Raw genomic sequence first — 56568 nt, forward strand, 5'->3', positions numbered from 1 at the left:
GCCCGCGGTCGGGGCGGCCGGCTGGTTCGCGCCCGGCTGCGGGGCCGAGTGCGGGGCCGATCCGCCCGCCATGCCCGGCAGCAGGGGCTCGCCGCCGTCGGAGGGCAGCACGATGCCTTCGCGCGCGGGCTCGCCCTGTCCACTCTGCGTCACCGGGACTCCTACGAATGGGGGACCTTCGGAATCGTCGGCTCACGCTACCGGGTCCCCCGAGCCGGGTGCCACGCAGCTCAGGGCATGACCTTCCCTCCTGTGACGCCTGTAACAAAACCACCCCGCGGCACGCTGTTCATGGGCACGGCCGCGCGTCAACACCTCGTTTCCCGCGTGTTCACGCGTCCATCGGGCCGTTGTTCACACCACTGTTCACGCCACGGCGGGTGACCGCCTCACGCGGCCTGCCGGAGGTCCAGCCGCGCCCCGAACTCCCGCACCACCGGCTCGTCCCGATACGGCTCCAGCCGCTGCCGGAAGTCGTCCAGGTACTCGGCGCCGCGGTTGGACCGGACCGTCTCCAGCAGTTCGACCGCCTTCAGACCGGTGTGGCAGGCCCGTTCGATCTCGCGCTGCTGCACCTGCGCCGTGGCGAGCAGCACATAGCCGATGGCCCGCCTGCGCGCCCGCCCCGCGGGGTGCCCGGCCAGCGACTGCTCCGCGTACCGCGCCGCCGCCTCGGCCTGCCCGAGATCACGGTGACAGTGCGCCAACTCGTCCGCCAGATATGCCTCGTCGTAGTGCGCGATCCACGCCGGGTCGTCCCCCGAGTCCGCGTCGGCCGACTCCATGGCCGTGATCGCCCGCCCGGACGCCGCCTGCGCCGCCCGTACGTCGCCCAGCAGCGCGTGCCCGCGCGCCTCGGCCGCATGGAACATCGCCTCCGCGCGTGGGGTGACGCGGCCCCGCGCCCCCTCCTGGGCCGCCCGCGCCAACTGCGCGATCTCGCGCGGGTTTCCGAGCTGCGCGGCCAGATGGCTCATGGACGCGGCGAGCACATAGCCGCCGTATCCCCGGTCGCCCGCCGCCTGCGCCAGCCGCAGCGACTGGATGTAGTACCGCTGGGCCAGCCCGGGTTGGCCGGTGTCGATGGCCATGTACCCGGCGAGTTCGGTCAGTCGGGCCACCGCGGCGAACAGATCGCGGCCGACCGCCTCCCGGTAGGAGCCGGCCAGCAGCCCGGAGACGACGCTGTTGAGGTAGTGCACGACCACCGGGCGCACATGCCCGCTGCCGTACTGGTGGTCGAGGTCCACGAGCGCCTGGGTCATCGCGCGCACGGCCGCCACGTCCGACTGCCCCACGCGCGGGCCCGCCTGACGCGCCACCTGCGCGTCCGGCGCCGAGATCAGCCAGTCACGGCTCGGCTCGACCAGCGCGGACGCCGCGACCGACGAGCCGGACAGGAAGTCCCTGCGGCCCACATCGCTGCGCCACAGCTCGCAGACCTGCTCGATCGCCCCCAGCACCGTCGGCGAGAACTGGAGACCGACGCCCGAGGCCAGGTTCTTGCCGTTGGCCATCCCGATCTCGTCGATGGTGACCGTACGGCCCAGCTTGCGACCGAGCGCCTCCGCGATGATCGCCGGCGCGCGTCCGCGCGGCTGCTGTCCGCGCAGCCAACGGGCCACGGACGTCTTGTCGTAGCGCAGGTCGACGCCGTGCTCGGCGCCGCACATGTTGACCCGGCGGGCGAGCCCGGCGTTCGAGCACCCCGCCTCCTGGATGAGCGCCTGCAGCCGTTCGTTCGGCTGCCGCGCGACGAGAGACCTTGCGGCCATGGCATACCCCCTGCGAACCCATGGAGAGAGAAGATCCGGCCGTGCAGATCAATGCCCCGCTTCATGACGAAAATGCGGGACATGAGTGGATTACCGAAGTAAAGGCTGGTGCCGCCCCCCACGGGTGGCTACCCCGGTCACGCCCCACTTCCTCCCACGCGCCCCCATAGATGCGCCCATGCGCCCCAGTCGAGGAATCGATGCTCCGCCCCCGCGCGCGGTCCCGTCATCGCACGGGCCGTAACCCGAGGTGAGCGCGGGAGTTGAGTGGGGCGTGGAAGAGACGATCGCCGACACCGAAGCCGCCCAGATTCCGAAGCAGCGCGGGGTATCGCTGCTGGAGACCGCCGTTCGCTACGCCGAGGAGCGTCACTGGGACGTGTTCCCCGGCACCTGGCTGGAAGCCGCCGACGGGGAGCAGCACTGCTCCTGCAGCGACGCCATGTGCGCCGCCCCCGGCGCACACCCGGGGCGCGCGGACTGGGCGGCCCAGGCGACCGGGAGTGCGACCGTCGTCCGCCGGATGTGGCACAACCGGCCGAAGGCTTCGATCCTGCTGCCGACGGGACGTACCTTCGACGCGCTGTCCGTGCCGGAGTCCGCCGGGTTCCTGGCGCTGGCCCGGATGGAGCGGATGGAGCTGACGCTCGGGCCGGTGACGCGCACCCCGCACCGGCGGATGAACTTCTTCGTCCTGCCCGGCGCGGCCCTGAAACTGCCGGAACTGGTCCGCAGGCTGGGCTGGTCGATGGCGTCCCTCGATCTCGTCGCGCTGGGCGAGGGGGCGTACGTGGCCGCGCCGCCCACGCGGTTCGGGTCGCAGGGGGCCGTGCAGTGGGCCTGCCGACCGACTGCCGCGAACCGGTGGTTGCCGGATGCGGAGGAGCTGATCTCGGCGTTGGCGTACGCGTGCGGGAGGGATCGATAGCCGGTCGCCCCCTCGCCGTGTCCGGTTGAGGTTCTGTGGCGGGTACGGCACGGATCGGTAGCCGGTCTCGCCCCCTCGTCGTGCCTGGTTGAGGTTCTGTGGCGGGTACGGGACGGTGGGGGCTTGTCGCGCCGTTCCCCGCGCCCCCTTCGGGGCGCTGCTCCACCATAGGGTTGGCGTATGACGGAGGGAGCAGTGGTGGGGTCAGCCGCCGTGTGTGTGCGAGGGCTCTGGAAGCGGTTCGGGCAGCAGGTCGCCGTCGCCGGGATCGATCTGGAGCTGCCCGCCGGGAAGTTCATCGGCCTGGTGGGACCCAACGGTGCCGGGAAGACCACCACCCTGTCGATGGTGACCGGACTGCTCCGGCCCGACCAGGGCAGCGTCGAGGTGGTCGGCCACGACGTATGGCGGGACCCGGTGGCCGTCAAGGCCCGGATCGGGGTGCTGCCGGAGGGACTGCGGCTGTTCGAGCGGCTGTCGGGACGGGAACTGCTCGGCTACTCCGGGCGGTTGCGGGGCCTGCCCGGGGCCGAGGTGGACAAGCGGGCCACCCAACTGCTGGACGTACTCGATCTCGCCGGGGCCCAGCACAAGCTCGTCGTCGACTACTCCACCGGCATGCGCAAGAAGATCGGGCTCGCCGCGGCCCTCCTCCACAACCCCGAAGTCCTCTTCCTGGACGAGCCGTTCGAGGGCGTCGACCCGGTGTCCGCGCAGACCATCCGGGGCGTCCTGGAGCGGTACACGGCCTCCGGCGCCACCGTCGTCTTCTCCTCCCATGTCATGGAGCTGGTCGAGTCGCTGTGCGACTGGGTGGCCGTGCTGGCGGCGGGCCGCATCCGCGCGACCGGCCCGCTGCCCGAGGTGCGCGGGGAGCACACCACCCTCCAGGGGGCGTTCCTGGAACTGGTCGGCGCGCAGGGCCGCGACGCCGGGTCCGACCTGGACTGGCTGGGCGGCGGGGCCGCCCGATGACCGAGGTCACCGCCACCGTCGTACGGCTGAAACTGTCCCTGCTGCGCAACGGGCTCAGGCAGTCCGGCGGCCGGCGGGCCGCGTTCATCGCCTCGGCCGTCATCGCGCTCCTGTTCGCCGCGCTGCAACTGCTCGGCCTGCTCGCGCTGCGCGGGCACGCCCACGCCGACGCCGTCGCCGTACTGGGGACGGCTGTGCTGGCGCTGGGCTGGGCCGTGATGCCGCTGTTCTTCCCCAGCGGGGACGAGACGCTGGACCCGACCCGGCTGGTGATGCTGCCGCTGCGCCCGCGCCCGCTGGTGCGGGCCCTGCTGGCGGCCTCGCTGGTCGGCATCGGCCCGCTGTTCACCCTGCTCCTGCTGGCCGGCTGCGCCCTGTCGGTCGCGCGGGGCGCGGCCGCCTACCTCACCACCGTCGTCGCGGTCGTCCTCGGACTGCTGGTGTGCGTGGCCCTCGCCCGGGCCGTGGCCGCCGCCAACGTACGGCTGCTGACCAGCCGGAAGGGCCGCGATCTGGCGGTGCTCAGCGGGCTGGTCGTCGCGGTCGGCGCGCAACTGGTCAACTTCGGCGCGCAGCGGCTGGGATCGGGCGGGCTCGGGCAGCTGTCCCCGGCCGCGGAGGTGCTGCGCTGGCTGCCGCCCGCCTCGGCGGTGGGCGCGGTGCACGCGGTGAGCGAGCGGTCCTACGGCACGGCCGCCGCCCAACTGCTGCTGACCGCGGCGGCGTTGGCGCTGCTGGTCGCCGTGTGGGCGCGCAGCCTGACCCGGCTGATGACCGCGCCCGACGGCTCCACCCTTCAGGCCGCCGACAGCGGCGCCCGCGAGCGCTCCTCGACCGGGCTCGGGCGGCTGCTGCCCGCGGGCCGCACCGGTACGGTCATGGAGCGCTCCCTGCGCTACATCTGGCGCGATCCCAAGACCAAGGCGGCGTGGGTGACCTCGCTGGCCATCGGTCTGATCGTGCCGGTGTTCAACGCGTTGCAGGGCACGGGGTCGATCTACTTCGCGTGCTTCGCCGCCGGGATGCTCGGCATCCAGATGTACAACCAGTTCGGGCAGGACACGTCCGCGTTCTGGATGGTGGCCATGACCATCTCGTCCGGCCGGGACGCGTATGTCGAGTTGCGCGGGCGGGCGCTGGCGCTGCTGGTGATCACCGTGCCGTACGCCACCCTGGTGACCGTGCTGACCACGGCGATGCTGGGCGACTGGCCCCGGCTGCCGGAGGCGCTCGGGCTGTCCTTCGCGCTGCTCGGGGCGATGCTGGCGACCGGCGCGTGGACCTCGGCCCGCTTCCCGTACTCCATCCCGCAGGAGGGCTACAAGAACGTGGCGCCCGGGCAGGCCGGCCTCGCCTGGATCGCGATCTTCGGCGGCATGGTCTCGGCGGCGCTACTGTGCGCGCCCGTCATCGCCCTCACCATCTGGCTGAACGTGAGCGCGGGCGGCGACGCCTTCACCTGGCTGCTGCTCCCGGTCGGCGTCGCGTACGGCGCCGCGATCACCCTGCTGGGCCTGCGCCTGGCGGCCCCGCGAACGGCGGCCGCCCTGCCGGAAATACTGGCAGCGGTAAGCAAGGGCTGACGGCCCCCGCGGAAACGGCCCACCGTCGGCATCGCCCCCTCCCGACAGCCCGCCCCGGCCGGGGACCACCCCAGCACCAGACCCACCCCAGCACCAGACCCACCCCACACCGCGCGGCAACCCGCCCCATCAGGCCATCCCCCCACCCCTCGGCGTACGGGTCGGCCGAAGACCTCCGGGGCCAACTCACCATACGACCGCACCGCGTGTGTGCGGGCCGACGTACGACGGCGCGCGGCGGTCGGTCGGTCGGTGGAGCCGGGCGGACGGGAAGGCGTCCGGCCCTCACCCCGTGCGGACCGCGTCCAGGAACGGTTCGATCGCGGTGCGCCAGGCATCCGGCTGGTCGTAGTGGACGAAATGGCCGGCGTCGGCAACCTCCGCGTACTGGCCGTGGGGCAGGACCCGGACCATCTCCTGGGCCTCGGCGCGGCCCAGCTCGCCGTCGAGGCCGCGGACGACCAGGGCGGGGCAGGAGACCTGGGCCAACTCCTCCCAGTGCGCGTCGTAGACCCAGGTCTCGCGGGACTTCAGCATCCGCTCGGGCTCGAAGACGGGCCGCCAGCCGTCGGCGGACTCGTGCATGACCTCGGCGAAGAACGCGCCGCGTGCCGGGTTCGGGCGGTCCACCCAGGGGTCGTCCTCGCCGAACCACTTGCGCACATCGGCGAGGGTGGCGAAGGGCACCGGCCAGGACTTGAACCAGTCGACCCACTCGCGCTGCGAGGCCCCGCCGAGCGCGGAGGCCCGCATATCGCAGATGATCAGGGCGCGCACCAGGTCGGGACGCTTGGCGGCCAACTGCCAGGCGGTGAGCGCGCCCATGGCGTGGCCGATAAGCACGGCCGGGCCGAGACCGAGCTGCTCGATCGCCGCCTCGGCGTCCTCGATGTATGCCTCGCGGGTGTGGCCGATCGGCGGGGGCTTCTCGCTCTGGCCGTGGCCGCGCTGGTCGAGCGCGACGGCCCGATGGCGCTCGGAGAGCCAGCGGGCGGTGGCCGCCCAGTGCGAGGCACGACCCATCAGGCCATGCAGTAACAGCACCCCGGGCTCGCACTCCGGGTCCGTCTTGGGAGGGTCGGCAAATTCCCAGGCGGCCAGGCCCACGCCGCCCGCTCCCCTCACGTCGATACGCCGTGCCATGCGCTGGCACCCCCCTAGCTCCGCTCGGACCGTACCGCTGTCCTGCCGTCGTACCGCTGCGTTACGTAGATGCTGCTGAAGACTGCCGATGACTGCCGATGACTGCTGAAGATTGCTGAGGACTGCCGTAGCTTGTCGAAGATTATCGAATGCCTATTCGAAACTGCTGCCTCTGCGGGCAACACCCCTCATTCGAGTGACCCTCGGCGAGGAATGATCGTCGTCACCGAGGGGAGTTCTTACGCGGGAGGCGGGCCGCTCGGGGAAAACGGTCCGCGGGGATGACCTTGAGAGCTCGGGGCTCCGGGTCAGCACAGGGGAGGACAGGCCCCGGCGCCGCACGGCGCCGGGGCCCTCCCGCTGTCTGCGGCACATTCTCCCCACCCCCCAGCGGTCATATGCCTCTCGCGACAGCCTCGCACGGGAAGTCTCCGAGCGCTGCCATTCGGCGCACCGAATCCTGGATTCGGCACCATGCGCCCCGGCGCCCAACCGGCGCGCCGGTCACGGGAATCGACGCCGGACCGGAAGCCGCCCGGACGCCGTGCGCTCACCGCTTGGCGACGAACACATGGGAGGCCACATCCGCCTCCAGCTCGGCCGCCTCGCCGCTGCTGCCCACGAGCACACCGCCCGCCGACCCGGTCACGCTCACCACCGAACCGGGCTGCACGCCCGCCCGGCGCAGCGTGTACATCAACTGCGCGTCGGTCTGGATCGGCTCGCCGATGCGGCGGACGACGACCGTCTTGCCGTCCGCACCCGGATCGAGGTCCGCCAGCGACACCATGCCCTCGTCCAGGAACGGGTCGGCCCCGTCCTTCTCGCCCAGTTCCTCCAGGCCCGGGATGGGGTTGCCGTACGGCGACTCGGTCGGGTGGCGCAGCAGCTCCAGGACGCGGCGCTCCACCGCCTCGCTCATCACGTGCTCCCAGCGGCACGCCTCGGCGTGCACCTGCTCCCACTCCAGGCCGATCACGTCGACGAGCAGGCACTCCGCGAGCCGGTGCTTGCGCATCACGCGTGTGGCCAGCCGACGGCCCTCGTCCGTCAGCTCCAGGTGCCGGTCGCTCGCCACCGAGACCAGGCCGTCGCGCTCCATCCGCGCCACCGTCTGGCTCACCGTGGGCCCGCTCTGGTCCAGCCGCTCGGCGATACGGGCGCGCATCGGGACCACGCCTTCTTCCTCCAGTTCGAGGATGGTGCGGAGATACATCTCCGTGGTGTCGATCAGTCCGGACATACGTGCCCCTCGATTACCTGTGCCGGAAGCTCACCGCTCATCGGCGTGCGCTGGCCCTGGCCTCAATTCTGACGCATACCACCGACAACCGTGCCGCGCCGCCGCAACCACGGGGTGACGAGTGCGTGCCCTGCGCGCCCCTGAGCCGCCCCGCCCGTATTGACAGCACACTGGTCCAGACCGCACGGTGATCCGCGACACAGACGCTGCGAAGGGGCCCGTATGAGCGACGGCACATCGGCCGACCAGTTCTTCGACGCCGCCATCGGCCTGCTGCAACGGGTCCGTGACGAGGAGTCCACCCCGATCGCCGCCGCCGGCACGCTGCTCGCCGACACCGTCGAGGCCGGCGGTCGGCTGTTCGCCTTCGGCGCCGGTCACTCCTCCCTCGCCGCCCAGGACATCGTGTATCGCGCCGGCGGTCTCGCCCTGATGAACCTGCTCGCCGTCCCCGGAGCCGTCGGCGTCGACGTCGTCCCCGCCACCCTCGGCTCCGCCCTCGAACGCGTCGACGGTCTGGCCACCGCCGTCCTGGACGCCTCGCCCCTCCGGGCCGGCGACGCCCTCGTGATCATCTCGCTCTCCGGCCGTAACGCCCTCCCCGTGGAGATGGCGATGCACGCCCGCGCCCTGGGCATCAGGGTCATCGGCGTGACCTCGGTGGCGTACGCCTCGCAGACCTCCCCCCGGCACGCTTCCGGCACCTATCTCAAGGACCACTGCGATATCGTCCTCGACTCGAAGATCGCGGTCGGTGACGCGGAACTCACCCTCGACACCATCCCGGCCCCCTTCGCCCCCGCCTCCACGGTCGTCACCACCGCGCTGCTCCAGGCGGTGATGGCCACCACGGCACAGACCCTCGCCGCCCGCGGCACCGAACCGCCGCTGCTGCGCTCCGGAAACGTCGACGGCGGCCACGACTGGAACAACCGGATCATGAACGAATACCGGGACCGGATCTTCTACCACCACTGATCAGCCGATCTGAGACCGCCTACGAGCAGCGCCCCCAAGGGGGCGCGGGGAACTGCGCGACCAACCACCACGACGCCGCAGACGAACAACGGACCATGCCAGCCGGATACACGGCGGCCGGGGTACAAGACACACGGGCGAGGCGCGATCTCCAACAACCCGCCGCCCTACGGCCGACGCGACCCGCCACCGATGCGAAGCACCCGTCCCGGCCGGACAGCGCCCCAAAGGGGCGCGGGGAACTGCGCGACCAACCACCACGACGCCGCAGACGAACAACGGACCACGCCGGCCTCCAGCCGAGCGCTCAGCGATCCGGTGTGGTCGACTCCGCCAGATCCAGGGCCGTCGCGATACGGGCCGCCACGTCCTCCGCGTAGGTCGCGTCGCCGCGTTCGAAGCGGGCGCGGGCGGCGCCGCGCAGGAACGTCACGACGCCCAGCGTGCGCCCCCGGCTGCGCAGCACCGCGCACAGCGCGTGCACACTGTCCCCGGGCCACTGCCGGGCCAGCGCCCACTCGCGGGCCCGGTCCGCGGACATGCCGCCCGCGTCGGCCCGCACCGTCCCGGCCCGCTCGACGCACTGCACCGCGGGGTGGCCGTCCTCGTAGCGCACCGGCAGCCCGGCCGCGCCGGTGAGCAGGCTGGGCCCCGGCGCACCGGAAGGGGTCGCGGCGATCCGCACCAACCGCACCGGTGCCCGACCGGCCTCGGCCGACGGCGGACCCGCCACCCGGTCGATCAGCGCATGGTCGGCGAAACCGGCGAGCGCGAAGTCGAGATGGACGGTGGCCGCCTCCGCCGGGTCCTCGCACTCGGCCGCCGCACGGGCCGCCCGGTGCAGCTGATTGGTGCGGAAACGCAGCAGCGACGCCTCCTGCTCGCCCTGTTTGGCCTCGGTCACGTCCTGGAACAGCCAGCCGACCCCGAGCGGCACCGGCTCCTCCGCGAGCGGGGAGGCGAGCCGGAGGAAGCCGCTGCGCCAGCACCGCCGCTCCTCGCCCTCCGCGGTCCGCACCGCCACCCACATCTCGGCCGGAGCGGGCGGCGCCCCCTCGGCCAGCACATGGGTGAGCGCGCCCTCCAACTCCTCGACACCCTGGACGAGCAGTTCGCCCAGGGGCCGTCCGAGCGCGGACGTACGCCCGATGCCGAGCGCCCGCGCCGCGTGCGCGTTCACGACCGCGGGCCGCAGATCGGCGTCGACGAGCACGACCCCCCACGCCGCGTCCTCGAACAGCGCCTCGCTCAGTGCGATCGACCGCTCCAGGTCGATCTGCGCGTGCACCTCGCTGAAGGCGCAGTACACGCCGGCCGGCTTGCCGTCCGGTCCGCGCACCGCCGCGGACTGCGTCCGCACCAGGACGCGTCCGCCGTCCTTGGTGACCAGCGCGAACTCATGCACCTGCCGCCCGGGCGCGTGCATCGCGGACAGCAGTCGGCCCGCGACCTCCTCGGCGTCGGCGCTGCGCACCGCCCAGCCCGCGAACCCGTGCCGCCCCACGGCCTCGGCGGCGGTCCAGCCGAGGATCCGCTCCGCCTCCCGGTTCCAGTGGGTGACCACGCCGTCCGCGTCGAAGGCGCACAGCGCCGCGTCCATCCCGTCCAGCAGCGCGGCGAGGAGATCGGAGCCGCCCGGGTCCTCGGGGCCGGACGCGCCCGCGCCACCGTCCCGCTCGGGCTCGTCCGGCCCCAGTTCGTCGGTGGTCCCACTACGCCGGGAAGCACTCACCTGGACCCCCTGCAGGCTGCGTCCGCACACACGGCGCGGGTTCGTTCTCTGCCTTCATTCAACTCGAACGTGACTCAACACACACCGGGTTCCCGCAATATTGAGGGAATCGTTGTAGCGCAGGTCACCCCAGGGGTCGCAGACCGCCCTCGCGGGCCGCGAGCCGCGCGGCAGACGCCGCCGAAAACCCCTTGAACGCCCGCCGCCTCGTTCTTAGTGTGGCTCTTACGTGAAAGGAGGTGATCGGGTACATGAGTGAAACCCGGACGCGCGAGGTGGCTGCGGGCTAGCGGCCTGCCACCACACCCTGTGCGGTGCCGGACCAGCGTGTGCAATCAGCACGCAGCCGGCCTAATCCAACGCAGTCACCCGACCCGCAGGCTCGCCGGTACGTCCGGCCGGCTCCTTCGCCACCCGGCGCAGGACCCGAGCCCGCGGGTCGTCTGCGGTCAAGGGCTGAGCCGTTCCAGTCGCCAGGTGCCGTCCGCCTCGGCGACGTAGCGCAGTCGGTCGTGCAGCCGGTTCTCACGGCCCTGCCAGAACTCGACGGTGCGCGGGGCGATGCGGAAGCCGCCCCAGTGCGGCGGCACCGGCACCTGCTCCCCCTCCGGATAGCGGGCGGCCAGCTCGGCGTACGACGCCTCAAGACCGTCCCGGGACGGGATCACCGACGACTGGGCACTGGCCCAGGCGCCGAGCTGGGAGCCGTGCGGGCGGGTACGGAAGTAGGCGGCGGTCTCGTCGCGGCCGGTGCGCCGGGCGGTGCCCGTGACGACGATCTGGCGGGCGATCGGGTGCCAGGGGAAGACCAGGGACACATGCGGGTTGCCGGCCAGCTCGCGGGCCTTGCGGGAGTCGTAGTTGGTGTAGAAGACAAAGCCCCGCTCGTCGTACTGCTTCAGCAGGACCGTACGGGAGCTGGGGCGGCCCTCGGCGTCCGCCGTGGCGACGACCATCGCGTTCGGCTCGTAGAGCGTGCCGTGCGCCGCGGCCAGCGCGGCATGCTCGAACCAGCGGGCGAACTGGTCCATCGGGTGCGCGGCCAGGTCGGCCTCGTCGAGACCTTCCACCCGATAGTGCTTGCGCATGGCGGCGGGATCGAGGATATCGGGGATATCGGGGAGGGGGTCGCGGTCGGTCACACGGTCATCCTGCCGTATACGTGTACGCACTTGTGTGGCACGGAGTGCCGCGAACACTCCCCAACGCTGGCACTCGGGGTTATGGTGCTGGTGCCCGGGCGGTCGGGTGCGCATCGGCCGGCCGGGGCATCACCGGGGTGACCGCCCGGACCGCGAGTCCTGAGAGCGACCGTGGAACCGTGGTGGTATCCGCGTCCCAGCCCGTGCCGTACACACCACGAGGAGCCGCCCCCATGTCCGATTTCGTACCCGGGCTCGAAGGAGTCGTCGCGTTCGAGACGGAGATCGCCGAGCCGGACAAGGAAGGCGGCGCCCTGCGGTACCGGGGCGTCGACATCGAGGAACTGGTGGGGCACGTCTCGTTCGGGAACGTGTGGGGTCTGCTCGTGGACGGCGCCTTCAACCCCGGCCTGCCGCCCGCCGAGCCGTTCCCGATCCCCGTGCACTCCGGTGACATCCGGGTCGACGTGCAGTCGGCGCTCGCCATGCTCGCCCCGGTGTGGGGGCTGAAACCGCTGCTCGACATCGACGAGGAGCAGGCCCGCGACGACCTCGCCCGGGCGGCGGTGATGGCCCTGTCCTACGTCGCCCAGTCGGCGCGCGGCCAGACGCTGCCGATGGTGCCGCAGCGGGAGATCGACAAGGCGCAGACGATCGTCGAGCGGTTCATGATCCGCTGGCGCGGCGAGCCGGACCCTAAGCATGTCGCGGCCGTCGACGCCTACTGGACCTCCGCCGCCGAGCACGGCATGAACGCCTCCACCTTCACCGCCCGCGTCATCGCCTCCACCGGCGCCGACGTGGCCGCCGCGCTGTCCGGCGCGGTGGGCGCCATGTCGGGTCCGCTGCACGGGGGCGCCCCTTCCCGCGTTCTCGGGATGATCGAGGAGATCGAGCGGACCGGCGACGCGGAGGCGTATGTCAAGCAGGCCCTGGACCGGGGCGAGCGGCTGATGGGCTTCGGGCACCGGGTGTACCGGGCCGAGGACCCCCGCGCGAGGGTGCTGCGGCGCACCGCCCGCGAGCTGGGCGCACCGCGCTACGAGATCGCGGAGGCGCTGGAGAAGGCGGCCCTGGAGGAACTGCACAACCGCCGCCCGGACCGGGTCCTCGCCACGAACGTCGAGTTCTGGGCGGCGATCATGCTGGACTTCGCCGAGGTTCCCGCGCAGATGTTCACGTCGATGTTCACCTGCGCCCGGACCGCGGGATGGTCGGCGCACATCCTGGAGCAGAAGCGGACGGGGCGCCTGGTGCGGCCCTCGGCCCGGTATGTGGGACCCGGACCGCGCAGCCCCCGGGACGTCGCGGGGTACGTCGCGAGGTAGCCGGACATCGCCGCTGCACCGCTGCTTTTCGCCGCTTGTCACGCCATCACGGCATCACGCCGGGGTCAGCAGGTTCCCGTGGTGGCGCCGGGCGGCCCGCGGGTGGGCGCGCAGCATGCCCTTCAGCTCGTTGTGGCCGTAGCCGGCGTGCAGCGGGTTGTCCGGGCCGTCGGTGATGCCGGGGGCCGCGTCCGCGTAGGGGAACGGCAGCGGCGCCACGCGCGCGTCGAGCCGCGGGTTGTGGAAGAACGGGACGCAGAAGCGCTCAGTGGCGCCGCGCGGAGCGACGACCCGAGGGCCGGTGGCCCGGTGGCTGGTGGCCTGGTGGCTGGTGGCCTGGTGGCTGGTGGCCCCATGGCCGGGGGCGATCAGATAGCCGTCGGTCGCCGCCTCCAGCAGTTCGCCGAGCGTGACCACGAAGGCGCCGTCCAGCGGCGGCGCGTCGGGTAAGTCGGGTACGTCGGGTAAACGGCCGTCCCGCCGGTGCGCCCGGAGTCCGTCGGCGGTGTCGTGGAGCACCAGCGTCAGAAAGCCGCGGTCCTTGTGCACTCCGACGCCCTGGTGCGCAGCGACTCCCTGGTGGGTGCCGTCGCTCCGGTGGGTGCCGTCGTCCGCGCCGCCGGCGCGACGCACCAGCTTGAGGCGCGGGTGGGCGTGGTCGCCGAAGACGGGGTCGTAGAAGTCGGCGGGGGCGCCGATGGCGGTGAGCAGTTCGTGCAGCAGCCGCCGGGCCAGGCCGCTGAGCCGGTCGATCCAGGCGAGGGCCGCGGTGCGCAGTTCGGGCAGGGCGGCGGGCCACTGGTTGGGGCCTTCGAGCCACCAGTACGCGGGCTCGCCCGGGCCGGGGGTGCGGGCGGGACGTTCGGGGCCTATGTCGAACTGGTCGCGCCGGTCGCGGGCGCCGCGGGTGCGCTCGTCGGCGGTGCGGGTGTAGCCGCGGAAGTGGGGCGAGTTGATGTTGTCCAGGGCGAGCCGGTCGGCCTCGGGGAGGGCGAAGAAGGCCCGCGCCGCGGTGAGCAGCGCGTCCCGCTCCGCCCGTGGCACGCCGTGCCCGATGAGCTGGAAGGAGCCGATGTCGTGGGCGGCGCTGTGCAGTTGGGCGCGCAGCAGGGTACGGGCCTGGGGGCCGCGGTCGGCGGCCGACAGGTCGATGATGGGCAGTCGGTCGTACGACGGGATCGTCGCGGTGTGCGACAGGGAGTGCGTCATAAAGGTGCGTCCGCGGTGGGGTACGGGCCCAGGCAGCCGTCATGGACGGGCGGGGCCGCGGCTGCCTCGGCGGGAAGAGGAAGGCCGAACGAGCGATAAGGGCGGGCGGGTCAGGCGGTGCTCCGACAGGCCATGCTCGTGACGCGCACGAAGTCCACATGACGACGCCGAACGAGCATCGGAAGCATGCGTCAAGGGTAACGCCCACCCGCGACATCCCCGCGGTCGTGTCCTGTACGCGGTCCTCAGTGGTTTTCCACAACCCCTCACTCACGTGCAGCCGTTTCACTACTCTCGGTGACCATGAAGTCGCCAGCCTTCATGATCAGTCCGGTGGCAGTTCCCGTTCCGAGTTTGCCTTGCCGCGGGCCGCATGAGTGCGTACCGCGCCCATGCTGGCCGCGATGACCAGGGCGATGGCCAGGGACTGGGTCAAGGACAGGGACTGGTCGAGGATCAGGAAGCCCGCGGTGGCGGCGATGGCCGGTTCCAGGCTCATCAGGATGGCGAAGGTGGAGGCGGGCAGGCGGCGGAGGGCGAGGAGTTCGAGGGTGTAGGGCAGGACGGAGGAGAGCACCGCCACCGCCGAGCCCAGCGCCACGGTGGTCGGGTTCAGGAGCCTGCTGCCCGATTCGGCGATCCCGAGCGGCAGGAACAGCAGTGCCGCCACCGCCATGGCCAGCGCCAGCCCGTCGGCCTGCGGGAAGCGGCGCCCGGTACGGGCACTGAAGACTATGTATGTTGCCCACATCGCCCCCGCGCCCAGCGCAAAGGCGACGCCCACCGGGTCGAGGTCGGTGAAGCCCCCGCCGCCCAGCAGAAAGACACCGGCCAGCGCGAGGGCCGCCCAGACGGCGTTGACCGCCCGGCGGGAGGCCAGCACCGACAGCGCCAGCGGGCCCAGTACCTCCATCGTGACCGCGGCGCCCAGCGGGATACGGTCGGCCGCCTGGTAGAACAGGCCGTTCATCGCGGCCATCGTGATACCGAAGACGATCACCGTGCCCCAGTCGGTGCGCGAGTGGCCGCGCAGCCGGGGTCGGCACACCAGGAGCAGGACCACGGCCGCCGCGAACAGCCGCAGCGTCACCACGCCGAGGGCGCCCGCGCGCGGCATCAGGGTCACGGCTACCGCCGCGCCGAACTGGACCGAGATGCCGCCGGCCAGGACGAGCCCGATTGGCCCGAACCCACCGAACCGGCGCGGTGCGGCACCCTGCGCGGGTGCGGGCGCGGTCCCGGACGGGGCGGTGTTCGAGACGGGGGACGACGTGGAGGGGCTGCGGGTGGTCACGGGCGGTCCAGGGGATCGATCAGGAGGCGTACATCATGATGTACTTTCGAGTCCAGAGTAATTGACCCCCGTCAGGGGTGTGAACCCCTTACGCCACTGTCCTGGATGCTGAGACGATGAGACGAGCCGTGGTCGTCGGCCCCCGGCGTCACCGGCTTCACCGGCTTCACCGGCTTCGCCCAGTGCCGCCGACTTCATCCACTGCCGCCGTTCTCATCCACTGCCGCCCTGCTCATCCAGCGCCGCCGCCAGCACCTCCGCCAGGTGCCGTCCCCGGACCTCGCCCAGTTGCTCCAGCTGGGTGCGGCAGGAGAAGCCGTCCGCCAGGATCACCGTCCCCTCGGCGGCCTTGCGCACGGAGGGCAGCAGCTGTTCCTCCGCGCAGTCCACGGAGACCTGGTAGTGGCCCTTCTCGAAGCCGAAGTTGCCCGCCAGTCCGCAGCAGCCGCCGCTGAGGTCGCCGGTCAGGCCCGCGGCCTCGCGCAACCGCCGCTCGGCCGCGTCGCCGAGGACCGCGTGCTGGTGGCAGTGGGTCTGACCGGCCACGGGCCGGTCCACCGCGGGCGGGGTCCAGTCGGGCGCGTACCGCTCCAGTGCCTCGGCGAAGGTGACGACCGCCGAGGCCAGGCGGGCGGCGCGGGGGTCGTCGTGGAGCAGTTCGGGCAGGTCGGTGCGGAGGGCGGCGGCACAGCTGGGTTCCAGGACGACGACGGGGACCGCCGCCCGCAGCACGGGCTCCATCAGGTCGAGGGTGCGGCGCAGTACGGAGCGGGCCCGGTCGAGCTGGCCCGTGGAGACATAGGTCAGCCCGCAGCAGACCCGGCCGCGGCCCCGGAGGATCGCGAGCGGGTTCAGGGTGGCCGACCTGCCGCCGCCCACCGGGGGCGCCGCCAAGTGCAGGGTCGGCGGGAGGGCGACACGAAGTCCGGCGGCCTCCAGCACGCGTACGGCCGCCCGCCCCACCGAGGGCGAGAAGTGCTCGGTGAAGGTGTCCGGCCACAGCACGACGAGGTCTCCGCCGTCCGTTGCCGGGGCCTGCTCGGCTCCGCCATCCGCCGGGGTCTGCTCCGCTCCACCCTCCGCCGCAGCCCGCTCAACTCCACCGTCCGCCAGGGTCTGCGCGTGCCGTCGCCACCAGCGGCCGAACGGCTCCTCGGCCAGCCGCGGCAGGTCCCGCTCGGGTGCGATCCCGGCCGCCCGCTTCGCCAGGCGCGCAAGCGGCGGTACGGCGGTGAGCGCGTTGACCGCGGACGCGGTGCGGGTGCGCGCCACCCAGCGCAGCCACACCGGCAGTCGGCCCATCGTGTAGTGGGCCACCGGGCGCCGCCGCCCCGCGTAGTGGTGGTGCAGGAACTCGGCCTTGTAGGTGGCCATATCGACCTCGACCGGGCAGTCGGAGCGGCAGCCCTTGCAGGACAGGCACAGGTCCAGCGCGTCCCGTACCTCGGTCGAGCGCCAGCCGTCCGTCACCAGTTCGCCGGCGAGCATCTCGTGCAGCAGCCGGGCACGCCCGCGCGTGGAGTGCGCCTCCTCGCCGGTCACCCGGAAGGAGGGGCACATGACGGAGGAGCCGGCCGCCGTCGTCGTACGGCACTTGGCGACACCGACGCAGCGGCGGACCGCCGCGGAGAAGTCGCCGCCGTCGCCGGGGTAGCCGAAGGCGACCGGGACGGGTTCGCGGGGCAGGACGGCGAAGCGGAGGTTCGCGTCGAGGGGGGCGGGGCGGACCAGTATGCCGGGGTTGAGCAGGCCGTCGGGGTCCCATATGGCCTTGACCTGCTCGAAGAGGTCGACGAGCCGCGGGCCGTACATCTTCGGGAGGAGTTCGGCCCGCGCCTGACCGTCCCCGTGCTCCCCGGACAGCGAGCCGCCGTGCGCCACCACCAGGTCGGCGATCTCCTCGGAGAACCGCCTGAAGCGGCCGATGCCGGCCTCGGTCAGCAGGTCGAAGTCGATACGGACATGGATACAGCCGTCCCCGAAGTGCCCGTAGGGCGTGCCGCGCAGCCCGTGCGCGGCCAGCAGCGCGCGGAAGTCCCGCAGATACGCGCCGAGCCGGGCGGGCGGCACCGCGCAGTCCTCCCAGCCGGGCCATGCCTCCGCGCCTGCCCCGGCGATCCGGGTCGCCGTGCCGCTCGCGTCCTCCCGAATCCGCCACAGGGTCCGTCGGCCGCCGGGGTCGGTGACGACCAGCGCGTCGACGACGTCGGCGGCGCGGACGATCTCCTCGGCACGCGCGCGTGCCTGCGCCGCCGACTCCCCGCCGGTCTCCACGAACAGCCAGGCCCCGCCCCGGGGCAGCCCGGCCGCCGACGGCACCAGGTCGGCCGCCATGCCCTCGACGGTGAGCGGCCGGTACGGCAGCAGCCCCGCGGCGGCGTCGGCGGCGGCGCTCTCGTCGGGGTAGCCGAGCACGGCCAGGGCACGCGCGCGTGGGTCCTCAACAAGGCGTACGACCGCCTGGGTCAGTACGCCCAGCGTGCCCTCCGAGCCGCAGAAGGAGCGGGCGACGTCGGCGCCTCGCTCGGGCAGCAGCGCGTCCAGCGCGTACCCGGAGATACGGCGGGGCAGCTCGGGAAAGCCGGTGCGCAGCAACGCCAACTCGCCCGCCACGAGGGCGCGCAGTCCCGTCGGGGCGCCCGCCCAGTCCGGTCCCGGCCGCAGCCGGTCACCGCGCGCGGTGACGACGTCCAGTTCGCGGACGTTGTCCGCCGTGGTCCCCCAGGCCACCGAGTGCGCGCCGCAGGAGTTGTTGCCGATCATCCCGCCGAGCGTGCACCGGCCGTGGGTGGCCGGGTCCGGCCCGAAACGCAGGCCGTGCGGCGCCGTGGCCTCCTGGAGCCGGTCGAGGACCAGGCCCGGCTGGACGACGGCGGTGCGCGCGCCGGGGTCGATCTCCAGGACCCGGTTCATGTGCCGGGTGAAGTCCAGCACCACGCCGGTGCCGGTCGCCTGCCCCGCGATCGACGTACCGCCGCCGCGGGCCACCACCGGCACGCCGCGCGCCCGGCACACGTCGAGGACCGCGGCGACGTCGTCGGCGTCCCGCGGGGCCACCACCCCGAGCGGGACGCGCCGGTAGTTGGACGCGTCCATGGTCGTCAGCGCCCGGGACGTGATGTCGAAGGCGACCTCGCCCCGGACGGCCCCGCGCAGTTCGGCCGCAAGATCCGTCATACGTCCAGCAAACCAGCCGGACGGCTAGGGGGCACGGGTGTCAGCGCGGGGGCGTATGGGCGCCAGCCCGCGGGGGCGCACGGGGGTCAGCACGCGAGAGCGCGTCACCCGAAAGCCGTCTCAGCCGACGGACCAGGTTTCGCCAGGGTTTCCTCCACGGCTAACCTCACCTCGTGGCTGAGATCCAGATTCCTGCTGACATCAAGCCCGCGGACGGTCGGTTCGGCGCGGGTCCCTCCAAGGTCCGGGTGGAGGCGCTGGACGCGCTGGCCGCCACCGGGACGTCCCTCCTGGGCACCTCCCATCGCCAGGCCCCGGTGAAGAACCTGGTCGGCCAGGTGCGCGAGGGCATCAACGCCCTCTTCTCGCTCCCGGACGGCTACGAGGTCGTCCTCGGCAACGGCGGCTCCACCGCGTTCTGGGACATCGCCACCCACGGGCTGATCGACAACAAGTCGCAGCACCTCACGTTCGGCGAGTTCTCGTCCAAGTTCGCCAAGGCCGCCAAGCTGGCGCCGTGGCTGGCCGAGCCCACGGTCATCGGCACCGACCCCGGCACCCACCCGGACCCGCGGGCCGAGGCGGGCGTCGACGTCTACGCCTTCACGCACAACGAGACCTCGACCGGTGTCGCCATGCCGATCAAGCGGGTGGCCGGCGCCGACGAGGGCGCACTGGTGCTGGTGGACGCGACCAGCGGCGCCGGCGGCCTCCCGGTCGACGTCGCCGAGACGGACGTCTACTACTTCGCCCCGCAGAAGTCCTTCGCCTCCGACGGCGGCCTGTGGATCGGCGTCTTCTCCCCGGCCGCGATCGAGCGCGCCGAGCGGATCCACGCGGGCGGCCGGCACATCCCCGAGTTCTTCTCGCTCCCCACGGCGATCGACAACTCGCGCAAGAACCAGACGTACAACACCCCGGCGCTGGCCACCCTCTTCCTGCTCAACCAGCAGCTGGAGTGGATCAACGGCCAGGGCGGCCTCGCCTGGTCCGCGGCCCGCACCAAGGACTCCTCGACCCGCCTGTACTCCTGGGCGGAGGAGTCCAAGTACGCCACCCCGTTCGTCTCCGACCCGGCCAAGCGGTCCCAGGTCGTCGGCACGATCGACTTCGCCGACGAGATCGACGCGGCGGCCGTCGCCAAGGTGCTGCGCGCCAACGGCATCGTCGACACCGAGCCGTACCGCAAGCTGGGCCGCAACCAGCTGCGCATCGCGATGTTCCCGGCCGTCGACCCGGCGGACGTCGAGGCGCTGACCCACTGCGTGGACTACGTGATCGAGAAACTCTGACCTACCGGCTACGACAGCGAAGGGCGCCCAGCGGCGTACGTGCCGCGGGGCGCCCTTCGTCGTTGCGCGCGATCGTGCGATGCCTACGCGAACTGGCGGAGGAATGCCTGCCAGCCCTCGCGGGAGACGGTGAGGAGCGGGCCGTGCTGCCGCTTGCTGTCGCGAACGGCCCGACCACCGGGAGCCGTGTCGGCGACCTCTACGCAGTTACTCTGAGCTCCTGAGTACGACGACTTCCGGAAGGGGCTAACGACCTCGGTCACGATGTGCCTTCCTTTCGGATACGACAGTGAAGGGCGCCCTTCGTTGTTGCGTGCGACGCCTACGCGAACTGGCGGAGGAATGCCTGCCAGCCCTCGCGGGAGACGGTGAGGAGCGGGCCGTGCTGCTGCTTGCTGTCGCGAACGGCCCGACCACCGGGAGCGGTGTCGGCGACCTCGACGCAGTTGTTCTCCTGGCCCGAGTACGACGACTTCCGGAAGGGGCTAACGACCTCGGTCACGATTTGTCTTCCTTCAAGCTCCGCAGTATGCCCCGGATGAGCTTCGCGCTCGCGTCCGGCGCCAACGCCGACGATCGTAGTAGGTCGAACGCATTGGCGTAAGCGGCAAGGTCCTCGGCCCCTTCAAGGACGGACGTGCCGCGCAAGTTGTCCATGGTGACCGCTTCGACCGTTGGCTCCTCATCGAAGCTGAAGGAGGAGAAGGCGGAGGTGTAACCGACCAGGACGCCCACACTGAACGGCAGCACCTGCACAGTGACGTTCTTCCGCTTTCCGCTCTCAAGGATCGCGGACAACTGTTCCCGATGGATCTCGACGCTCACCAAAGGGTGCGCGAAGACCGCCTCCGAAAGGATGGCCGTATACGACGTCCCGCCCTCTTCGATCTTCGCCTGCCTCCCCACACGCACCTTCACCAACTCGGCGACCCGTTCCGGTTCGATGTAGTGGGGGCCGCCGACGATAGCCGCCTCTGCATAGGCCGGAGTTTGCAGGAGCCCCGGCACCATGACCGGCTGCCACTCGCGGATATAGGTCGCGTCGTCCTCCAACGCGATGTGATCCACGTAGTCCGGCCGAAGGTGCTCCGCATGTTCGAGCCACCAGCCCCGGTTCTTGGAGTGCTTGGCCAACTCCTCCAGCTTGAGCCGCACTTCCGGGTCCGTGATGCCGTACGCCTCCAGCAGCAGCCGTACCTCGATGACGCGCGCAGTGACGTGTCCGCTCTCAAGGCGGCTGATTCTGGCCTGGCTTGCCGCGATGACCTCGGCGGCCTGCGGCTGATCGAACTTGGCGCCCAGTCGGTACTGCTTGAGCGCCAGACCGAGCCGCCTGCTGCGCACCGTCGGCCGTCCACCTGCGGGCATGGGCCCTCCCCTCTCCAGCGGCAACGATGCCACACAGGCCGTCACCTCTGAGAGCTCATCACTCGATCGAGTGGATGACTGCATGCATTCACTTGAGCGGGTTGTGCGTACGCCGAATACAGCCCTAGCTTCCTGAAGGCGCCACAACGGAGCGCATCTTGACGACGACGACCCGTCAGGAGGTACGGCACCGCCATGCCCGAAACCGAAACCTTCCACATCCCCAAGCGCAGACACCATGTGTCAACCGCCCGCCAACGCATCCGCAAGACCCTCGCGGACTGGGGGATCACGGGTGAACTCGCCGACGCCGTCGTCCTGTCGGCGAACGAACTCGTCACCAACTCCGTGACCCACTGCCGGACTTCCTACGCCCAGGTCGAGGTCGCGCTCACCCTTGAGGGTCCGGTGTTGACGCTGGAGGTCTCGGACCCCGACCGGGACCGGCTCCCCCGGCCCCACGACTCCGGTCCGGACGAGGAGAGCGGGCGCGGGCTCGCGCTCGTGGCGGGGCTGGCCGAGGACTGGGGGCACCGCCAAGAGCAGCACACGAAGTGCGTGTGGGCCCGGTTCACGGTCGTGGAAAGGCTGGAGGACGCTCATGTTCCAGCGGGTTTATGACGCGCTCGCCCGCCTCCTCGGCCGACCGTGCTCCCCCGGCCCCAGGACCGACGACCTGGACCTCGCGCGAGAGGTCAGAACGCCGGACCCCTACGTGTGGCCGGACGTGCCCTGGTGCCAGTGACAGGTTCGCCGCAGCGCGCCGGATCCGAACTCCCGTGCCCGTTGGGCGCGTAGTCAGTCGCGGCGCCGCAGTCGTCGCAGCCAGAGCAGGGCCGCGGCGGCCAGCGCGACGACGACGGCGACCTTCAGACCGGAACCGGCACTCATGCCGCCGGCCGCGGCGTTTCCGTTCCCGGTGGACGGGGTGGCGGAACCCCCGTCGGTCCCGGGCGCGTCCTCGGCCGTCACCGAACTCCCCTCGCCCTCACTGCCGTACAGGAGCTTGGTGCCGTCGGCGGAGTAGGTCACGGACTCCCCCTGGCGCTGCAACGGCACATTGAGCCGCTCCCTGCGCCGGATGTCGCCGCCGTTCCAGTCGTACAGGATCCCGCCGAAGTAGCCGCGCACCGCGAGCTGCCGGCCGTCCGGCGAGAAGGCGGCGTCGGTGGCCCACAGGTCGACGGGCGCGACCGGCTTGAAGACGTTGGTGCCGGACGCCGACAGCTGAGCGGGCCCCTCGTACAGGTGCCCGCCGTCCTCCTTCTTGTCGATGATGTACAGCCGGCCCGTCTTGGGGTGCACGACCAGCGACTCCGCGTTCCGGGCGCCGTCCGCGTACTTCACCACGTACTGCGTCGCGCGGACCGTCCGGTCCTTCAGCGTCTCCGGCTCGGGCAGCCGGTAGATCCAGACGTACGGCCACGAGCCGTCGAGGTTGTCGCCGATGTCACCGACGTAGATCTGGTTGCCGGGCCCGATGGAGATCGCCTCGACGTCGCGCGGGGAGCCGACACCGCTCAGGGTCACCGTGGCGACGGTCTTGCCCGTGGCGCCGTCCACGGCATACAGGTACGGCCCGTCGTCGCTGTCGTTGTGCGTCCAGTAGATGCCCGGGTGGAGGCGGGAGGCGGCGAGGCCGCTGGACTCGGTGATCCGCGGGTCCCCGATCGTGAACCCCCCGTCACCGTCGGCCGCGGCGGCGGGCGGCACGGCGAGGGCACCCAGGAGCAGGGCCCCGGCGAAGAGGGCCAACGATCGACGCATACCCCAAGATTGCCATCCCGCCCCGCGGTCGGCCCGACCTGGTGGGCTTCCCCGACGTGGTGGGCCTCACATCCCGCCGACCGCCGCGATCGACCATCATGACCGGATGCTCAGGTTCATGCCCGTCGGTGATTCCATGACCATCGGAAGCACGGGCGACCACACATGGCGTTACCGGCTCTGGCAGCACCTGTGCGCGACGTACGGCGGCCCCTTCACCCTCGTCGGCCCGCGGGAGACGCTCTACGACAAGGTCGCGGACGCGCCGACCTCCCACGCCTACGCCGACCCCGACTTCCCCCGCGGCCACCTGGCCGGCTGGGGCGAGGGCTGGCTGCACATGGCTCCGCTGATCGGCGAGGCGATGCGCAAGCGGCGGCCGGACGTGCTGCTGGTCTCGCTGGGCCTGATAGACCTCGGCTTCTACACGGACGCCGAGCAGACGGCCCGCAACGCCCGCGCCTTCGTCACCGCCGCCCGCGAGGCCGACCCGGCCGTCCACATGGTGCTGCTCCCGGTCATACCCAACATCCGCGCCGCCACGGACCCGCTCTTCGCCGACCAGGTGGCCCGGTTCAACGAACTGCTGGCGAAGGCGGTGGCAGACCTGGACGAGTCGTCCTCACCCCTCCTGCTGGCCTCGATACCGGAGCCGTACGACATCCACACGGACACCTACGACGGCACCCACCCGAACCCGAGCGGCGAGCACAAACTGGCGGGGGCGTTCGCGGGGGCGATGTGGGAGGGATGGGGCCTCGGCCGCCCGTACGCAAGCGGACCGAGCTGACCGAATCCGGGCGGTTCCTGACCGTGGTGCCTATCGTTGTACCGCGCGGCTGCCCTCGTCCATGGGGGAGCCGGGGAGGAGCGCCACGATGACCGTCCTTCAAGACAGGATCGAGATGGCCGACGCCGACGCCAACACCGAGCGTTTGGACGAGTGGTTCGAACGCCTTGAGCGGATGCCCGTCCCCGAAGGATTCAGGGTCGAAATCGTCGGGGGCAACGTCTACATGTCGCCACAGCGGAACGTGCACTGGGAGATCATTCGCTGGATCCTCCTGTCGTTCGTGGAACGGTTCGGGACGAAGGTGCGGGTGTTCTCGGACGTCCGGATCGACTTCCCCGGCCGCGAGAACGGCTTCTGCCCGGACATCGCCAAGCTCAGCGACGCGGCGAAGAAGGACGAGAACGGGCGCTGGCGCTACCAGGACGTCGAGTTCATCGCCGAGGTCATCTCCGAGGGCACGGCCCACAACGACTACGGCCCCAAGAAGACCGCGTACGCCGTGGCCGAAGTCCCCGTCTACGTCATCGCCGACCCGTACCAGGGGCGGTGCCACGTCTACACCGACCCCAAGGACGGCGACTACGCCGTGCAGACGATGGTGGGCTTCGGCACCGACATCGACCTGGCCGGGACGGTGGTCGACCTCATCCTCAAGACGGACGAGTTCCCGCGGGACTAGCTTCGACGGACGGTGGGCCCCGAGGTGGGCCGCACCCGCGTCCCGGAGCCGGGTTCCGGCGATCCGGTCGTATCCATGTCATCCATGCGCTTGCATAGAGCGCACTCCAAGTCGTTGGCTGGGTGACCATGAAGTACACGCAGCTCGGACGCACGGGACTCAAGGTCAGCCGACTCGTCCTCGGCACCATGAACTTCGGACCTCAGACCGACGAAACCACCAGTCACGCGATCATGGACGCGGCGCTGGACGCGGGCATCAACTTCGTAGACACCGCGAATGTCTACGGGTGGGGTGAGAACAAGGGCCGTACCGAGGAGATCATCGGGAACTGGTTCGCGAAGGGCGGCGAGCGGCGCGACAAGGTGGTGCTCGCCACCAAGGTGTACGGCAACATGGCCGGGGACGGCGACGCCTGGCCCAACCACGACAAGCTCTCCGCGCTGAACATCCGGCGGGCGGTGGACGCCAGCCTCAAGCGGTTGCAGACCGACTACATCGACCTGTACCAGTTCCACCACATCGACCGCAGCACCCCCTTCGAGGAGATCTGGCAGGCGATCGACGTCCTCGTCCAGCAGGGCAAGATCCTCTACGTCGGGTCCAGCAACTTCCCCGGCTACAAGATCGCCCAGGCCAATGAGATCGCCGCACGGCGGGGCGGGACCATCGGCCTGGTCAGCGAGCAGTGCCTGTACAACCTCGCCGAGCGCCGCACCGAGATGGAGGTCATCCCGGCCGCGCAGGAATACGGTCTGGGCGTCATCCCGTGGTCGCCGCTGCACGGCGGGCTGCTCGGCGGTGTGCTCAAGAAGCAGGTGGAGGGCGGCAGGCGCGCCTCGGGGCGGGCTGCCGACTCCCTCGCCAACACCGCCGTCCGCGCCCAGATCCAGGCGTACGAGGACCTGCTCGACAAGCACGGCGTCGACCCGGGCGAGACCGCTCTGGCCTGGCTGCTGACCCGGCCCGGCGTGACCGGCCCGATCGTCGGCCCGCGCACCGCCGAGCAGTTGGAGTCGGCGCTGCGGGCCGTGGAGTTGGAGCTGTCGCAGGAGCTGCTGGACGGGCTCGACGAGATCTTCCCGGGCCCGGGCCCCAGCCCGGAGGCATTCGCCTGGTAGCGGTCCCGAGGGCTCCGGTAACCGTCCGCGCAGGCTTCGGCAGGCGACCCGGAGCCTGCGGCGGGCGTCCGTCCCCCGCGACATGCGTAGCCGGACACGGCAGGAAGCCGGGGCGGGACAGGAAGCCGGTGGAAGCCGGTGGAGGAACGGCGGGCGGCGGCACGCGGTCGGTCGTATCGCGTGGTCGGCCGCACCGCCGTCGCGGTCCAGGCAACGAGCTACCGGCCGACCGCCGCCGCCAGCGCCACCACGACGAACATCAGCACAAGCGCACCGGCCATGATCCGGTTCCGGGTTTTCGGGTCCACGTGTCCGAGGTTAACCGGCCCCGCCGAGCGCCCAGCGGGCGACCGACTCGTAACGGGGCTGCTCGCCGGGGACCCCGGACCGCGGCAGGTTGCTGCGCACCAGGACGAGGTCGGCCACGGTCCAGGTGCGGCTCGTGAAGGCGGCTAGGGAGTGGACGTACGGCCGGACGTCCACCGTGTCCCGGCTGCGGGCCACGGTCAGATGGGCGTGGTAGCGCCGGTGCTCCGTCATCGGCAGGCCCGCCCTGCGCCCCGCCGCCTCCGCCCGCCCGGCCAGCCGGTCCAGCGCCGCCAGGTCGCCCTCGGCACCGGTCCACAGGGCCCGCCCGTGGCCGAACTGCCCGCCGCCGGAGAGCGCGAGCGGGAAGGGGGCGCTGTGCCGGGCCGCGCGGGCCAGGCGCGCCGACAGGTCCGGTACGAGGGTGTCCTCGACCTCGCCGTAGAAGGCGAGGGTGAGGTGCCAGCCGGGGCGGCCGGTCCAGCGCAGCCCGTCCGCGCCGGGCAGCCGCCGCAACCGGGCCATCTCGGCGGCGAGTTCACCGGTGACGTCCTCCGGGGGCAGCACGGCGGCGAAAAGTCTCATGGCCTCACCCTCCCAGACGGGCAGGCCGGGGCATCATGGCGGACATGACAGACATCGCGGACGCGGCGGGCATGGAACGGAGCGAGAAGATCACGATCAGGGCGGGCGGGACCGATGACGTCCCGCTGATCCTCGGCATGCTGGACAGCGGCGTGGAGTGGCTGGCGGCCCAGGGGCGTACCGAGCAGTGGGGGTCGACGCCCTGGTCGGCGAGTCCGCGGGCGGTGGCGCTGGTCGAGCGGTTCGTCGCCGAGGGTGCCCCGTTCATCGCCGAGTACGACGGGGTCCCGGCGGCCACGCTCACCCTCACCGACGGGCCCGGGCCCCATGTGCGACCGGTGGACGAGCCCGAGCGCTATATCCATACCCTGGCCTCCGACCGCCGTTTCAAGGGTCTCGGCGTCGGGTCCGCGCTGCTCGCGCACGCGGTGGCCCAGACCCGTCGCTCCGGAGTCTCGCTGCTACGACTGGACTGCTACGCGGGCGGCGACCGCAAGCTGATCGCCTACTACGAGCGCCACGGCTTCACGCGGGCCGAGTCCTTCACGGTGGGCGAGAGCGAGAATGCCTGGCCGGGGCAGGTGCTGGCCCGCAGGGTGTGACCCCGGGCGGGTGCTGGCCCGCGGGGTGTGACCCCGGGCGGGTGCCGCCCCGGCTCACCCCCCGCGGGACGTCAGGCCGGCGTCAGCTCGGGTTCGGGTTCCGGCTTGCGCGGTTCGAACCGGAGGCGCGGGTGGCCGTGGTTCCAGCCCACCGCCAGGCGCAGTCCGCCGATGCGGGCCAGGACGAGGCCGATGGTGGCGGCCGCGGCGGTCGAGATGAGGCCGCCGACGGCGAAGCCGACCCGGGGGCCGTAGGCGTCGGTGATCCAGCCGACGACGGGGGCGCCCAGGGGCGTACCGCCCATGAAGACCATCAGGAACAGGGCCATCACCCGGCCGCGCATCGCCGGGTCGGTGGCCATCTGGATCGAGGTGTTCGCGGTCACGTTGACCGTCAGGCCGAACATCCCGATCGGGATCATGAGCAGCGCGAACAGCCAGTAGGACGGGGCGAGGGCGGCGATGGTCTCCAGGGTGCCGAAGGCCACCGCGGCGGCGATCAGGATCCGCAGCCGGGCGGTGCCCCGGCGGGCGGCGAGCAGCGCGCCGGCCACCGAACCGACGGCCATCAGCGTGTTGAAGAGGCTGTAGGCGCCGGCGCCGGCGTGGAAGACGTCGTCCGCGTAGGCCGACAGCCAGACCGGGAAGTTGAAGCCGAAGGTGCCGATGAAGCCGACCAGGACGATCGGCCAGATCAGCTCGGGGCGGCCGGCGACATAGCGCAGGCCCTCGCGCAGCTGGCCCTTGCCGCGCGGCGCCCGCTCGACATAGTGCAGCTCACGGGCGCGCATGAGCAGCAGTCCGGCGATGGGGGAGATGAAGGACAGGCCGTTGAACAGGAAGGCCCAGCCGGTGCCGACGCCGGTGATCAGGACGCCCGCGATGGCGGGGCCGATCAGGCGGGCCGACTGGAAGTTCGCGGAGTTCAGGCTGACCGCGTTCTGCAGCTGGTCCGGGCCGACCATCTCGGAGACGAAGGACTGGCGGGCCGGGTTGTCGACGACCGTGGCGAGTCCGACGGCGAAGGCGGCGAGGTAGACATGCCACACGTGGACGTGGCCGGTGAGGGTCAGCGCGGCGAGCGCGAGGCCGGTGAGGCCCAGCGACGTCTGGGTGACGAGGAGGGTGGGCCGCTTGGGCAGGCGGTCGACGAGGACGCCGCCGTAGAGGCCGAACAGGAGCATCGGCAGGAACTGGAGGGCCGTCGTGACGCCGACGGCGGTGGAGGAGCCGGTGAGGCTGAGCACCAGCCAGTCCTGGGCTATGCGCTGCATCCAGGTGCCGGTGTTGGAAACGACCTGGCCGATGAAGAAGAGCCGGTAGTTCCTGATCTTCAGCGAGCTGAACATCGAGGACCGGGCGGGGTGGGGGGTAGTAGTGGTTATCGGTGCGGGGGCGGAAGCTGCTCCGGATCCCGAACTCAAAGGGTTCGCCTCCTTCTGGCGTTGCTCGCTCGCCTACGGGGCGCTCCGGCCGGTGCCGGTGCGCCCCTTCGGCTCACGCGCGGAACGGACGGGGTGGGCGGGGGGTGGGGCGTCAGGGCGTTGGGGCGTTACAGGTGTGCGAGCTTCTCCAGTACGGGGGCGGCGGCGCGGAGTTTCGCCCATTCGTCCTCGTCGAGGCCGCCGGCCAGGTTGGCCAGGAACGCATTGCGCTTGCGGCGGCTCTCCACGAGCATCGCCTCGGCCTGCTCGGTCCTGGTGACGACCTTCTGGCGCCGGTCCTCGGGGTGCGGCTCCAGACGGACCAGTCCCTTGGCTTCGAGCAGCGCCACGATGCGGGTCATCGACGGCGGCTGGACGTGCTCCTTGCGGGCCAGTTCACCCGGGGTGGCCTGGCCACAGTTGGACAGGGTGCCGAGCACCGACATCTCGGTGGGGCTCAGCGACTCGTCGACCCGCTGGTGCTTGAGCCGACGGGACAGCCGCATCACGGCTGAACGCAGGGAGTTCACGGCGACTGCATCGTCGCCATGGGTGAGGTCCGACATGTTCGTTAGAGTAACTCATTACCCTCTCTAAAGACCACTCCTGGGCGCACAAGGTGCCCGTGACTCCGGCCACTGATTCCGGACATCACTCATATGGGTGATGTGGATGCGGAACGTGACGCACCGCGCGGACGGCTGCCGCGACCCTCGTCTCCATGGGGACCAGCGTGCTCAGCCTGCGGATAGACCACGACCTGCTCGAACGGCTCCGGAACCACGCCGCCAGAAGAGGAATGAGCGTCCAGGACTATGTGGTCCGGACGCTCATTCGGGACGACTTCGACGAGCGGTTCCAGGCCGCCGTCGAGGAGACGGAGAAGTTCTACGGGGTGGGGTGAGCCGGGGTCAGACAACCGGGGGTCGGGTGGGCGGGGCCGCGTGAGCCGGGCTCAGCCGCGTGAGCCCGGCTCAGGTCAGACCGAGGGCCGGCATCAGGTCAGGCCGAGGGCCGGCATCAGGTAGTAGAAGGCGAAGACCGCGGAGACGACGTACATCGGTACGGGGATCTCCCGGGCGCGGCCGGCCGCGAGGCGCAGCACCACGAAGGTGACGAAGCCCATGCCGATGCCGTTGGTGATCGAGTAGGTGAACGGCATCATCAGCATGGTGATGAAGGCCGGGATCGCGATCGTGTAGTCGGACCAGTCGATCTCCTTGACCGAGCCCGACAGGATCAGGAAGCCGACCGCGAGCAGCGCCGGGGTGGCCGCCTGGGACGGCACCATCGTGGCGACCGGCGTCAGGAACAGGGCCAGCGCGAACAGCGCGCCGGTGACGACGTTGGCGAAGCCGGTGCGGGCCCCCTCGCCGACGCCGGCCGTGGACTCCACGAAGCAGGTGGTGGCCGAGGAGGAGCTGGCGCCACCGGCGGCGACGGCGATGCCGTCCACGAAGAGGACCTTGTTGATGCCGGGCAGCTGGCCCTGTGCGTCGGTCAGCCTGGCCTCGTCGCCGACGCCCATGATCGTGCCCATGGCGTCGAAGAAGCAGGACAGCAGGACGGTGAAGACGAAGAGGATGCCGGTCAGGACGCCGACCTTGTCGAACCCGCCGAAGAGGCTGACCTTGCCGAGCAGTCCGAAGTCCGGGGTGGAGACGGGGTTGCCGGGCCACTTCGGGGTGGTGAGGCCCCAGGAGGGCACCGTGGCGACGGCGTTGATGATCAGCGCGAGCACGGTCATCGAGACGATGGAGATGAGGATCGCCCCGGAGACCTTGCGCACGAGCAGCACCAGGGTGAGCAGCGCGCCGAGCACGAAGACGAGGACCGGCCAGCCGTTGAGGTGCCCGTCGCCGCCGAGCTGGAGCGGGACGGTGGTCTGGGCGACGTCGGGGATGCGGCTGACGAAGCCGGAGTCGACGAGCCCGATCAGCATGATGAACAGGCCGATGCCGATGGAGATGGACTTGCGCAGTCCGTAGGGCACGGCGTTCATGACGCGCTCGCGCAGTCCGGTGGCGACGAGCAGCATGACGACGAGGCCGGCGAGGACGACCATGCCCATGGCGTCGGGCCAGGACATCCGGGGCGCGAGCTGGAGCGCTACGACGGAGTTCACCCCGAGGCCGGCGGCCAGCGCGATCGGCACATTGCCGATGACGCCCATCAGCAGGGTGGTGAAGGCGGCCGTCACGACGGTGGCCGTCACCAGCTGGCCGTGATCGAGCTGATGCCCGTACATGTCCTTCGCGCTGCCGAGGATGATCGGGTTCAGCACGATGATGTACGCCATCGCAAAGAACGTGGCGAAGCCGCCACGGATCTCACGCGCCAGGGTGCTGCCGCGCTCGGAGATCTTGAAGTGCCGGTCGAGGGCGCCGAAGACGGGCGCCCCGCCCGGCTGCTCCGGAGCGGGGACCTTGGCGGGTGCCGGGGTGGACATGCGGGACCTCATCACCAACGGGGATCCCCCCTCACCGCGCTGGAGTTTCCTACGAATAGAAGGGCCAGAGACAAACCGTTTCAGTATGAACATATAAGGCCAAGAGCGCTATCTCCGCGCGTAGAACACGGGGACAGCAGAGGCGACACACACCTCGTCAGGGGGCCGACGCACCGCATCGTAGGGGGTCGGCGCAACGCCTCGTAAGCTGTGCGCATGGCCGCTTTCTCTTCGGGATCCCCCAAGCACGAGGCACCGGAGCCCCTGGAAGGCCCCGTCGTCGCCACCGTCACCGGCGGCACGATCGTCTGGTTCGTCCTCTTCCTCGTCCAGCTCCCCTTCTACGGCTGGTTCGACGAGCACGGCCACACCTGGTGGCTGTGGACCTGCCTGGCCGGCGGTGGCCTCGGCCTCATCGGCATCTGGTACGTCCGCAAGCGGGACGCGGCGATCAAGCGGGCGGCCGGGCAGACGACCGGGCACCCGACGACGGCGGAATGACCCGAGGGCGGGGCCTCTCCTCCCGACCCTGGGGCCGGCCCGGGGGCTGGGCCCCTCTCCCTACCGGCCCGAGGGCGGGACCCCTCCTACCGATCCGGAGGCTGGGCCCCTCCTACCACCGCACGACCCCCCTCATCCCCAGGTCATCCCCAGGTCGGATCTTCCGTCCACTCGGCGGGTGAAGCCGCAAAACCGCACGTACCGTCGATTGCATGACGCACATCGACGCGGGCGCCGAACTCGACCCTGTACACCCGGTACCCGTCCCGTCGACCCCCTCGACCGGTCTGACCGCCGCCGACGTCGCCGAGCGAGTCGCCCGCGGCCAGGTCAACGACGTCCCGGTGCGCTCCAGCCGCTCCCTCGCCGAGATCGTCCGCGCGAACGTCTTCACCCGCTTCAACGCGATCATCGGCTTGCTGTGGCTGGTCATGCTGGCCGTCGCCCCGATCCAGGACAGCCTCTTCGGCTTCGTGATCCTCGCCAACACCGGCATCGGCATCATCCAGGAGTGGCGCGCGAAGAAGACCCTCGACTCGCTCGCCGTCATCGGCGAGGCCCGGCCGACCGTCCGCCGCGACGGCGACGCCGTCGAGGTCAGCACCTCCGAACTCGTCCTCGACGACCTGATCGAGATCGGCCCCGGGGACAAGATCGTCGTGGACGGCGTGTGCGCCGAGACCGACGGTCTGGAGATCGACGAGTCACTGCTCACCGGCGAGGCCGACCCCGTCGTCAAGCACCCCGGAGACCGGGTCATGTCCGGCAGCTTCGTCGTCGCCGGCGGCGGCGCCTTCGTCGCCACCAAGGTCGGCCGCGAGGCATACGCCGCCCAGCTCGCCGAGGAGGCGTCCCGCTTCACCCTCGTCCACTCCGAACTGCGCACCGGCATCTCCACCATCCTGAAGTACGTGACCTGGATGATGGTCCCGGCCGCCATCGGCCTGGTGATCACCCAGCTCGTCGTCAAGGACGACAACCTGAAGGACGCCGTCGCCCGCACCGTCGGCGGCATCGTCCCGATGGTCCCGGAGGGCCTGGTCCTGCTCACCTCCGTCGCCTTCGCGATCGGCGTGATCCGGCTCGGCCGCAAGCAGTGCCTCGTCCAGGAGCTGCCGGCCATCGAGGGTCTCGCCCGTATCGACACCGTCTGCCTCGACAAGACCGGCACGCTCACCGAGGGCGGCATGGACGTCACCGAGCTGCGCCCGCTCGACGGCTACGACGAGACGTACGTACAAAAGGTCCTCGGCGCGCTCGGCGAGTCGGACCCCCGGCCCAACGCCTCCCTCCAGGCGATCATCGACGCCTACCCGGACAGTGAGGAGTGGCGCTGCGTGGAGTCGCTGCCCTTCTCCTCCGCCCGCAAGTACAGCGGGGCCACCTTCAGCGAGGGGGACGGCGAGAACAGCACCTGGCTGCTCGGCGCCCCGGACGTCCTGCTCACCGACGGCGACCCGGCCCTGGCCGAGACCGAGCGGCTCAACGAACAGGGCCTGCGGGTCCTGCTGCTCGCCCGCGCCGTCCGCGACCTGGACGACGCCGATGTGGCCAAGGGCGGCCACGCCACCGCCCTGGTCGTACTGGAGCAGCGGCTGCGCCCCGACGCCGCCGACACCCTGCGTTACTTCGCCGACCAGAACGTCCGCGCCAAGGTCATCTCCGGCGACAACGCGGTGTCGGTCGGGGCGGTCGCCGCCAAGCTGGGACTGAACGGCTCGACGGTGGACGCGCGCCGACTGCCCGCCAAGCGGAGCGAGATGGCGGGCGCGCTCGACAAGGCGACCGTCTTCGGCCGGGTCACCCCGCAGCAGAAGCGGGACATGGTCGGCGCGCTCCAGTCCCGCGGGCACACGGTCGCGATGACCGGTGACGGGGTGAACGACGTCCTGGCCCTCAAGGACGCCGACATCGGCGTCTCGATGGGCTCCGGCTCCGAGGCCACCCGCGCGGTCGCCCAGATCGTGCTGCTCAACAACAGCTTCGCCACGCTGCCGTCGGTGGTCGCCGAGGGCCGCCGGGTCATCGGCAACATCACCCGGGTGGCCACGCTGTTCCTGGTGAAGACCGTCTACTCGGTGCTGCTGGCCCTGCTGGTGGTGTGCTGGCAGGTCGAGTACCCCTTCCTGCCCCGGCACCTGACCCTGCTGTCCACCCTGACCATCGGCATCCCGGCCTTCTTCCTGGCGCTGGCCCCCAACAAGGAGCGCGCACAGCCCCACTTCGTACGGCGGGTGATGCGTTACTCGATCCCGAGCGGGGTGGTGGCCGGCATCGCGACCTTCGTGACGTATCTGATCGCCCGGCACCAGTACACGGGCCCGGACGCGCTGCCCGCGCAGACGAGCGCGGCCACCCTCACGCTGTTCCTGATCTCCATGTGGGTGCTGGCGATCGTCGCCCGCCCCTACACCTGGTGGCGGGTGGCCCTGGTCGCCGCGATGGGCGTGGCCTTCCTCTTCGTCCTGGCCGTGCCCGCCCTGCAGAGCTTCTTCGCACTGAAGCTGGTCGGGGTCACGATGCCGTGGACGGCGGTGGGCATCGCGGTGATCGGGTCGGCGGCCCTGGAGTTCCTGTGGAGAAGGGTCGACCGCCGCTCCCCGACCCAGGACCACCCATAGGCCGGACGGCACGGAACGAGGGTCACCGCGACCACGCTACGACCGGCTTCTGCCGTAACGCCACCTGCGTGAGCGCCGCTCGCAGCCGGGCCGGGATCCCGCCGTCGAACGCCGGTTTCGGCCCCGGGGGATCCCGGGGCCGAAGGGCGTCGTACCCGCCGTGCCGGTTTCTTCACGACGACTACTTCACGTCGACTACTTCGACTACCTCACGTCGACGAAGTCGCCCGCGGCGTTGACCGCCGGGGTGGTCGAGGTGCCCGCGAAGCTGTAGCGGAAGTAGCCGTCGACCGTGGCCTTGGTGGTGGTCTTCAGGTAGCCCGTCGAGCTCGACGTGATGGTCTTCAGCGTGTTGTAGGTGCTGGAGCCCTTCTTGCGGAACTGGAGCTTCACCGACTGGCTGGCGTAGCCGTGGTACTTGTTGTCGTCCCAGCTGGCCCGGGTCAGCTTGCCGGTGACCGTGATGGTCTTGCCCTTCTTGACCGGCTCCGGCGAGGCATCGACCGTCAGCTTGGAGTTGCGCTGGAGCTTGGTGGTGGCCAGAGCGTCCTGCTCGGCGTAACCGATCTTGCTCCAGTCGATGTTGTCGGAGGTCGGGTCCTGGCCGTTGAAGTCGATCGCGTAACCGACCGCCTTCCAGCTGGTGGCGTCCGCGTTGGTGAGCTCGAAGTCCGGGTAGACGTCGATGGTGCCCTTGCAGGTGGCCTTGGTCGCCGAACTGGCAACGCAGGTCGGCCAGTCGTCGCCCATCAGGATGTTCTTCGGGTCGCTGTACGAGCCGCGGTAGAGCTCGACGTCCAGCACGAAGTCGGAGGCGTTGAGGTCGATGTCGGCGGCGTGCGTGACGGTGTAGCTGACCGGGACCCGGACCTTGTTGGTGGTCCCGACGACGATCGGCTTGCCGTTGTTGATCTTCACGTTGGAGAAGGAGAGATCCAGCGCGTAGGGCACGCCGGTGTCCTGGGCACCCGCGGTGCTGAACGCGGACTTGCCGACGGCGGCCCGGTGGGCGGCCTGCGCGGCCTTCACGATGTCGTCGCGGTCGTACGAGGATCCGCCGACGGCGTGCGCCGCCGGAACGGCGAAGGCGGACAGGGCCAGGGCGCCGGTGACGGCGGCCACGGTGGCACGAATGCGCATGCGTTCCCCTGTAGGGAGAGGGGCCCCGTCGGCGGTCGTCGCACACGGCTCCTCGCCGTGGGGCCCAGTGATCGTGGAGTCTGTTGACTCAGGTGATCAGATCCACGACAGCAGGCGATGGTTGTACGGAAACTAAGGAAAATGTGAGGGAGCCGCCAAGATCACGGAGACACCCGGAACGACCAAACGCCGGGCAGGGCCGGAGTGCTGGGCGGGGCTTGGGCGCAGGGCGGGGCTTGGGCGCAGGGCGCCGCTCGGGCGCAGGGCGCCGCTCGGGCGCAGGGAGCCGCTCGGGCGCAGGGAGCCGCTCGGGCGCAGGGCGGGGCTTGGGCGCGGGGAGCCGCTCGGGCCGCCAGGCAGGGCCGGGCCGCCAGGCAGGGGCCCGGACAGCGGGCACGGCCCGGACAGCGGGCACCGCAGGGCCGGGCTGCCGGGTACAGCCCGGACGGCGGGCGGTGCTCGGACGCGGGCGGTGCTCGGACGCGGGCGGTGCTCGGACGCGGGCGGTGCTCGGACGCGGGCGGTGCTCGGGTGAAGTCGGCAGGCTCCGGCATCGTGCGGCTTTCGGGTCCGGGCGGAACTGCCACGGCCCCGCCGCCCGGAGTGGTTCGGGGGCAGGGCCGTCGGACAGGGCGTACGGCGCGGATCGGGGGGTGGCGCGGGTCAGTCGAACCAGCGGTCGCGGGCCAGTTCCTCCGTGCGGGACGGGTCCTCCAGCAGGGCCGCGACCTCGAAGCGGCGCGGCCACTGTCCGGCCGCCCAGGCGAGCCCGGCGGCGACGCCCTCCAGGGTCGCGGCGTGCAGGACGCCGTCGGCCGTCAGACGCCAGTCGATCTCGACGCCGTCGACCACGAGTTCCTCGTGCTCGACATAGCTGCCGGGGGTGCGCGGGCCGAGCAGCGCCCGCACCGCGTCCGGCACCTCGTGCTCGGCGCCCGCCGAGTCCACCCGCCCGGTGACGGACTCGCTCAGCCGCCGCACCTGGAAGAGGTCGGCCAGCTCCGCGGCCCGGGCGGGCCGCACCGGCAGCAGCGGGACGCCCGCGGTGAAGGGCAGCAGATCGGGCGAGTCCACGACCACGGCGTCGGCCGCGTCCACCACCTCGACCCGGCCGTCCACGACGGCCCGCAGCTCGTCCGGCAGGGTCACCTGCTCCGGGTCCGACTCGGCCAGTGCGCCGTACAGTCCGTGCAGTTGGGCGGGGGTGACGGGCCGCCCCGGGTCGGCGAGCCGGTCCAACAGCTCGACCGCCCCGCCCGGTTCGTCCAGCAGCGCGGCGACCGAGGTGCGCACACCGAGCGCCCGCAGCACCTGCTCGTCTTCAAAACCGGTCGCGTCGGCCTCGTCGTACAGTCCGCGCAGCAGCGGATCGCCACCCGCCGCGAGCAGCCCGGCGGGCCGTCGGCCGTCCAGCACCGGATGCCCGCGCAGCCACCACGCCGTGTAGGGCCGTACCACCTCGTGGGTGCCGTCCGGCAGCAGGATCCGCACCGGCTGGGTGAGCGCGTCGCGCAGTGGCGGGCGGGCGAGCAGCGCCAGGGCCTCGGGCCAGTGGTCGTCATCGATGAGGTCGAGATCGCGCACGGCGACCAGTTCGGTGGCGACCGGGGGCACCGGGGTGTCCGGGAAGCGGTCGAGGACGTCCTCGCACCACACGTCCACGGCGTCCAGCAGGCCCGCGTCGTCCGGTTCGGCGAAGTCCCCTTCGCGGGGCTCCAGTTCATCCGGGTCGAGGACCACGTCCGTGGCCCGCACCAGCGCGAAGTCGGCCAGCACACCGCAGGCGGCCAGCGGCTGTTCGCCCCACTTCTGGGCCAGTTCGCCGTCCACGGCGGCCAGTTCGTCCTCGCGGATGACCCGGGCGAACGGGCTGCCGGGCAGCACCAGTTCACCGGCGGGGGCGAGTTCGCCGTCCTCGTCGGGCAGCGCGAGGGCGCCCAGCCAGGGCTCGTCGCCGGGTTCCAGGCCGGCGTCCCGAACCAGGGCGAGGACGGTGTCCGCCAGTTCCTCGGCGTCCGGCGCGTCCTCCTCCCAGCCGACGCCGCCCTCCTCGTCCAGGGAGGCGGCGACCGCGGCGCGCACCTGGGGCGTGGTCAGCACCGCACGCGGGGTCGCGGGCAGCGCGCCGAGCTTCTCCAGGATCGGATGCGCGGCGTCCGGGTGCGCGACCTTCAGGCCGAGCCGGGCGAGCGTCCCCGGATCGATGCGGGCGGCGTCCGGGGTGGGCAGCAGCACCTGCCGGGGGCCGATGGCGGTACGCCCCGCCCCCGCCCCGGAGCCGAAGCCCTGGGCGGTGCCCCCGGCGAGCGGGACGGGCAGCCCGGAGAGCCGGTCCGGGTCCACCCCGGCCAGGCTGTCGTACAGCCGCCGCCACCAGCCGGGCTCCTTGTCCAGCCCGGCCAGCCGGTCGATCGCGTCGGCGAGCGGCAGCCGGGCGACGCCCAGCGTGCGCAGCTCCACCCGGCGTTCGAGGCCCGCGGGCAGCAGCGTGGGCAGCACCTCGGCGAGCACCTGCACGGTGTCGGCGCCCGCGCCCTCGACGATCTCGGCGTCCCGGGGGCGCAGCGTCTCGGGGAGGTCCTCGGCGTCGTCCTCCTTGGCCTCGGCGGCCGGAGGCAGGAACGCGGTACGCGGGAGGCGGTCCAGGATCGCCTGGCGCAGCGCACCGTCGAGTTCGCCCTTGCCGAGCGGCCCGGGCACCAGGTCGATGATGCCCTCGGTCACCGGCCGCCAGCCGGCGAGGAGTTCGGTGTACGTGTCCGCCGCCCGCTGGACCAGGAAGTCGGTCAGCGGGCCCGGCGCGGCGTGCCGGCGGGTGGTGTCCAGCGGGAAGGAGGCGATCAGCAGGGCGGGGACCCCGAGGGGCTCGTCGCTGGGGGTGGGGGCGTGCACGACGGGCGCGGTACGGGGGCGGACCGGGGCGCCGTCGTGGCCCACCGGCACCGCCCAGGTGACCGACCAGTGCGGGCGCAGACGTTCCTCGACCGGGCGGTCGGCGAGCAGGTCGGGGGTGAGCGGGCCGTGCGCGGCGACGGTACGCCAGTGGGTCGTGCCGTCGCGTGAGTCCGCGACGACCGTGCCGGATCCTTCGGTGCTGCGGCGCAGGGTGCGCGGGGCGTCGCCGTCGATCTCGACGACGACCTCCGCCAGGCCGGGCAGGGCGAGCAGCAGGGCGTCGTCGACGCCGTGCAGGAGCCGTTCGGCGAGGTCGGCGGCGGCCGCATCGCGCAGCGGCAGGATGACGACCGTGTCATACGGGTCCGGGGCGGTGCCCTCGGCGGCGAACGGCAGGCGCAGCAGCGGAACGTGCCCGTCGCGGCGCCGGATCTCGTCACCGAGGCCGGGGCCGCGCCGGGCGGTGTCGGCGGCGAGTTCGCGGGCCTCGGCGAGCGACCAGCGGACGCCGCCGTGCCGGCCGACGACGGCGGGCTCGTCGGTGACGGCGAGCACGGCGGCGAAGCCGACGCCGAAGCGGCCGACGGCGCCGTGCCCCGCGCCGGTGTCGTCGGTGTCGCCCCTTTCATCCGTGTCATCGCGTTTGGCGGAGGCGCGGAGGGTGGCGAGCGATTCGACGCCGGCCGCGTCCAGGGGGGCGCCGGTGTTGGCGGCGAACAGCACGCTGTCGCGGAGGGTGAGGCGGAACCGGCCGGGCACCCGGGCGCGGGCCGCGGCGTCGGCGGCGTTCTGCGCCAGTTCGATCACGAGTCGGTCACGGTAGCCGCCGAGGACGAGGTCCTCCTCCGCGTTGGCGTCCTCGCGGAAGCGGGCGGGGCTGGTGGCCCAGGCGTCGAGGACACCGCGGCGCAGACGGGCCGTGCCGAAGGGGTCGGCGCCCTCGGCCGCGGGCCGCACGAACTTGCTCACGTTCACTCTCCTCGTCGGTGGGTGACGACGAAGGTACCGCTCCTGCGGCACCGGGGCGCCAGGTCCGGTCGGGCGAACGGCGAACCGGCGCCACAGTGTGCTGCCAAGGTAGCTCCGAGCACCCGCGCACGGCCCCCTCACAGGCGTACCCGCCCAGCTCTGGCAGCAGGGCAGCACGACGAGCTGATGTGCGCCGGGCGCCATAAACACGCTCCAGCGCCGTGAGCGCACTCCGGGGCCACGGGCGGGCCCCGGCCCCACGGGCGCGCCTCGGCGCCACCGGTGCGCGGTGGGCGCGTCTCGGCGCCGCGAGCGTGCGGTCGGCACGGAGCAGCGGGTCCTCGGAACGGGCCCTGGAGACTGCCCGAGTTCCGCCATCGACTCGTCGGCGTAGCGACGTGGCTCCGAGCACGCACACGCCCCCTGGCAGGCGTACACGGCCGACCCCGGCAAGCAACCGCGAGCTGATGTACGCCGGGGCGCCATGGACACGCTCCAGCGCCGTGGACGCGCTCTGGCGCCATGAGCGCACTCCGGCGCCGTAGGCACACCCCGGCGCCATGAGCACGCCTCGGCGCCGTTGGTGCGCGGTGGACGCGTCTCAGTGCCACCGGCGTGCGGTAGGCGTGGGGCGGCGGGGTCTCGGAGTGGGGCTAGGAGTGGCCGAGTTCTGCCGTCGACTCGTCGCTGAGCGCCGGTACCGAGCCGGAGTCCGGTGCCGGGCGCAGTGGGAAGGGGTCCACCCTGGTCTCGTCGATCACCGGCGCCGCCGGCTGGGGCGGCTTGGGCATGACGGCCGCCTCGGAGTGGCCGCCGCAGCCGTAGGCGAGGGAGACCACGCGGCCGTCGGCCGGGGCGAACTCGTTGGCGCAGACGCCGAATGCCTGGCCGAGGGAGCCGCCGAGGGGCAGCAGGAAGCCGCAGCTGACGCAGGGCGCGGGCGCCGCCTGGGCCATCGGCGTCCCGGGGCCGAACGCCTCCTCCCAGCGGTCGGCGGCCAGGTGCAGGCCGTAGCGGGACAGGATCCGGGCTCGGCGCATGCCGAGTTCCTCCGCCACCGCGGCGATCGAGCCGCGGGACGGCGACGTCGGCAGTGTCGCGGGGGCGCCCGCGGTGACCTCAGCGTCCTCCGCCTCGGCCAGTTCCGCCATCTCCGCGGAGACGGCGGAGTGCACCGGGGGCTCGTCCCCGCCGGAGTAGCCCTCCTCCAGGCGCAGGTCCTCGGACTCCGTGGGCAACAGGTCACCGGGGCCCAGATCGCCCGGGCGCAGCCGCTCGCTCCACGGCACCCACTCGGGGGCGAGCAGCGCGTCGGGGCCGGGCAGCAGCACCGCCTCGTCGAGGGTCACCACCTTGGCGCGAGAGGCGCGGGCCACGGTCACCGCCCAGCGCCAGCCCCGATAGCCCAGTTCCTTGCACTCGAAGAAGTGCGTGACAACACGGTCGCCCTCGGATACCAGCCCGGTGTGCTCGCCGACCACGCCGGGCGCGGCCGCCTCCTCCGCTGCGGCGCGGGCGAGGTCGACGGCCTCGGCGCACAGGCGGTCGGGGGTGCGGCTTCGCGTTGTCGCTGCGCTCACAGGTATCGCTTCTCTCCTACGCCGTCTCACGGGTGCGCGGGCCTGAAGGCGGTGGGGCGGACGGAGCGGACCTGTGGGCCGCATCGACGTCCGCGTCCGATCGCGCTCGGGCGCACCTCTGCCATCCATTCTGCGGGATGGCTGAGATACGCACGCTACCTGTTCATGTGCGCTCGGCCTACACCGACGGCCCCTTCACCGTCTCCCGGCACCATTTCCCACCCGCCCTCGGGCGCTCGACCAACGGTCCCGCAGGCGCTCGACCGACGGTCCCGCGGGCACTCGACCGACGGTGACGTCACCGACTCGCGCGGCCACAAGTGCTCTAGGAACAGGATTCTCAGGGCACTATGAACGTCGTGGCAGCCGCGAGGTCGCCCCAGGGCACCGCCCGCGCCGGCGGGCTCAGGGGGAACAGTCGAGGTGGCGGTGCGGGCCGGATGGGCGGTGCCGTCCGCGCGGTCGGCCGTGCCCTGCACCTCCCGTTCGCCGGCGCGGCCCGCGGGATCAGGCGGGCCACACACGCGCACGGCGCCGGGGAGTCCGGGCTCGGCAAGCTGATCGAGCTGCACGCCGTCAACGGCGCCGGCGATGTGATGATCACCGTGGCGCTCGCCTCCACCGTGTTCTTCTCGGTGCCGACGGACGAGGCCCGCGGCCGGGTCGCGCTCTACCTCGCGATCACCATGGCCCCGTTCACCGTCCTCGCCCCGGTGATCGGCCCGCTGCTGGACCGGCTGCCGCACGGCCGGCGCGCCGCGATGGCCGCCGCGATGCTGGCCCGCGCCCTGCTGGCGCTGATCATCTCCGGGGCGGTCGCGAGCGGCAGCCTGGAGCTGTATCCCGCCGCGCTCGGGGTGCTCGTGGCGTCGAAGGCGTACGGCGTGGTCCGCAGCGCGGTCGTGCCCCGGCTGCTGCCGCCCCGCTTCTCGCTGGTGAAGGCGAACTCCCGGGTCACCCTCGCCGGGCTGCTGGCCACCGGGTTGGCCGCCCCGATCGGGGCCGGACTGCACGCCGTCGGCGACCCCTGGCCGCTGTACGGCGCCTTCGTGATCTTCGCGGCGGGTACGTTCCTGTCGTTCTCGCTGCCGCGGAAGGTCGACTCCGCCAAGGGCGAGGACATCGCCCTGCTCGCCGCCGACGCGGAGCATCTGCACGGCCCGCGCCGGGGCGGGGCCAGACGCCCGGGACTGCGCACGGTCGGCCCGGCCGTCACCTATGCGCTGGGCGCGAACGCCGCCCTGCGCTGCCTCTCCGGCTTCCTGATCTTCTTCCTCGCCTTTCTGCTGCGCGAGCACCCGCTGACCGGCGAGAGCGCGGCGGTCTCGCTGGGGATAGTGGGCGTCGCGGCCGGCGCGGGCAACGCGCTCGGCACGGCGGTCGGGGCCTGGCTGCGGTCCCGCGCACCGGAGATCATCATCGTGACCGTGGTCGCGGTGGCGCTGGGCACGGCGGTCGTAGCCGCGGTGTTCTTCGGCGCGTTCCTGGTGGCGTGCCTGGCCGCGGTCGCCGGGTTCGCGCAGGCGCTGGCCAAGCTGTGCCTGGACGCGCTGATCCAGCGGGACGTGCCGGAGCCGGTCCGCACGTCGGCGTTCGCGCGTTCGGAGACGCTGCTGCAGATGGCGTGGGTGTTCGGCGGCGCGGTCGGCATCGTGATGCCGCTCAACGGCTCTTTGGGCCTGGCCGTGGCCGCCGTCCTCGTGGCCGCGGGCTGGCTGACCACCCTGCGCGGGCTGCTCGAATCGGCCCGGCACGGCGGGGCGGCGCGGCCGCGGGTGGCGTAACGAACCGGGCACGCCGCCCCCAGGTGGGGGGTCCGGTAGGGGTGCCCGATAGCCTTCGGCCATGACCATGCAATCCGCCTCGCGACGCCGCCGCGCCGTCGCCGCCGTCGGCGCCGTTTGCGCCGGACTGCTCGTCCTCACGGCCTGCGAAAAGCCGACCCCGATGGCCACCGTCACCGTCGGTACCAACTCGGCCAGCTCCGAAGCCACCTGCTACAACGACGGCAAGGCCCTGGACACGGCCGCCCTCGCGAACTGTCTCAAGGACACCGGTATCAAGTCCATCTCGGTGGACCCGGACGAAACCGTCCGTTTCGGTGTCGACCCGAAGGTCGCGGACAGCGGCTGGACGATCCTGATGAACGGTCAGCCGCTCACCGAGTCCAGCACCAAGACCTACCGCACCATCCCCGGCAGCGTCTTCTTCAACGCCCAGTACGGCGCGCAGGGCAACTCGACCCTGGTGTCGGTCAAGGAGGGCGACAAGTCCGTCAAGGGACTGTGGTCCTTCAAGCTGAAGAAGGTCTCCTGACCACGTCCGGGATGCGTTTCCTCGTGGCCACCGCGGTCCCCGCCGAGCGGGACGCGGTGGCACGGGCGCTGCCCGGCACCGCGCGCGAGGTGCGCCTGCCGGGCTGCACGCTCCACCGGATCACCGGCGCGCACGGCTACGACCTGCTCGCCGCGGGCGTCGGCCCCGCCCTCGCCGCCGCCTCCACCGCCGCCGCCCTCACCGCCGCGGCCCTGGACGGCTCCCCGTACGCCCTCGTCGTCTGCGCCGGGATCGCCGGCGGCCTCGGGCCCGGGGCGCCCGTCGGATCGCTCGTCGTCGCCGACGAGATCACCGCCGCCGACCTGGGCGCCGAGACCACCGACGGCTTTGTCCCAGTCACCGAACTGGGCTTCGGAACCGTCAACCACCGTCCACCGGAAACACTCGTACGGGACGTGACCGCGGCGACCGGGGCGCCCGCCGGGACCGTACTCACCGTCTCGACCGTGACCGGGACCCAAGCCCGCGCCGACGCGCTGCGCGCCCGCCACCCCCGGGCGCTGGCCGAGGCCATGGAGGGTTTCGGGGTGGCAGAGGCGGCGGCCGCGCACCGGGTACCCGTCCTCGAAGTACGCGCGGTGTCCAACCCCGTCGGACCGCGCGACCGCGCCGCCTGGCGCATCGGCGACGCCCTCACGGCCCTCACCGAGGGCTTCGGGAAGCTCGCGCCCGCACTGGAGAGTTGGAACCCATATGAGCCCTGAGAGCCGACCGCTGCAGATCGCCTACTCGCCCTGCCCGAACGACACCTTCGTCTTCGACGCCCTCGCCCACGGCCGGGTCCCCGGCGCGCCCGCGCTCGACATCACCTTCGCGGACATCGACATCACCAACGGCATGGCCGAACGCGGCGAGTTCGACGTGCTGAAGGTGTCGTACGCGGTGCTGCCGTACGTCCTCGACAGCTACGCGCTGCTGCCCTGCGGCGGCGCGCTGGGCCGGGGCTGCGGGCCGCTCCTGCTCACCCGGGAGGCGGACGGTGGGGGTACCTCCCAGGTCGAGCGAAGCCGAGAGCTCGGGGGACTCACCGGCCGTACGGTGGCCGTGCCGAGCGAGCGGTCGACGGCCTATCTGCTGTTCCGGCTGTGGGCCGCGGACACCCTGCCGGAGGGCGTCGGCGAGATCGTCGTCATGCCCTTCCACGAGATCATGCCGGCCGTGCGGGACGGGAAGATCGACGCGGGGCTCGTGATCCACGAGGCGCGGTTCACCTACCAGAGCTACGGGCTGCGCAAACTCGCGGACCTGGGCGAGCACTGGGAGGCCACGACCGGGCTGCCGATCCCGCTGGGCGCGATCGTCGCCAAGCGGTCGCTGGGCGCGGACACGCTGCGGCTGCTCGCCGAGTCGATCCATACGTCCGTACACGCCGCCTGGGACGACCCGGAGGCATCCCGGCCGTATGTCATGGAGCACGCCCAGGAGATGGACCCGGCCGTCGCCGACCAGCACATCGGGCTGTACGTCAACGAGTTCACGTCGAACCTCGGCGAGGACGGGTACGCGGCGGTCCGGGGCCTGCTCACCCGCGCGGCGGCCGAAGGGCTCGTCCCGCCCCTCGGCCCGACCGCGCTCGACTTCCCCTGACGGGCCGCTCCCCCGGCGGGACTACACGTCCAGTTGGTCGGCGACCGCCCGCAGCAGACCGGCGATCTTCTTGCCGGACGCCTTCTCGGGATAACGGCCCTTCTCCAGCATCGGTGTGATGTTCTCAAGGAGGGTCGTCAGGTCCTGCACGATGGAGGCCAGCTCGTCCGGTTTCTTGCGTTGGGCCGCCGCGACCGACGGGGTCGGATCGAGGAGGACCACCGACAGCGCCTGGTCGCCCCGTTGACCCGCGACCACGCCGAACTCCACCCGCTGCCCCGGCTTGAGCGCATCGACTCCGGCGGGGAGAACCGAGGAATGCACGAAGACGTCACCGCCGTCGTCGCGGGAGAGAAAACCGAAGCCCTTCTCGCTGTTAAACCACTTGACCTTGCCCGTCGGCATGGGATGTGACCTCGTCCTCGGTGTGTCGGAGCCGGATGGCTCATGGGAAACGGCGGAGACAGTGTGTGCCTGGCTCAGTCACTTGACGTTGCCGGTAGGCGAGTCCGTCCCCGTTGTCGTGCTCGTACTCGTCGGAAAACTGCTGGTGAAAACGGCTTTTGATAGCACTCGGGCGGGTCCGTCCCTGACCCGCCGGTACCAAGGCTAATGGTCTTGGGGCGGGTGACAAGACGTCGCCCGGTTGTTCCTTCGCGCTGGGAACTACCCTGGTCCGGTGCGTGACAAAACCCAACCGAATTCCGCCGCGCCCGGGGACGGACTGATCCGCGCTGGTGCCGTGGTCTTCTTCCTCGGCGCCGTGGCCACTCTTGTGACCGTGGCACCGCTGTTCCTGGGCGCGAAGCCTTTTCCGACCTATATGTTCGGCCTGAGCATGCTCATGGGGGTCGGATTCCTCGTGGCCGGCGCGGGGGTCCTGCGGTCGATCGCGGCCGGACGGCGTCAGGCGCGGGGCGCCTCGCGGTAGCCGGCCAGCCAGCGCGGGAAGGCGGACAGGTCGTCGAGGACGACGTCCGCGCCCGCGGTGTGCAGTTCCGCCGCGTCGCACGGGCCGGTGGGCACGGCCACGCTGAGGGCACCGGCGGTGCGGGCGCCGCGTACGTCTCCGACGTGGTCGCCGACGTACACGCTCGCGCCGTGCTCGCGCAGCGCCTCCGCCTTGCGCTCCGCCCAGAGGTCGCCGACGACCGCGTCGGGTTCCATGCCGAGGTGGCTCAGGTGCAGCTTGGCGTTCGGCTCGTACTTCGCGGTGACCACGATCGCCCGGCCGCCCGACTCGCGCACCGCCGCGATCGCCTCGCGGGCGCCGGGCATCGCGGGGGTCGCGGCGATGGCGATCGCCGGGTACATCGCGCGGTACAGGTCGGCCATGGGGGCGACCTGCTCGGCCGGGAACCAGTGGACCAGTTCGTCGGCGAGCGGCGGCCCGAGCCGGGTGATGGCCAGATCGGCGTCGATGTAGGTCCCCGTCCGCTCCGCCAGCGCCGTGTAGCAGGCGTGGATGCCGGGCCGGGAGTCGATCAGGGTCATGTCGAGGTCGAACCCGACGGTCAGCGCACGCGAACTCATGTCCGCCATTGTGCCCACCGCCGCCGACATCCCACCGCCCCGCCCCTCCGGGGCACCCGACACGCCGAAGCAGCCGGGTCGGTTGTGCGACACCGCGCGGCGTGACGTCCCGTACGCGCGACGTCCCGTACGAGGGTGCCCCTTGGGTGCCCCTCCGCTCCCTGCACGGCACCCGAAGGCACCCGACACCTCGTCGAGGCCCCGCCGCAGCAGCAGAAGCAACCGGAGCAGAAGCAGCAGCAACAGGAGCAACAGGAGCAGCGGGTGCGGCTAGTGGCGGCGTTGGGAGCGCCAGAGGAGGTAGGCGGCTGAGGCCAGGGCTGCGGCCCGGACCACCCAGGGCCAGGTTTCGGCCAGGGCGTCGCTCATGTGGCCCTGGGCGATGGGGTCGCCCCAGCGGCCGTCGTTCCTGCCCCACAGCCAGACCAGGCCGCCCACGAGCGCCAGACCGGGCAGGCCCATGACGGCCCACTTGCTCTCCGCCGCGGTGAGGCGACGGGAGCCGTAGGCGATGAGCCAGCCGAGGATCAGCGCGTACCAGATGCCGAGCACCGCCCCGGCGACCAGGGCCGCGGCGGCGAGCAGGAGCAGTGGGTTGGTCCAGCCCGCGGCGGGGCGGGGCAGCGCCAGCCGGCGGCGCGGGGGTGGGTCGGCGGTCTCGGGGGCGGTGGGCTCGGGGGCCGGTTGGGGCGCCGTCTCCCCCTTCGCGGCCTTCTGCTGCGCGGGCTCTTTCGCCTCGGGCGCGGGTTCCCTCGGTGGCGGCTTGAGGAGTTCGGGGATCTCCACGCCCCCGACGAACCCGGGCACGCTGTCCCCGGCCCCGAACGGGCTGTCGTCCACCCGCCACCAGTCGGGCTGCAGCGTGCTGTCGCCGAGTTCGTCCTCGCCGGCGAGGTGGGGCGGCGACGGGGCATCCGAACGGGCGGGCGCCGCCGGCTCGGCCGGCCGCGGACGGGGCACGACCCGGCGCAGCCCCTTGCCCTTCTCCCGCGGGCTCTTCTCCCGCGGCCCCGTCTCCCCTGGGCCCTTCTGACCCAGCAGCCCGTTGGGCCCCAGCAGCCCCTTCGGCCCCAGCAGTCCCTTCGGCTCGGGCTCGCGCGGTGCGGGCTGCACGGGCACGGCGGTGGACGGCGGCTCGGGCACCCCGCTCCCTGCGCCCGCCGCCGCGACGACCTCGTCCGGCGTGCCCAGCCGGGCGAGGATGCGGTGCACGGCGGCGGGACTGTCCACGGCGGCCGTGGCCCGGTGCCGGTCGATCTCGTCGCGCAGCCCGGACACCAGGCGCATGCGGTCGGCCGACGGCAACTGGCGCTGCTGCGCGATGTCACCGACGCGGCTCAGATACTCGTAGACGACCCGGTCGCTCTCGATACCCACGAAGTCCCCTCCGGGGCCGGTGCGTTGAATACCCCGTCGGGACGACGGTAGCGCAGGCCGCGCTCACGTCGGCTCGCACACCAGCGGGTAGCGCGTCTCCGAGCAGGGGCGGTTGCCGTACGCGCGCAGGATGTCCTTGCCGCCCTGGTCGGTGAGGTAGCGCAGAAAGGCGGCGGCGATGGAGCCGGCGGGCGGTTCGCCGTAGGTGTAGGCGTACTCGGTCTGCCAGTACGGGTAGCTGCCGTCCTCGACGCCTTCCAGGGTGGGCCGCATACCGCCGATGGAGAGCTTGACCAGATCGCCGGTCGGCACGCTGTTGACCTCGCTGTAGCCGAGGGCGCCGGGGGTCGAGGCGGCGGTGTCCAGCAGGGTGTCGGTGCTGTCGACCTCGCAGACGCCGGGCTTGTCGTGGTCCAGGGCCGCGCAGTCGTCGACGTCGGCCTCCGGGACGGACTTGTGTGCGAGGACCCGTTCTTCGAGGGCGTTGCGGGTGCCGGAGCCGCGATGGCGGTTGATGAGATGGATGGGGAGGTTCGCGCCGTTCACCGTGGACCAGTTCTTGATCTTCCCGGCGTAGATGTCGCGGATCTGCTGGAGGGAGAGGGTGCTGACCTTGGCGTCCTCGTTCACGACGAGGGTGAACAGGGAGTAGACCACCGGCCGGGGCAGCAGCCGGGGGTGGCCGGGGCCCGCCGGGCCGTCGGTGAACGCGATGTGGTCGCCGAGTCCCTCGACGCCCGAGATCTTGGCGTTCTCCCCGGCCTTCTCCAGGGTGGCGAGACCGTTCCCGCTGCCCTGGAACGGGTCGTCACCGACGAGGATCCGCGCTCCCTTGGCCGCACACAGCCGCTCGTACTCCTTGGCGGCGGCCGTGGCCGCGGGCCCGAAGGCGGTGGAGCCCGTCAGGTGCAGGGTGCCGCCGACGCAGTCCAGCGGTGCGGGCCTGGCGGGCAGGAACAGGGTCAGGCTCGCCTGGAGCACGGCCGCCGCCGCCAGCAGGGCCATGCCGACCAGCGCCGGCCTGGAGGCGAAGGTGTGACTCTCGGTGTGGGCCAGCTTGAGCCGGGCGAGCCAGCGCAGCCAGGCGAGGGAACGGCTGCTCCCGCCGGTCACCTCGGCCTGGAACTCCGGATCGGGGAACGGCGCGTGCGGGCTCCCGGACCGGCGTTCCAGCACCGCCAGCACCTTGTAGTGGGCGCCGGGGTTCAACGTCACCTTCGGCAGCCTGATGACGCCGGAGCCGTCCTCCTCGTCGATGCCGAAGCCGTCGGTCTCCCGGGTGACCCCGCCCCGGGTGATGACGAAGAAGTGGCGCAGCGCGGGCTGGCTGAGTTCGGTCACCGCCATGCCGACGACCCGGCGGTCCCGGAACAGCACCCGGATGCCGGTCTTGTCCTCGGCGGGGGTCAGGTAGTCCCCGGCGACGATCTCCCGCCAGCCGGCGTTCTCGATCCGCACCAGCACGAACGACGGCTCGTCCAGCGGCCTGCCGTCGTTGTGCATGCGCGCCAGTACGTCGGCGCTCGGCGCGTGGGCGGTGTCCGTGGCCAGGGTGTCCATCTGGAGGCGGTAGCCGAGCCGCTTGCGGCGGATGACCACGAACTCCCATACGAACGCCAGCACAGGAATGGTGACGCTGAAGATCGCGACGACGTTGTTGAAGTCGAGCTCGACGCCGAAGAGTCCCACGACCGGTTCCCCCGATTCCCCCGTTTTCCCCGAATCCCCTGGATCCCCTGGATCCCCTGGATCCCCCGAATCCCCATGGCCCGTCGCACAGTTGACTTCGCGCGGTTGCCCGGGAGCCCAGGGTGACGACTGTGCGCCGAGTGCTGCCAGGGCTGGCGCAATCCCCCCGCTGAAGTTCATCCGGCGGACATCTGCGCAACGTTCCGTTCTCCCGGCGGTCGCCCCTTGCCCGGTGCGGGGGACCGAAGTGCCAGCGGCATGTGCTCCCGGTGCCGACCCCGCACCCGCTACCGTGGGTCGGATGAGCAACCCGGCAACACCGCCGCGTTCCCTCGCGGAGGCGCTCCGCGCCAGGGACGACGCCTCCCTGGCCGCGCTGCTGCGCAGCCGACCCGACCTCATCACCCCCGTGCCCACCGACCTCACCCAGCTCGCCACCCGGGCGGGCACCCGGGCCTCGGTGCTGCGTGCCCTGGAGCGCCTCGACCTGTTCGTGCTGCAGACGGCCCAGGCCCTGACCGTGGCGGCGGACCCGGCGTCCTACGACGAGTTGCTCGGCCTGATGGCGGGCGACGCCGGCGACCGGGCCGTCGCCGCCGCCCTGCCCGACGCCCTCGCCACCCTGCGGGAACAGGCCCTGGTGTGGGGCGGCGACGACCGGCTGCGTCTGGTCCGCACGGCCCGTGAGGTGCTCGCCCCGACCCCGCGACATCCCTCCCCGACCGGCCTCGGCCCGTCCGTGCGGGAGGCCGGCGCGGGCATGTCGCCGGGCCGGATCCAGGAGATCGTCACGGCCGCGGGCCTGGCCTCGACCCATGACCCGGTCTCCGCGCTGGCCGCGCTCTCCGCCCTGTTCACCGACCGCAGGCGGATGGCCGCGCTACTGGCCGGGGCCCCGGCGGAGTCCCGCGAGGTGCTGGCCCGGCTCGTCTGGGGGCCGCCGTACGGCCAGGTCACCGCCGAGCCCGCCGCCCATCTGCGCTGGCTGCTCGACCGTGGTCTGTTGCTGCCGACGACGCCCGGCACGGTCGTACTCCCCCGCGAGGTCGCCCTGCATCTGCGCGCGGGCCGCGCTCATCGTGCGCCCGAGGCCGTACCGCCGCCGGTCCGGACGGCGGCGACGCATCCCGCGCAGGTCGTGGACGCGACGGCGGCCGGGCAGGCGTACACCGCGCTGGCGACCGTGGAGGAGCTGCTGAAGGACTGGGACGCGGGCGGCCCGACGGTGCTGCGGGCCGGTGGGCTCAGTGTCCGGGACCTGAAGCGGACGGCCGTCGCCCTCGACGTGTCCGAGCCGGTCGCCGCCTTCTGGGTCGAACTGGCCTACGCGGCGGGCCTGCTGGCCTCCGACGGTGAGGTCGACGAGCGGTACGCGGCGACCCCGGCCTACGACGAGTGGCTGGCGCTGCCCCCGGCCGCGCGCTGGGCGCGGCTCGCCGAGGCGTGGCTGACGGCGACCCGGACGCCGGGTCTGGTCGGCGGGCGGGACGCCAAGGACCGTACGTTGGCGGCGCTGGGGCCGGGGCTGGACCGCTCCGCGGCGCCCGAGGTGCGGTACCGGGTGCTGGGGCTGCTGGCCGCGCTGCCGGAGGGCGCCGCGCCGGACCCGGAATCGGTGCTGGCCCGGCTGCGCTGGGAGCGTCCGCTGCGCGGCCCGGTGGGTGCCCCGGCGCAGCCGGGCGGCCGACCGCAGGGCGGCGACGAAGACCTGCGCTCCCGGATCGCGCGCTGGACGCCGACGGAGGCGGAGCTGCTGGGCATCACCGGCCGTGGCGCCCTGTCGGCCCACGGCCGCGCGCTGCTCGGCGCGTCCGAATACGGGGGCGCAGCCGAGTACGGGGCCGCAGCCGAGCGCGGCGAGACAACCGCGCGTAGGGGCACAACCGCGCGCGGGGGCGTCTCTGCTGCCTCCTCCGCATCCGCGCCGGTGCCGAGGTCGGCGTCGGCGTCGGCGTCCGTACCCGCGCCGGTGCCGACGCCGAGCGGCGTTCATCGCACCGGCGGCGGCCCGGCCGACGGGCCCGGGGACAAGCTGCCCGCGCACCACCATCGGCGCCCGCCCGCGCCCCGCGAGCCCCTCTCCCCGGCCGAGCGGGCGGCGGCCTCCGCCGCCGCTGCCGGGCTGCTCGCGCCGCTGCTGCCCGAGCCGCTGGACCATGTCCTGCTCCAGGCGGACCTGACGGCGGTGGCACCGGGGCCGCTGGAACGGCCGCTGGCCGCGACGCTGGGCGTGCTCGCGGACGTCGAGTCGAAGGGCGGCGCGACGGTCTACCGCTTCACGCCCGCCTCCGTGCGCCGCGCCCTGGACGCCGGCCGAACCGCCGCCGACCTGCACGCCTTCCTCGACGCGCACTCCCGCACCCCGGTCCCGCAACCGCTGGCGTACCTGATCGACGACGTGGCCCGCAAGCACGGCCGGCTGCGGGTGGGCGCCGCCTCCGCGTACGTGCGCTGCGACGACGACACGCTGCTGAACGAGATCCTCGCCGACCGGCGGTCGGCCGCCCTGCGGCTGCGCCGACTGGCGCCGACCGTGCTCGCGACGCAGGCCGACCCGACGACGCTCCTGGAGGGCCTGCGGGCGATGGGCTACGCGCCCGCCGCCGAGTCCGCCGAGGGCGATGTGCTGATCGCCCGCGCCCACGCCCACCGCACCCCGCCCCGCACGGCCCCCGAGCCGGTCCCGGACGGCCCGCCCACCCCCGACCCGACCCTGCTGTCCGCGGCGATCCGCGCGATCCGCGCCGGCGACCTGGCCGCCACGACCCCGCGCAAGCCCGCGGGCACCCCCATGGCGGGCGGCGACCTTCCGCGCACCGACTCAGCCGAGACCCTGGCCACCATGCAGGCCGCCGTCCTGACGGGCGAGGCCCTGTGGATCGGGTACGTGAACGCCGAGGGCGCCGCCAGCCAGCGCGTCATCGCGCCCATCCGGGTCGAGGGCGGCTTCGTGACGGCGTACGACCACACGGCGGACGAGGTGCGGACCTATCCGCTGCACCGGGTCACCGGGGTCGCGGAGCTGGCGGACGACTGAACCGCGGCCCGCCGTGATCACCCACCGGTAGGGCACACTGGACGTTTGGCCGAGACTGTGGCCGTACGGGACGGGTTCGTCTCTTTGATGCCATCGGTTTCTGCTGTGCCGGGCAGCAGCGCACGGTTGTCAGGGGCGCGTGGCGATGATGGCTTCGGTGCGTACGACTTCGCCGAAGTCGCCGTCGGGGTGGAACTCGCTGAGTGCCTGGCGAAGGGTGCGTTCGAAGGCGTCCTTGCGGCCGATGAGGTTACCGACGCCGGGTCGCATGCGCCGACGCGAGCGCGACCGCTCTGATGCTCGGCGAGCTGCATGACCTCCGCGGGTCGACCGTCGAACGCACGAGCCGGTCGATCTTGAAGAACACGATCACGTCCAGCTCGGCGAGCCGGGTCAGGACCCGTTGCAGTTCCGGTCGGGCGAAGCCCCGAAAGCCCGAGAGAAGCCGCAGACATCGATGTCTTCCTCGACGGCTATGACGTCCCAGCCACATGCCTCGCACAGCACCTCGCACGCCGCGCGCCGGCGCTCAGGAGAAGTCGTCTCGTCCGTTTCACGCGATAGGCGAACATGGATAGCGGCGCGCATCCCGGGCGCGCCGGCCGGTACGCCCTTTCGGCGCCGGCACGGGACATGGCCCGAGCCGTGACAGGTGTGGTGTCTGTCACGCTGACGATCCTATTTGCGGAGGTATGTGTGTCCTGCCTGATCGTCCAATCCGACAAGACCCTGCTCCTGGAGGTCGACCACGAGCGGGCCGATGACTGTCGTCGGGCCATCGCGCCGTTCGCCGAGCTGGAGCGGGCGCCGGAGCATATCCACACCTACCGGGTGACCCCGCTCGGGCTGTGGAACGCGCGGGCGGCCGGGCACGACGCGGAGCAGGTGGTCGACGCGCTCGTGCAGTACAGCCGCTACCCCGTGCCGCACGCGCTGCTCGTGGACATCGCCGAGACCATGGACCGCTACGGGCGGCTGACCCTGACCAAGCACCCGGCCCACGGTCTCGTGCTCACCAGCAGCGACCGGCCGGTCCTGGAGGAGGTGCTCAGGTCCAAGCGGATCGCGCCGCTCGTCGGGGCCCGGATCGACCCCGACACCGTCGCCGTGCACCCCTCCGAACGCGGCCAGATCAAGCAGCTTCTGCTGAAGCTGGGCTGGCCGGCCGAGGACCTCGCCGGGTATGTGGACGGGGAGGCGCACCCGATCGAGCTGCGCGAGGTCGGCTGGGCGCTGCGGGCCTACCAGAAGCAGGCCGTGGAGAACTTCTGGCACGGCGGGAGCGGGGTCGTGGTGCTGCCGTGCGGTGCGGGCAAGACGCTGGTCGGCGCCGGGGCGATGGCGCAGGCCAGGTCCACCACCCTGATCCTCGTCACCAACACGGTCTCGGCGCGGCAGTGGAAGCACGAGCTGGTGAAGCGGACCTCGCTGACCGAGGACGAGATCGGGGAGTACAGCGGTACGCGGAAGGAGATCCGGCCGGTCACCATCGCCACGTACCAGGTGCTGACCACGAAGCGGAAGGGGATCTACCCGCATCTGGAGCTGTTCGACTCCCGTGACTGGGGGCTCATCCTCTACGACGAGGTGCATCTGCTGCCGGCCCCCGTCTTCAAGTTCACGGCCGATCTCCAGGCCCGCCGCCGGCTCGGGCTGACCGCGACGCTGGTGCGCGAGGACGGCCGCGAGTCGGATGTGTTCTCGCTCATCGGGCCCAAGCGGTTCGACGCACCGTGGAAGGAGATCGAGGCGCAGGGCTATATCGCGCCCGCCGACTGCGTCGAGGTCCGGGTGAACCTGACCGACTCCGAACGGCTCGCGTACGCGACGGCGGAGACGGAGGAGAAGTACCGCTTCTGCGCGACGACCGACACCAAGCGCCGGGTCGCCGAGGCGCTGGTGCGCCGGTTCGCCGGGCAGCAGATCCTGGTCATCGGCCAGTACATCGACCAGCTCGACGAGCTGGGCGAGCACCTGAACGCGCCGGTGATCAAGGGCGAGACGTCCAACGCGCAGCGCGAGAAGCTGTTCGGCGCGTTCCGTGAGGGCGAGATCAGCGTGCTCGTCGTGTCCAAGGTCGCCAATTTCTCCATCGACCTGCCGGAGGCGACGGTCGCCATCCAGGTGTCGGGCACCTTCGGCTCCCGGCAGGAGGAGGCCCAGCGCCTCGGACGGGTGCTGCGCCCCAAGGCCGACGGGCACCAGGCCCACTTCTACTCCGTGGTGGCCCGCGACACCATCGACCAGGACTTCGCCGCACACCGCCAGCGGTTCCTGGCGGAGCAGGGGTACGCCTACCGCATCGTGGACGCGGACGAGATCCTGGCCGAGACCTGAGCCGCGACGCGTGCGCCGCGCAGTGCGCCGCCCCCGTGTGCCGCCCTGTGTCGCACCCGTCGCCCACGGTGGGCCCCCGCCCGGTGGACGGCTCGGGGAGGGCGGCGCGCTGGGTGCCGGCGGCTGGGACTACGTCCGTGCCAGTGGTGGGACTACGTCCCTGTCAGTGGTTGGGACTACGTCACCGCGTACGAGGGCAGCGCCGCACGGAGCGGCCGTCGCCGGGCGCCTTCGAGGAACCGCCAGCCCGGTCAGCGGAGGTCTTCGAGGAACCGGGCACCCGAGAGCCGACGTTCCTCGACGAGCGCGCCCTGCCGTGGACCGGTGTCTCCGTCGTGCTGTCCACCGACGGTCTGCCGACCCACCTGGGAGTCTTCGAGTACTCGGCAGGCTGAGCGGTGCCGCAGGGCGACGGCCGCGGTCAGCAGGGCAAGGGCGAACAGGGGGTAGGGGGAGGCAAGGGGCTGCTGCCACCAAGGGAGGTGGAGGTCCAGGTCGCCCTCGTGCGGCAGCAGCCACATGGTGCGGGCGGTGAACACGGTCGCCGTCAGCGCCGCGAGACGGACGCGGCCCTCCGCGAGGAGTACGGCGATCAGCGGGACGCACCACACCCAGTGGTGGGACCAGCTGATCGGCGAGACCAGCAGGGCGGTGCCCGCCGCCAGCAGGATGCCGTGCCCCTCCCGCCTCGCCCGCGCCGCCGCCCACAGGCCCGCGACGGCCACGGCGGCGACCGGGAGCGCCCACGCCGGACCCGGCGCCGGATCGCCGGCCGCCCGTGCGATCAGGCCCGGCAGCGACTGGTTGTCGACGATCCAGACCTTCCCCACGCGGTCGGTCTCGAAGAGCCGTCCGGTCCAGAAGTCGATGCTGGCCGCCGGGAGCAGGACCGCGCCGACGGCGAGGGTCCCGGCGAAGCCGGCCGTGGCCGTCGCCGCCTCCCGTCGGCGCCCGGTCAGCAGCAGGTGGACGACGAAGACGGCCGGGGTCAGTTTGATCCCGGCGGCCACGCCCAGCGCGAGCCCCTTGGCGCGGGCGCCCGGCGGGCGGGTGAGATCCCACAGGACGAGGCAGGCAAGCGCCAGGTTGATCTGGCCGAACAGGACCGTCTGGAAGACCGGTTCGAGCCACAGGGCCAGCGCGGTGGCCGCGCACACCAGGGGCGCCCGGGCCGTGCGGCCCGCGAGACGGGCCGAGAGGACGACGAAAGCGGCGAGCAAGAGCGCGTTGCCCGCGACGAAGGCCGCCTTCATGGCCGGGACGGGGATCCAGGTCGCCGGCACGAACAGGACCGCCGCGAACGGCGGGTACGTCGCCGGGAGTTGCCACTCGGTGACGGTGAAGCCGTACAGGTCACCGCCGTGGACGACGGCCTCGCCCTCGGCCCGGTAGACCAGCGCGTCGGCCATCGGGGCGCGTTGCAGGACGCAGAGGGCGGTGAAGGAGAGGAGGGACAGGGTCAGGAGGAGATAGGGCGTCACCGTCCGTTGTGCCACGGAGGTGAACCTAGGGGTTACTTACGGCGAACGCCCGCTTCCTCGCCGTACTCGCCGAGGATGACGACGCCGAACGCCGCCTCCGCGAACACCTTGAGGGCGCGGAGGGCGTTGCCCAGGCGGTGGTGGTGGGTACCGACGACGGCCGTGGCGCCGGCCGGACCGGAGGGGGTTGGGTGGATGGTTGCAGCGCTCATGTCTCCATGGTGGAACGTCGGGCATGACATCGTCATCGGTCTCCGGAGCCAATCCCCGACGCCCTCACGTACCCCTCCGGAGGGACCCGCTCCCCCCAGCCGGGGTGGAGACAACCCCTAGGGGACGTAAAGCAGCGGCTTCCGCCAGGGGGACGTAATCATCGGCTTCCGCCGGCAAGCGCAGAAGCAGCGGCTTCCGCCGGGGAGCGTTCAAGATCAGCGGCTTCCGCCGGGGGCGTAAATGCATTGGCTTCCGACCGGGCCTCGTCATTAGAATCTCCGCTCTTGCCCGCCTCCCTCCCGGAGTGCCGCCGTCCGGCCGGAAACCGGACGGCTCCCCGTCACGCAGGCGCGCCCGTGCGCGCACTGTCCGTGCACC

48 protein-coding genes are annotated in these 56568 nt (G+C 72.1%); 21 read left to right on the forward strand and 27 right to left on the reverse strand.

Features of this window, described 5'->3' with window-relative positions; genetic code table 11:
- Positions 1-389: 389 nt before the first annotated feature.
- Entirely contained in the window at positions 390-1775 is a 1386-nt protein-coding gene (locus ACWEKM_RS01015) for a transcriptional regulator (protein WP_451619019.1), read from the reverse strand.
- 274 nt (positions 1776-2049) lie between these two features.
- Between ACWEKM_RS01015 and ACWEKM_RS01020 the strand changes: the two genes are divergently transcribed.
- The 3 genes from ACWEKM_RS01020 to ACWEKM_RS01030 all read left to right on the forward strand — a co-directional run bounded on the left by ACWEKM_RS01020 (position 2050) and on the right by ACWEKM_RS01030 (position 5261).
- On the forward strand, positions 2050-2703 hold the full coding sequence (locus ACWEKM_RS01020; protein ID WP_451619020.1) for a bifunctional DNA primase/polymerase: 654 nt from the start codon (positions 2050-2052) through the stop codon (positions 2701-2703).
- A gap of 180 nt (positions 2704-2883) precedes the next feature.
- Entirely contained in the window at positions 2884-3678 is a 795-nt protein-coding gene (locus ACWEKM_RS01025; protein WP_451619021.1) for an ABC transporter ATP-binding protein, read from the forward strand.
- Complete coding sequence (locus ACWEKM_RS01030; protein WP_451619022.1) at positions 3675-5261, forward strand: transporter; 1587 nt, start codon at positions 3675-3677, stop codon at positions 5259-5261. The genes ACWEKM_RS01025 and ACWEKM_RS01030 overlap by 4 nt, the downstream gene beginning before the upstream one ends.
- A 285-nt stretch (positions 5262-5546) precedes the next feature.
- Here ACWEKM_RS01030 and ACWEKM_RS01035 read toward each other — a convergent pair whose 3' ends face one another.
- Both ACWEKM_RS01035 and ACWEKM_RS01040 read right to left on the reverse strand, forming a co-directional pair.
- Positions 5547-6404: an alpha/beta fold hydrolase gene (locus tag ACWEKM_RS01035; protein ID WP_451619023.1), complete on the reverse strand. Its 858-nt coding sequence runs from the start codon at positions 6402-6404 to the stop codon at positions 5547-5549.
- Positions 6405-6954: 550 nt separating this feature from the next.
- Positions 6955-7647: a metal-dependent transcriptional regulator gene (locus tag ACWEKM_RS01040; RefSeq protein WP_451619024.1), complete on the reverse strand. Its 693-nt coding sequence runs from the start codon at positions 7645-7647 to the stop codon at positions 6955-6957.
- A 222-nt stretch (positions 7648-7869) separates the two neighbouring features.
- On the opposite strand from ACWEKM_RS01040, the gene ACWEKM_RS01045 reads away from it, so the two are divergent.
- The gene (locus ACWEKM_RS01045; RefSeq protein ID WP_451619025.1) at positions 7870-8625 is read left to right on the forward strand and encodes an SIS domain-containing protein; all 756 of its coding nucleotides are present in this window, start codon (positions 7870-7872) and stop codon (positions 8623-8625) included.
- Between the two features lie 307 nt (positions 8626-8932).
- Here ACWEKM_RS01045 and ACWEKM_RS01050 read toward each other — a convergent pair whose 3' ends face one another.
- Entirely contained in the window at positions 8933-10357 is a 1425-nt protein-coding gene (locus ACWEKM_RS01050) for a PAS domain-containing protein (protein ID WP_451619026.1), read from the reverse strand.
- Positions 10358-10806: 449 nt separating this feature from the next.
- Positions 10807-11499, reverse strand: a complete 693-nt coding sequence (gene pdxH, locus ACWEKM_RS01055; RefSeq protein WP_451619027.1) for a pyridoxamine 5'-phosphate oxidase — start codon at positions 11497-11499, stop codon at positions 10807-10809.
- Between the two features lie 233 nt (positions 11500-11732).
- Here pdxH and ACWEKM_RS01060 point away from each other — a divergent pair, with 233 nt between their 5' ends.
- On the forward strand, positions 11733-12827 hold the full coding sequence (locus ACWEKM_RS01060) for a citrate synthase 2 (protein ID WP_451619028.1): 1095 nt from the start codon (positions 11733-11735) through the stop codon (positions 12825-12827).
- Positions 12828-12881: 54 nt separating this feature from the next.
- Here the strand turns inward: ACWEKM_RS01060 and ACWEKM_RS01065 are convergent, their stop codons facing one another.
- The 3 genes from ACWEKM_RS01065 to ACWEKM_RS01075 form a co-directional block, all read right to left on the reverse strand.
- Positions 12882-14036 carry an isopenicillin N synthase family dioxygenase gene (locus tag ACWEKM_RS01065; RefSeq protein WP_451619029.1) on the reverse strand — a complete coding sequence of 385 codons (1155 nt, stop codon included), beginning with the start codon at positions 14034-14036 and terminating at the stop codon, positions 12882-12884.
- A gap of 325 nt (positions 14037-14361) precedes the next feature.
- A complete protein-coding gene (locus tag ACWEKM_RS01070) occupies positions 14362-15330 on the reverse strand; it encodes an EamA family transporter (RefSeq protein ID WP_451619030.1) in 969 nt (322 codons plus the stop codon).
- Between the two features lie 213 nt (positions 15331-15543).
- A complete protein-coding gene (locus ACWEKM_RS01075; protein ID WP_451619031.1) occupies positions 15544-18507 on the reverse strand; it encodes an FAD-linked oxidase C-terminal domain-containing protein in 2964 nt (987 codons plus the stop codon).
- A 173-nt stretch (positions 18508-18680) separates the two neighbouring features.
- Between ACWEKM_RS01075 and serC the strand changes: the two genes are divergently transcribed.
- Positions 18681-19799 carry a phosphoserine transaminase gene (gene serC, locus ACWEKM_RS01080; RefSeq protein ID WP_451619032.1) on the forward strand — a complete coding sequence of 373 codons (1119 nt, stop codon included), beginning with the start codon at positions 18681-18683 and terminating at the stop codon, positions 19797-19799.
- Positions 19800-19882: 83 nt separating this feature from the next.
- On the opposite strand, the gene ACWEKM_RS01085 is transcribed toward serC, so the two are convergent.
- Genes ACWEKM_RS01085 through ACWEKM_RS01095 form a run of 3 tightly spaced genes read right to left on the reverse strand, consistent with a single transcriptional unit; the run spans position 19883 to position 21167 of the window.
- A complete protein-coding gene (locus ACWEKM_RS01085) occupies positions 19883-20062 on the reverse strand; it encodes a DUF397 domain-containing protein (RefSeq protein WP_451619033.1) in 180 nt (59 codons plus the stop codon).
- Between the two features lie 59 nt (positions 20063-20121).
- On the reverse strand, positions 20122-20301 hold the full coding sequence (locus tag ACWEKM_RS01090; RefSeq protein WP_451619034.1) for a DUF397 domain-containing protein: 180 nt from the start codon (positions 20299-20301) through the stop codon (positions 20122-20124).
- Entirely contained in the window at positions 20298-21167 is an 870-nt protein-coding gene (locus ACWEKM_RS01095) for a helix-turn-helix domain-containing protein (protein ID WP_451619035.1), read from the reverse strand. The genes ACWEKM_RS01090 and ACWEKM_RS01095 overlap by 4 nt, the downstream gene beginning before the upstream one ends.
- 195 nt (positions 21168-21362) lie before the next feature.
- On the opposite strand from ACWEKM_RS01095, the gene ACWEKM_RS01100 reads away from it, so the two are divergent.
- Complete coding sequence (locus ACWEKM_RS01100) at positions 21363-21788, forward strand: ATP-binding protein (RefSeq protein WP_451619036.1); 426 nt, start codon at positions 21363-21365, stop codon at positions 21786-21788.
- 177 nt (positions 21789-21965) lie between these two features.
- On the opposite strand, the gene ACWEKM_RS01105 is transcribed toward ACWEKM_RS01100, so the two are convergent.
- Positions 21966-22934 carry a WD40 repeat domain-containing protein gene (locus ACWEKM_RS01105; protein WP_451619037.1) on the reverse strand — a complete coding sequence of 323 codons (969 nt, stop codon included), beginning with the start codon at positions 22932-22934 and terminating at the stop codon, positions 21966-21968.
- Between the two features lie 106 nt (positions 22935-23040).
- Between ACWEKM_RS01105 and ACWEKM_RS01110 the strand changes: the two genes are divergently transcribed.
- The 3 genes from ACWEKM_RS01110 (at position 23041) to ACWEKM_RS01120 (ending at position 25527) form a co-directional block, all read left to right on the forward strand.
- Complete coding sequence (locus ACWEKM_RS01110) at positions 23041-23724, forward strand: GDSL-type esterase/lipase family protein (RefSeq protein WP_451619038.1); 684 nt, start codon at positions 23041-23043, stop codon at positions 23722-23724.
- Positions 23725-23812: 88 nt separating this feature from the next.
- Complete coding sequence (locus ACWEKM_RS01115) at positions 23813-24406, forward strand: Uma2 family endonuclease (protein WP_451619039.1); 594 nt, start codon at positions 23813-23815, stop codon at positions 24404-24406.
- A 128-nt stretch (positions 24407-24534) separates the two neighbouring features.
- The gene (locus tag ACWEKM_RS01120) at positions 24535-25527 is read left to right on the forward strand and encodes an aldo/keto reductase (protein ID WP_451619040.1); all 993 of its coding nucleotides are present in this window, start codon (positions 24535-24537) and stop codon (positions 25525-25527) included.
- Between the two features lie 318 nt (positions 25528-25845).
- Here the strand turns inward: ACWEKM_RS01120 and thpR are convergent, their stop codons facing one another.
- Positions 25846-26418: an RNA 2',3'-cyclic phosphodiesterase gene (gene thpR / locus ACWEKM_RS01125; protein WP_451619041.1), complete on the reverse strand. Its 573-nt coding sequence runs from the start codon at positions 26416-26418 to the stop codon at positions 25846-25848.
- A gap of 44 nt (positions 26419-26462) precedes the next feature.
- Between thpR and ACWEKM_RS01130 the strand changes: the two genes are divergently transcribed.
- Positions 26463-27020, forward strand: coding sequence for a GNAT family N-acetyltransferase (locus ACWEKM_RS01130; RefSeq protein WP_451619042.1), 558 nt, complete (start codon positions 26463-26465; stop codon positions 27018-27020).
- A gap of 71 nt (positions 27021-27091) precedes the next feature.
- Here ACWEKM_RS01130 and ACWEKM_RS01135 read toward each other — a convergent pair whose 3' ends face one another.
- Together ACWEKM_RS01135 and ACWEKM_RS01140 are read right to left on the reverse strand one after the other, a co-directional pair.
- Positions 27092-28369: an MFS transporter gene (locus ACWEKM_RS01135; protein ID WP_451619043.1), complete on the reverse strand. Its 1278-nt coding sequence runs from the start codon at positions 28367-28369 to the stop codon at positions 27092-27094.
- A gap of 203 nt (positions 28370-28572) precedes the next feature.
- Positions 28573-29010 carry a MarR family winged helix-turn-helix transcriptional regulator gene (locus ACWEKM_RS01140; RefSeq protein ID WP_451619044.1) on the reverse strand — a complete coding sequence of 146 codons (438 nt, stop codon included), beginning with the start codon at positions 29008-29010 and terminating at the stop codon, positions 28573-28575.
- A gap of 155 nt (positions 29011-29165) precedes the next feature.
- Here ACWEKM_RS01140 and ACWEKM_RS01145 point away from each other — a divergent pair, with 155 nt between their 5' ends.
- The gene (locus ACWEKM_RS01145) at positions 29166-29348 is read left to right on the forward strand and encodes a ribbon-helix-helix protein, CopG family (RefSeq protein WP_451619045.1); all 183 of its coding nucleotides are present in this window, start codon (positions 29166-29168) and stop codon (positions 29346-29348) included.
- A gap of 93 nt (positions 29349-29441) precedes the next feature.
- Here the strand turns inward: ACWEKM_RS01145 and ACWEKM_RS01150 are convergent, their stop codons facing one another.
- Entirely contained in the window at positions 29442-30893 is a 1452-nt protein-coding gene (locus ACWEKM_RS01150; protein ID WP_451619046.1) for an NCS2 family permease, read from the reverse strand.
- 216 nt (positions 30894-31109) lie between these two features.
- On the opposite strand from ACWEKM_RS01150, the gene ACWEKM_RS01155 reads away from it, so the two are divergent.
- Positions 31110-31394, forward strand: coding sequence for a DUF2530 domain-containing protein (locus ACWEKM_RS01155; protein ID WP_451619047.1), 285 nt, complete (start codon positions 31110-31112; stop codon positions 31392-31394).
- A 212-nt stretch (positions 31395-31606) separates the two neighbouring features.
- Positions 31607-34015 carry a cation-translocating P-type ATPase gene (locus ACWEKM_RS01160; RefSeq protein WP_451619048.1) on the forward strand — a complete coding sequence of 803 codons (2409 nt, stop codon included), beginning with the start codon at positions 31607-31609 and terminating at the stop codon, positions 34013-34015.
- 204 nt (positions 34016-34219) lie between these two features.
- Here ACWEKM_RS01160 and ACWEKM_RS01165 read toward each other — a convergent pair whose 3' ends face one another.
- From ACWEKM_RS01165 to ACWEKM_RS01175, 3 genes are all read right to left on the reverse strand, one after another.
- On the reverse strand, positions 34220-35155 hold the full coding sequence (locus ACWEKM_RS01165; protein ID WP_451619049.1) for a hypothetical protein: 936 nt from the start codon (positions 35153-35155) through the stop codon (positions 34220-34222).
- 663 nt (positions 35156-35818) lie between these two features.
- Positions 35819-39019 (reverse strand): sacsin N-terminal ATP-binding-like domain-containing protein, encoded by a 3201-nt coding sequence (locus tag ACWEKM_RS01170; RefSeq protein WP_451619050.1) that lies wholly within the window; start codon positions 39017-39019, stop codon positions 35819-35821.
- A gap of 653 nt (positions 39020-39672) precedes the next feature.
- Positions 39673-40599: a DUF3027 domain-containing protein gene (locus ACWEKM_RS01175; RefSeq protein ID WP_451619051.1), complete on the reverse strand. Its 927-nt coding sequence runs from the start codon at positions 40597-40599 to the stop codon at positions 39673-39675.
- A gap of 359 nt (positions 40600-40958) precedes the next feature.
- Here ACWEKM_RS01175 and ACWEKM_RS01180 point away from each other — a divergent pair, with 359 nt between their 5' ends.
- The 4 genes from ACWEKM_RS01180 to ACWEKM_RS01195 all read left to right on the forward strand — a co-directional run bounded on the left by ACWEKM_RS01180 (position 40959) and on the right by ACWEKM_RS01195 (position 44523).
- The gene (locus tag ACWEKM_RS01180; RefSeq protein WP_451619052.1) at positions 40959-42383 is read left to right on the forward strand and encodes an MFS transporter; all 1425 of its coding nucleotides are present in this window, start codon (positions 40959-40961) and stop codon (positions 42381-42383) included.
- A 61-nt stretch (positions 42384-42444) separates the two neighbouring features.
- On the forward strand, positions 42445-42915 hold the full coding sequence (locus ACWEKM_RS01185; RefSeq protein ID WP_451619053.1) for a DUF2771 domain-containing protein: 471 nt from the start codon (positions 42445-42447) through the stop codon (positions 42913-42915).
- A gap of 11 nt (positions 42916-42926) precedes the next feature.
- A complete protein-coding gene (locus tag ACWEKM_RS01190; RefSeq protein WP_451619054.1) occupies positions 42927-43640 on the forward strand; it encodes a futalosine hydrolase in 714 nt (237 codons plus the stop codon).
- Positions 43630-44523, forward strand: a complete 894-nt coding sequence (locus tag ACWEKM_RS01195; protein WP_451619055.1) for a 1,4-dihydroxy-6-naphthoate synthase — start codon at positions 43630-43632, stop codon at positions 44521-44523. Before ACWEKM_RS01190 ends, ACWEKM_RS01195 begins: the two co-directional genes overlap by 11 nt.
- A 21-nt stretch (positions 44524-44544) precedes the next feature.
- On the opposite strand, the gene ACWEKM_RS01200 is transcribed toward ACWEKM_RS01195, so the two are convergent.
- Positions 44545-44928, reverse strand: a complete 384-nt coding sequence (locus ACWEKM_RS01200) for a cold-shock protein (RefSeq protein WP_451619056.1) — start codon at positions 44926-44928, stop codon at positions 44545-44547.
- Positions 44929-45202: 274 nt separating this feature from the next.
- Here ACWEKM_RS01200 and ACWEKM_RS01205 point away from each other — a divergent pair, with 274 nt between their 5' ends.
- Positions 45203-45454: a hypothetical protein gene (locus ACWEKM_RS01205; protein WP_451619057.1), complete on the forward strand. Its 252-nt coding sequence runs from the start codon at positions 45203-45205 to the stop codon at positions 45452-45454.
- Here ACWEKM_RS01205 and ACWEKM_RS01210 read toward each other — a convergent pair.
- The 3 genes from ACWEKM_RS01210 to ACWEKM_RS01220 form a co-directional block, all read right to left on the reverse strand.
- Positions 45430-46065, reverse strand: a complete 636-nt coding sequence (locus tag ACWEKM_RS01210; RefSeq protein ID WP_451619058.1) for an HAD family hydrolase — start codon at positions 46063-46065, stop codon at positions 45430-45432. The genes ACWEKM_RS01205 and ACWEKM_RS01210 overlap by 25 nt on opposite strands.
- A gap of 261 nt (positions 46066-46326) precedes the next feature.
- Positions 46327-47433, reverse strand: coding sequence for a hypothetical protein (locus tag ACWEKM_RS01215; protein ID WP_451619059.1), 1107 nt, complete (start codon positions 47431-47433; stop codon positions 46327-46329).
- Between the two features lie 63 nt (positions 47434-47496).
- Positions 47497-49122, reverse strand: coding sequence for a substrate-binding domain-containing protein (locus ACWEKM_RS01220; RefSeq protein ID WP_451619060.1), 1626 nt, complete (start codon positions 49120-49122; stop codon positions 47497-47499).
- A gap of 301 nt (positions 49123-49423) precedes the next feature.
- Between ACWEKM_RS01220 and ACWEKM_RS01225 the strand changes: the two genes are divergently transcribed.
- Entirely contained in the window at positions 49424-52159 is a 2736-nt protein-coding gene (locus ACWEKM_RS01225; RefSeq protein ID WP_451619061.1) for a helicase-associated domain-containing protein, read from the forward strand.
- Between the two features lie 129 nt (positions 52160-52288).
- On the opposite strand, the gene ACWEKM_RS01230 is transcribed toward ACWEKM_RS01225, so the two are convergent.
- Entirely contained in the window at positions 52289-52429 is a 141-nt protein-coding gene (locus ACWEKM_RS01230; protein ID WP_451619062.1) for a hypothetical protein, read from the reverse strand.
- On the reverse strand, positions 52410-52652 hold the full coding sequence (locus ACWEKM_RS01235) for a recombinase family protein (protein WP_451619063.1): 243 nt from the start codon (positions 52650-52652) through the stop codon (positions 52410-52412). Before ACWEKM_RS01235 ends, ACWEKM_RS01230 begins: the two co-directional genes overlap by 20 nt.
- A 203-nt stretch (positions 52653-52855) precedes the next feature.
- Here ACWEKM_RS01235 and ACWEKM_RS01240 point away from each other — a divergent pair, with 203 nt between their 5' ends.
- On the forward strand, positions 52856-54496 hold the full coding sequence (locus ACWEKM_RS01240) for a DNA repair helicase XPB (protein ID WP_451619064.1): 1641 nt from the start codon (positions 52856-52858) through the stop codon (positions 54494-54496).
- A gap of 251 nt (positions 54497-54747) precedes the next feature.
- Here the strand turns inward: ACWEKM_RS01240 and ACWEKM_RS01245 are convergent, their stop codons facing one another.
- Positions 54748-55905 carry a glycosyltransferase 87 family protein gene (locus ACWEKM_RS01245; protein ID WP_451619203.1) on the reverse strand — a complete coding sequence of 386 codons (1158 nt, stop codon included), beginning with the start codon at positions 55903-55905 and terminating at the stop codon, positions 54748-54750.
- 104 nt (positions 55906-56009) lie between these two features.
- A complete protein-coding gene (locus tag ACWEKM_RS01250) occupies positions 56010-56189 on the reverse strand; it encodes a hypothetical protein (protein ID WP_451619065.1) in 180 nt (59 codons plus the stop codon).
- Positions 56190-56568: the final 379 nt, after the last annotated feature.

This window comes from Streptomyces sp. NPDC004752, assembly GCF_053601275.1.

Bases quoted from the DNA above. Each gene is read 5' to 3' on its own strand.
- ACWEKM_RS01015 (WP_451619019.1), bottom strand. From the start codon at position 1,775: ATGGCCGCAAGGTCTCTCGTCGCGCGGCAGCCGAACGAACGGCTGCAG.
- ACWEKM_RS01025 (WP_451619021.1), top strand. From the start codon at position 2,884: ATGACGGAGGGAGCAGTGGTGGGGTCAGCCGCCGTGTGTGTGCGAGGG.
- ACWEKM_RS01030 (WP_451619022.1), top strand. From the start codon at position 3,675: ATGACCGAGGTCACCGCCACCGTCGTACGGCTGAAACTGTCCCTGCTG.
- ACWEKM_RS01035 (WP_451619023.1), bottom strand. From the start codon at position 6,404: ATGGCACGGCGTATCGACGTGAGGGGAGCGGGCGGCGTGGGCCTGGCC.
- ACWEKM_RS01040 (WP_451619024.1), bottom strand. From the start codon at position 7,647: ATGTCCGGACTGATCGACACCACGGAGATGTATCTCCGCACCATCCTC.
- ACWEKM_RS01045 (WP_451619025.1), top strand. From the start codon at position 7,870: ATGAGCGACGGCACATCGGCCGACCAGTTCTTCGACGCCGCCATCGGC.
- ACWEKM_RS01060 (WP_451619028.1), top strand. From the start codon at position 11,733: ATGTCCGATTTCGTACCCGGGCTCGAAGGAGTCGTCGCGTTCGAGACG.
- ACWEKM_RS01065 (WP_451619029.1), bottom strand. From the start codon at position 14,036: ATGACGCACTCCCTGTCGCACACCGCGACGATCCCGTCGTACGACCGA.
- ACWEKM_RS01075 (WP_451619031.1), bottom strand. From the start codon at position 18,507: ATGACGGATCTTGCGGCCGAACTGCGCGGGGCCGTCCGGGGCGAGGTC.
- ACWEKM_RS01095 (WP_451619035.1), bottom strand. From the start codon at position 21,167: ATGCCCGCAGGTGGACGGCCGACGGTGCGCAGCAGGCGGCTCGGTCTG.
- ACWEKM_RS01100 (WP_451619036.1), top strand. From the start codon at position 21,363: ATGCCCGAAACCGAAACCTTCCACATCCCCAAGCGCAGACACCATGTG.
- ACWEKM_RS01105 (WP_451619037.1), bottom strand. From the start codon at position 22,934: ATGCGTCGATCGTTGGCCCTCTTCGCCGGGGCCCTGCTCCTGGGTGCC.
- ACWEKM_RS01110 (WP_451619038.1), top strand. From the start codon at position 23,041: ATGCTCAGGTTCATGCCCGTCGGTGATTCCATGACCATCGGAAGCACG.
- ACWEKM_RS01115 (WP_451619039.1), top strand. From the start codon at position 23,813: ATGACCGTCCTTCAAGACAGGATCGAGATGGCCGACGCCGACGCCAAC.
- ACWEKM_RS01120 (WP_451619040.1), top strand. From the start codon at position 24,535: ATGAAGTACACGCAGCTCGGACGCACGGGACTCAAGGTCAGCCGACTC.
- thpR (WP_451619041.1), bottom strand. From the start codon at position 26,418: ATGAGACTTTTCGCCGCCGTGCTGCCCCCGGAGGACGTCACCGGTGAA.
- ACWEKM_RS01130 (WP_451619042.1), top strand. From the start codon at position 26,463: ATGACAGACATCGCGGACGCGGCGGGCATGGAACGGAGCGAGAAGATC.
- ACWEKM_RS01135 (WP_451619043.1), bottom strand. From the start codon at position 28,369: ATGTTCAGCTCGCTGAAGATCAGGAACTACCGGCTCTTCTTCATCGGC.
- ACWEKM_RS01140 (WP_451619044.1), bottom strand. From the start codon at position 29,010: ATGTCGGACCTCACCCATGGCGACGATGCAGTCGCCGTGAACTCCCTG.
- ACWEKM_RS01145 (WP_451619045.1), top strand. From the start codon at position 29,166: ATGGGGACCAGCGTGCTCAGCCTGCGGATAGACCACGACCTGCTCGAA.
- ACWEKM_RS01150 (WP_451619046.1), bottom strand. From the start codon at position 30,893: ATGTCCACCCCGGCACCCGCCAAGGTCCCCGCTCCGGAGCAGCCGGGC.
- ACWEKM_RS01155 (WP_451619047.1), top strand. From the start codon at position 31,110: ATGGCCGCTTTCTCTTCGGGATCCCCCAAGCACGAGGCACCGGAGCCC.
- ACWEKM_RS01160 (WP_451619048.1), top strand. From the start codon at position 31,607: ATGACGCACATCGACGCGGGCGCCGAACTCGACCCTGTACACCCGGTA.
- ACWEKM_RS01165 (WP_451619049.1), bottom strand. From the start codon at position 35,155: ATGCGCATTCGTGCCACCGTGGCCGCCGTCACCGGCGCCCTGGCCCTG.
- ACWEKM_RS01185 (WP_451619053.1), top strand. From the start codon at position 42,445: ATGACCATGCAATCCGCCTCGCGACGCCGCCGCGCCGTCGCCGCCGTC.
- ACWEKM_RS01190 (WP_451619054.1), top strand. From the start codon at position 42,927: ATGCGTTTCCTCGTGGCCACCGCGGTCCCCGCCGAGCGGGACGCGGTG.
- ACWEKM_RS01195 (WP_451619055.1), top strand. From the start codon at position 43,630: ATGAGCCCTGAGAGCCGACCGCTGCAGATCGCCTACTCGCCCTGCCCG.
- ACWEKM_RS01200 (WP_451619056.1), bottom strand. From the start codon at position 44,928: ATGCCGACGGGCAAGGTCAAGTGGTTTAACAGCGAGAAGGGCTTCGGT.
- ACWEKM_RS01210 (WP_451619058.1), bottom strand. From the start codon at position 46,065: ATGGCGGACATGAGTTCGCGTGCGCTGACCGTCGGGTTCGACCTCGAC.
- ACWEKM_RS01225 (WP_451619061.1), top strand. From the start codon at position 49,424: ATGAGCAACCCGGCAACACCGCCGCGTTCCCTCGCGGAGGCGCTCCGC.
- ACWEKM_RS01230 (WP_451619062.1), bottom strand. From the start codon at position 52,429: ATGCGACCCGGCGTCGGTAACCTCATCGGCCGCAAGGACGCCTTCGAA.
- ACWEKM_RS01235 (WP_451619063.1), bottom strand. From the start codon at position 52,652: ATGTGGCTGGGACGTCATAGCCGTCGAGGAAGACATCGATGTCTGCGG.
- ACWEKM_RS01245 (WP_451619203.1), bottom strand. From the start codon at position 55,905: ATGGCCGACGCGCTGGTCTACCGGGCCGAGGGCGAGGCCGTCGTCCAC.
- ACWEKM_RS01250 (WP_451619065.1), bottom strand. From the start codon at position 56,189: ATGAGCGCTGCAACCATCCACCCAACCCCCTCCGGTCCGGCCGGCGCC.